The 57671-nt window shown below is 35.6% G+C and carries 56 protein-coding genes (1 of these 56 running past the window's edge); 12 read left to right on the plus strand and 44 right to left on the minus strand.

Going from position 1 to position 57671, the window contains the following annotated elements; translation table 11 throughout:
* Positions 1-484: 484 nt before the first annotated feature.
* Positions 485-913: a DoxX family protein gene (locus WAX74_RS15295; RefSeq protein WP_336498539.1), complete on the minus strand. Its 429-nt coding sequence runs from the start codon at positions 911-913 to the stop codon at positions 485-487.
* 182 nt (positions 914-1095) lie between these two features.
* On the opposite strand from WAX74_RS15295, the gene WAX74_RS15300 reads away from it, so the two are divergent.
* From WAX74_RS15300 to WAX74_RS15310, 3 genes are all read left to right on the plus strand, one after another.
* Positions 1096-1635, plus strand: coding sequence for a helix-turn-helix domain-containing protein (locus WAX74_RS15300; RefSeq protein ID WP_336498540.1), 540 nt, complete (start codon positions 1096-1098; stop codon positions 1633-1635).
* Between the two features lie 154 nt (positions 1636-1789).
* On the plus strand, positions 1790-2980 hold the full coding sequence (locus WAX74_RS15305) for a M14 family metallopeptidase (RefSeq protein WP_336498611.1): 1191 nt from the start codon (positions 1790-1792) through the stop codon (positions 2978-2980).
* A gap of 97 nt (positions 2981-3077) precedes the next feature.
* Positions 3078-4496: a LysM peptidoglycan-binding domain-containing protein gene (locus WAX74_RS15310; protein ID WP_336498612.1), complete on the plus strand. Its 1419-nt coding sequence runs from the start codon at positions 3078-3080 to the stop codon at positions 4494-4496.
* A 74-nt stretch (positions 4497-4570) separates the two neighbouring features.
* Here the strand turns inward: WAX74_RS15310 and WAX74_RS15315 are convergent, their stop codons facing one another.
* Positions 4571-5371 carry a PGN_0703 family putative restriction endonuclease gene (locus tag WAX74_RS15315; RefSeq protein WP_336498541.1) on the minus strand — a complete coding sequence of 267 codons (801 nt, stop codon included), beginning with the start codon at positions 5369-5371 and terminating at the stop codon, positions 4571-4573.
* Positions 5372-5690: 319 nt separating this feature from the next.
* On the opposite strand from WAX74_RS15315, the gene WAX74_RS15320 reads away from it, so the two are divergent.
* The gene (locus WAX74_RS15320; RefSeq protein WP_336498542.1) at positions 5691-6668 is read left to right on the plus strand and encodes an NAD(P)-dependent alcohol dehydrogenase; all 978 of its coding nucleotides are present in this window, start codon (positions 5691-5693) and stop codon (positions 6666-6668) included.
* 50 nt (positions 6669-6718) lie between these two features.
* On the opposite strand, the gene WAX74_RS15325 is transcribed toward WAX74_RS15320, so the two are convergent.
* Positions 6719-7702, minus strand: coding sequence for a VanW family protein (locus WAX74_RS15325; protein WP_336498543.1), 984 nt, complete (start codon positions 7700-7702; stop codon positions 6719-6721).
* 242 nt (positions 7703-7944) lie between these two features.
* On the opposite strand from WAX74_RS15325, the gene WAX74_RS15330 reads away from it, so the two are divergent.
* Positions 7945-8478, plus strand: a complete 534-nt coding sequence (locus tag WAX74_RS15330) for an ECF transporter S component (protein WP_336498544.1) — start codon at positions 7945-7947, stop codon at positions 8476-8478.
* 292 nt (positions 8479-8770) lie between these two features.
* On the opposite strand, the gene WAX74_RS15335 is transcribed toward WAX74_RS15330, so the two are convergent.
* From WAX74_RS15335 to WAX74_RS15345, 3 genes are read right to left on the minus strand one after another with little or no spacing between them, the layout of a single operon-like run.
* Positions 8771-9598, minus strand: a complete 828-nt coding sequence (locus tag WAX74_RS15335) for a MetQ/NlpA family ABC transporter substrate-binding protein (RefSeq protein WP_336498545.1) — start codon at positions 9596-9598, stop codon at positions 8771-8773.
* 18 nt (positions 9599-9616) lie between these two features.
* Positions 9617-10279 carry a methionine ABC transporter permease gene (locus WAX74_RS15340; RefSeq protein ID WP_336498546.1) on the minus strand — a complete coding sequence of 221 codons (663 nt, stop codon included), beginning with the start codon at positions 10277-10279 and terminating at the stop codon, positions 9617-9619.
* On the minus strand, positions 10272-11021 hold the full coding sequence (locus WAX74_RS15345) for a methionine ABC transporter ATP-binding protein (protein WP_336498547.1): 750 nt from the start codon (positions 11019-11021) through the stop codon (positions 10272-10274). Before WAX74_RS15345 ends, WAX74_RS15340 begins: the two co-directional genes overlap by 8 nt.
* A gap of 286 nt (positions 11022-11307) precedes the next feature.
* Here WAX74_RS15345 and WAX74_RS15350 point away from each other — a divergent pair, with 286 nt between their 5' ends.
* Both WAX74_RS15350 and WAX74_RS15355 read left to right on the plus strand, forming a co-directional pair.
* Positions 11308-11865 (plus strand): PadR family transcriptional regulator, encoded by a 558-nt coding sequence (locus WAX74_RS15350; RefSeq protein WP_336498548.1) that lies wholly within the window; start codon positions 11308-11310, stop codon positions 11863-11865.
* On the plus strand, positions 11862-12356 hold the full coding sequence (locus WAX74_RS15355) for a DUF4188 domain-containing protein (RefSeq protein WP_336498549.1): 495 nt from the start codon (positions 11862-11864) through the stop codon (positions 12354-12356). The genes WAX74_RS15350 and WAX74_RS15355 overlap by 4 nt, the downstream gene beginning before the upstream one ends.
* A gap of 122 nt (positions 12357-12478) precedes the next feature.
* Here the strand turns inward: WAX74_RS15355 and WAX74_RS15360 are convergent, their stop codons facing one another.
* Complete coding sequence (locus WAX74_RS15360) at positions 12479-12913, minus strand: SRPBCC family protein (RefSeq protein WP_336498550.1); 435 nt, start codon at positions 12911-12913, stop codon at positions 12479-12481.
* 155 nt (positions 12914-13068) lie between these two features.
* Entirely contained in the window at positions 13069-13866 is a 798-nt protein-coding gene (locus tag WAX74_RS15365) for an SRPBCC domain-containing protein (protein WP_336498551.1), read from the minus strand.
* A 508-nt stretch (positions 13867-14374) separates the two neighbouring features.
* Between WAX74_RS15365 and WAX74_RS15370 the strand changes: the two genes are divergently transcribed.
* A complete protein-coding gene (locus tag WAX74_RS15370; protein ID WP_336498552.1) occupies positions 14375-14875 on the plus strand; it encodes a hypothetical protein in 501 nt (166 codons plus the stop codon).
* 304 nt (positions 14876-15179) lie between these two features.
* On the opposite strand, the gene WAX74_RS15375 is transcribed toward WAX74_RS15370, so the two are convergent.
* The 3 genes from WAX74_RS15375 to WAX74_RS15385 are packed head-to-tail and all read right to left on the minus strand — an operon-like array spanning position 15180 to position 18426.
* The gene (locus WAX74_RS15375; RefSeq protein ID WP_336498553.1) at positions 15180-16088 is read right to left on the minus strand and encodes an ABC transporter ATP-binding protein; all 909 of its coding nucleotides are present in this window, start codon (positions 16086-16088) and stop codon (positions 15180-15182) included.
* Between the two features lie 16 nt (positions 16089-16104).
* Positions 16105-17295, minus strand: a complete 1191-nt coding sequence (locus WAX74_RS15380; RefSeq protein WP_336498554.1) for an ABC transporter permease — start codon at positions 17293-17295, stop codon at positions 16105-16107.
* Between the two features lie 12 nt (positions 17296-17307).
* Positions 17308-18426 (minus strand): hypothetical protein, encoded by a 1119-nt coding sequence (locus tag WAX74_RS15385; RefSeq protein ID WP_336498555.1) that lies wholly within the window; start codon positions 18424-18426, stop codon positions 17308-17310.
* Positions 18427-18773: 347 nt separating this feature from the next.
* On the opposite strand from WAX74_RS15385, the gene WAX74_RS15390 reads away from it, so the two are divergent.
* Positions 18774-19670, plus strand: a complete 897-nt coding sequence (locus tag WAX74_RS15390; RefSeq protein WP_336498556.1) for an EamA family transporter — start codon at positions 18774-18776, stop codon at positions 19668-19670.
* 185 nt (positions 19671-19855) lie between these two features.
* On the opposite strand, the gene WAX74_RS15395 is transcribed toward WAX74_RS15390, so the two are convergent.
* From WAX74_RS15395 to WAX74_RS15455, 13 genes are all read right to left on the minus strand, one after another.
* Positions 19856-20353 carry an LURP-one-related/scramblase family protein gene (locus WAX74_RS15395; RefSeq protein ID WP_336498557.1) on the minus strand — a complete coding sequence of 166 codons (498 nt, stop codon included), beginning with the start codon at positions 20351-20353 and terminating at the stop codon, positions 19856-19858.
* Positions 20354-20681: 328 nt separating this feature from the next.
* Positions 20682-21071, minus strand: a complete 390-nt coding sequence (locus WAX74_RS15400) for a helix-turn-helix domain-containing protein (protein ID WP_336498558.1) — start codon at positions 21069-21071, stop codon at positions 20682-20684.
* 12 nt (positions 21072-21083) lie between these two features.
* The gene (locus tag WAX74_RS15405; protein ID WP_336498559.1) at positions 21084-21455 is read right to left on the minus strand and encodes a hypothetical protein; all 372 of its coding nucleotides are present in this window, start codon (positions 21453-21455) and stop codon (positions 21084-21086) included.
* Positions 21456-21833: 378 nt separating this feature from the next.
* On the minus strand, positions 21834-23324 hold the full coding sequence (locus WAX74_RS15410) for a right-handed parallel beta-helix repeat-containing protein (RefSeq protein ID WP_336498613.1): 1491 nt from the start codon (positions 23322-23324) through the stop codon (positions 21834-21836).
* 226 nt (positions 23325-23550) lie between these two features.
* Positions 23551-25974, minus strand: coding sequence for a beta-glucosidase family protein (locus WAX74_RS15415; RefSeq protein ID WP_336498560.1), 2424 nt, complete (start codon positions 25972-25974; stop codon positions 23551-23553).
* Between the two features lie 718 nt (positions 25975-26692).
* On the minus strand, positions 26693-29071 hold the full coding sequence (locus WAX74_RS15420; RefSeq protein ID WP_336498561.1) for a purple acid phosphatase family protein: 2379 nt from the start codon (positions 29069-29071) through the stop codon (positions 26693-26695).
* A 408-nt stretch (positions 29072-29479) separates the two neighbouring features.
* Positions 29480-29947, minus strand: coding sequence for a hypothetical protein (locus WAX74_RS15425; RefSeq protein WP_336498562.1), 468 nt, complete (start codon positions 29945-29947; stop codon positions 29480-29482).
* Positions 29944-30543 (minus strand): hypothetical protein, encoded by a 600-nt coding sequence (locus WAX74_RS15430; protein ID WP_336498563.1) that lies wholly within the window; start codon positions 30541-30543, stop codon positions 29944-29946. The genes WAX74_RS15425 and WAX74_RS15430 overlap by 4 nt, the downstream gene beginning before the upstream one ends.
* Positions 30544-30971: 428 nt before the next feature.
* Positions 30972-31538, minus strand: coding sequence for a recombinase family protein (locus tag WAX74_RS15435; RefSeq protein WP_336498564.1), 567 nt, complete (start codon positions 31536-31538; stop codon positions 30972-30974).
* A gap of 375 nt (positions 31539-31913) precedes the next feature.
* A complete protein-coding gene (locus tag WAX74_RS15440) occupies positions 31914-32462 on the minus strand; it encodes a hypothetical protein (RefSeq protein ID WP_336498565.1) in 549 nt (182 codons plus the stop codon).
* Positions 32463-32806: 344 nt separating this feature from the next.
* Positions 32807-33661 (minus strand): hypothetical protein, encoded by an 855-nt coding sequence (locus tag WAX74_RS15445; RefSeq protein ID WP_336498566.1) that lies wholly within the window; start codon positions 33659-33661, stop codon positions 32807-32809.
* A gap of 77 nt (positions 33662-33738) precedes the next feature.
* Complete coding sequence (locus WAX74_RS15450; protein WP_336498567.1) at positions 33739-34431, minus strand: NUMOD1 domain-containing DNA-binding protein; 693 nt, start codon at positions 34429-34431, stop codon at positions 33739-33741.
* Positions 34422-34598 carry a hypothetical protein gene (locus tag WAX74_RS15455; RefSeq protein WP_336498568.1) on the minus strand — a complete coding sequence of 59 codons (177 nt, stop codon included), beginning with the start codon at positions 34596-34598 and terminating at the stop codon, positions 34422-34424. The genes WAX74_RS15450 and WAX74_RS15455 overlap by 10 nt, the downstream gene beginning before the upstream one ends.
* 167 nt (positions 34599-34765) lie before the next feature.
* On the opposite strand from WAX74_RS15455, the gene WAX74_RS15460 reads away from it, so the two are divergent.
* Both WAX74_RS15460 and WAX74_RS15465 read left to right on the plus strand, forming a co-directional pair.
* Positions 34766-35380, plus strand: coding sequence for a helix-turn-helix domain-containing protein (locus WAX74_RS15460; protein WP_336498569.1), 615 nt, complete (start codon positions 34766-34768; stop codon positions 35378-35380).
* Between the two features lie 8 nt (positions 35381-35388).
* Complete coding sequence (locus WAX74_RS15465; protein ID WP_336498570.1) at positions 35389-36945, plus strand: recombinase family protein; 1557 nt, start codon at positions 35389-35391, stop codon at positions 36943-36945.
* Here WAX74_RS15465 and rlmH read toward each other — a convergent pair.
* From rlmH to rpsF, 17 genes are all read right to left on the minus strand, one after another.
* A complete protein-coding gene (gene rlmH, locus WAX74_RS15470; protein WP_336498571.1) occupies positions 36920-37399 on the minus strand; it encodes a 23S rRNA (pseudouridine(1915)-N(3))-methyltransferase RlmH in 480 nt (159 codons plus the stop codon). The genes WAX74_RS15465 and rlmH overlap by 26 nt on opposite strands.
* An 87-nt stretch (positions 37400-37486) precedes the next feature.
* Complete coding sequence (locus tag WAX74_RS15475) at positions 37487-37672, minus strand: CxxH/CxxC protein (RefSeq protein WP_336498572.1); 186 nt, start codon at positions 37670-37672, stop codon at positions 37487-37489.
* A 149-nt stretch (positions 37673-37821) separates the two neighbouring features.
* Positions 37822-39030: a S1C family serine protease gene (locus tag WAX74_RS15480; RefSeq protein WP_336498573.1), complete on the minus strand. Its 1209-nt coding sequence runs from the start codon at positions 39028-39030 to the stop codon at positions 37822-37824.
* 139 nt (positions 39031-39169) lie between these two features.
* Entirely contained in the window at positions 39170-39958 is a 789-nt protein-coding gene (locus tag WAX74_RS15485) for an MBL fold metallo-hydrolase (RefSeq protein ID WP_336498574.1), read from the minus strand.
* 12 nt (positions 39959-39970) lie between these two features.
* Complete coding sequence (locus WAX74_RS15490) at positions 39971-40771, minus strand: two-component system regulatory protein YycI (protein ID WP_336498575.1); 801 nt, start codon at positions 40769-40771, stop codon at positions 39971-39973.
* Positions 40758-42092 carry a YycH family regulatory protein gene (locus WAX74_RS15495; RefSeq protein WP_336498576.1) on the minus strand — a complete coding sequence of 445 codons (1335 nt, stop codon included), beginning with the start codon at positions 42090-42092 and terminating at the stop codon, positions 40758-40760. Before WAX74_RS15495 ends, WAX74_RS15490 begins: the two co-directional genes overlap by 14 nt.
* On the minus strand, positions 42083-43909 hold the full coding sequence (walK, locus tag WAX74_RS15500) for a cell wall metabolism sensor histidine kinase WalK (protein ID WP_336498577.1): 1827 nt from the start codon (positions 43907-43909) through the stop codon (positions 42083-42085). Before walK ends, WAX74_RS15495 begins: the two co-directional genes overlap by 10 nt.
* 5 nt (positions 43910-43914) lie before the next feature.
* Entirely contained in the window at positions 43915-44619 is a 705-nt protein-coding gene (gene yycF / locus WAX74_RS15505; protein ID WP_336498578.1) for a response regulator YycF, read from the minus strand.
* A 243-nt stretch (positions 44620-44862) separates the two neighbouring features.
* A complete protein-coding gene (locus WAX74_RS15510) occupies positions 44863-46338 on the minus strand; it encodes a M23 family metallopeptidase (RefSeq protein ID WP_336498580.1) in 1476 nt (491 codons plus the stop codon).
* A gap of 359 nt (positions 46339-46697) precedes the next feature.
* Complete coding sequence (locus tag WAX74_RS15515) at positions 46698-47984, minus strand: adenylosuccinate synthase (RefSeq protein WP_336498582.1); 1287 nt, start codon at positions 47982-47984, stop codon at positions 46698-46700.
* Positions 47985-48132: 148 nt separating this feature from the next.
* Positions 48133-49488 (minus strand): replicative DNA helicase, encoded by a 1356-nt coding sequence (dnaB, locus tag WAX74_RS15520; protein ID WP_336498583.1) that lies wholly within the window; start codon positions 49486-49488, stop codon positions 48133-48135.
* A gap of 12 nt (positions 49489-49500) precedes the next feature.
* Entirely contained in the window at positions 49501-49950 is a 450-nt protein-coding gene (rplI, locus tag WAX74_RS15525; RefSeq protein WP_336498585.1) for a 50S ribosomal protein L9, read from the minus strand.
* Complete coding sequence (locus tag WAX74_RS15530; RefSeq protein ID WP_336498586.1) at positions 49947-51923, minus strand: DHH family phosphoesterase; 1977 nt, start codon at positions 51921-51923, stop codon at positions 49947-49949. The genes rplI and WAX74_RS15530 overlap by 4 nt, the downstream gene beginning before the upstream one ends.
* Before the next feature lie 12 nt (positions 51924-51935).
* Positions 51936-52877 (minus strand): YybS family protein, encoded by a 942-nt coding sequence (locus WAX74_RS15535; protein WP_336498587.1) that lies wholly within the window; start codon positions 52875-52877, stop codon positions 51936-51938.
* A 142-nt stretch (positions 52878-53019) separates the two neighbouring features.
* On the minus strand, positions 53020-53256 hold the full coding sequence (gene rpsR, locus WAX74_RS15540; RefSeq protein WP_142540806.1) for a 30S ribosomal protein S18: 237 nt from the start codon (positions 53254-53256) through the stop codon (positions 53020-53022).
* A gap of 71 nt (positions 53257-53327) precedes the next feature.
* Entirely contained in the window at positions 53328-53828 is a 501-nt protein-coding gene (gene ssb, locus WAX74_RS15545) for a single-stranded DNA-binding protein (RefSeq protein ID WP_336498588.1), read from the minus strand.
* 43 nt (positions 53829-53871) lie between these two features.
* A complete protein-coding gene (gene rpsF / locus WAX74_RS15550; RefSeq protein WP_336498589.1) occupies positions 53872-54162 on the minus strand; it encodes a 30S ribosomal protein S6 in 291 nt (96 codons plus the stop codon).
* A gap of 208 nt (positions 54163-54370) precedes the next feature.
* On the opposite strand from rpsF, the gene WAX74_RS15555 reads away from it, so the two are divergent.
* The gene (locus WAX74_RS15555) at positions 54371-54934 is read left to right on the plus strand and encodes a DUF3267 domain-containing protein (protein ID WP_336498590.1); all 564 of its coding nucleotides are present in this window, start codon (positions 54371-54373) and stop codon (positions 54932-54934) included.
* A gap of 717 nt (positions 54935-55651) precedes the next feature.
* Here the strand turns inward: WAX74_RS15555 and ychF are convergent.
* From ychF to WAX74_RS15570, 3 genes are all read right to left on the minus strand, one after another.
* The gene (gene ychF, locus WAX74_RS15560) at positions 55652-56752 is read right to left on the minus strand and encodes a redox-regulated ATPase YchF (RefSeq protein WP_336498591.1); all 1101 of its coding nucleotides are present in this window, start codon (positions 56750-56752) and stop codon (positions 55652-55654) included.
* 87 nt (positions 56753-56839) lie between these two features.
* Complete coding sequence (locus WAX74_RS15565) at positions 56840-57040, minus strand: DUF951 domain-containing protein (protein ID WP_053591144.1); 201 nt, start codon at positions 57038-57040, stop codon at positions 56840-56842.
* An 8-nt stretch (positions 57041-57048) separates the two neighbouring features.
* Positions 57049-57671, minus strand: partial view of a mechanosensitive ion channel family protein gene (locus tag WAX74_RS15570; RefSeq protein ID WP_336498592.1) — the 3' portion only. The gene runs 238 nt beyond the window's last position; only the last 623 of its 861 coding nucleotides appear in the window; the start codon falls outside the window, past its right edge; its stop codon occupies positions 57049-57051.

Genomic DNA, 57671 nt, shown 5'->3' on the forward strand with positions numbered 1-57671 from the left:
TGTTCGTCGAGCCAAGATTTTATTCCACGCTTCCTCTAGCCCTTACCTCACGATAAGTACCTTGCGCTTCCTTAGTGGTTGGTCGATGTGTACCCCCACAGTGGACTTTCACCACCTAGATAGTTGCCATGCCTGGCACACATAAAAAAAAGCATTACTCTTAATGAGTAATGCCAAGAATCAATTTTGTGTGCATAGAGTTGTATATTAAATTCGGCAAGGACCACCAATTCGCTTTCCGTGGGCTTGGCTTCAGCCTCCTAGGCCAACAGGATGTTGATCATGCAATCGTTGCCGCAGGATGTGGCGAACTTAGATTGCCTTCCTCTCAACCTGCGGGGTCTTCTGCTCAAGCTGTTCCCACAGGAGTCTCCGTGGTGGTCCTCGCTTATAAACAATTCCCTATAGATATCTATTATCTTTAATACTTTTGTCGTCAAGCTGGGCATTATTCTCGATGAGTAATGCCTAAATGTTAGAAATATTATTTACCTGCTTGTTCGTTTTCACTCTTATTGATAAATAATTGATCAACGGCAAGCATTTTACTTCCATTAATTGCAAGAAATAGAGCTATAGCTAAAAAAGCTAAATCTAATTCATAACCTGCACCTGGGGTTTGCCCATCACCTAAAAAGCCCACAGATAATTTAGCTGTAAAAATAGCTCCGATCATGACTAGCGATATTAGAGCAGACACAATTCTTGTACCTAAACCTATGATTAATGCAAATCCACCAACCATTTCAATTAAAGCCACAACATAAGCTAATACTCCTGGTATACCAATACTATCAAACCATCCTACAGTATTTTCAATTCCGCCCTGGAATTTCACTAATCCGTGAACAAAAAAACTAATTCCTAAGATTACTCGTAGCATCAACTTACTTGCCTCAAGTTTGTTATTCATCCTATTTCCTCCTAGCCTATTATTTATTTAAAACAATTTCTCAAAACATCAATCAATTAAGCTATGTTTTCAAATAAGAATATTTGTTTTTTATAAGATAACAACCTTTATATAGAATGTCAACCTTTTGTTTGTTAAGATAGAGTTAAATTTTGTATGAGTAAACACAAGAGGTGGTCAAATTGGAAATAGGATCAAAAATTCGAGCTATACGAAATAGGAAGAAAATCACCATTGCTCAAATGTGTGAAGGGACAGGACTTTCAAAAGGTTTTATCAGCAATATCGAAAACAATAACACTTCACCATCCATCAATACTTTGCAAACCATATCCACTTTTCTTGGCGTACCTTTACCATACTTATTGTTAGAGAAACACCAACACATGCGAGTTGTTAGAAAAACGGAGAGAACTTATTCTACTTATAATAATCTTAAAATAGAGCATTTAACGAACAAGGGTGGATTAAGGATGATGCTTGTTGAATTTCCTCCTGAGGCTTCGATGGGCGAAGCTAACGCACATGAAGGAGAAGAAAGTCATTTAGTTTTGGAGGGAAAAGTCCTAGCGGTACAAGGCGAAGACTCTATGATCATTGAAGAGGGGGATTCTTTCAGTTGGAATGCAAGCGTGCCGCATATTGTAAAAAATATTGGTAGCTGCAAAGCCGTCGTTTTAATATCCGTCTATTCAGATACCGAGCTTAATGACATGTTCTAAATTTATCTATAAAAGCAATAGTGACCGATTTACAGTCATTATTGCTTTTTTTATTTCCTCTCGGTCTAATTCCCGTAAAGTATTAAAATCATAATACTCTCTTCCATTTCATATCTTTATATAATGTGAAATTTTAATGAAGGGAAGAAAAGAATTGGACGTATATGTTAGAGGCGGGGATTCAATTTGGTATTTCAGCCAATTATTTAATATTCCCTTACAGCTTATTAACGATTCTAATAGAAACATTAACCCCCAAATACTCTCGATAGGTCAACGTATACAAATTCCTGGATACGTTGTTACCAGCTATCAAATCAGGCCAGGAGACTCCATCTGGTCCATTGCCAAAAACCGAAACCTTCCGCTCGATGCAATTCTACTTGTTAATCCTAGACTAAGTACGAATCGTCTCCAAATTGGGCAGACCATAAGCATTCCCCTTAGAGTTACTTGGAGACTTGTAAACGGTAAGCAAAATTATGACTACGATACAATGAGAAACGATATTAGAAGATTACAGACTGTATACCCATTTCTGCAAGCTTCGTCTATTGGAAATACGGTATTAGATCGGGAAATACCTGAGGTTCTAATAGGAAATGGGGATAAAAGAGTTCACTTTAATGGTTCATTTCATGCGAATGAATGGATTACTACCCCTATCACTATGACATTTTTAAATGATTATTTGCTATCCTTAACAAACCAAAATACGATTCGAGGCATTGAAACATCCCCTTTATATACACAAACCACATTATCCATCGTGCCGATGGTGAACCCGGATGGTGTAAACTTGGTCATAAATGGACCTCCTGCAAATGAGCCATGGAGAAGTAGAGTGATCGAATGGAATAATGGCAGTTCGGACTTTTCAGGATGGAAAGCAAATATACGTGGAGTGGATCTGAACGATCAATTTCCTGCTGAGTGGGAATTGGAAAGAGCGCGCAATCCAAAAACTCCGGGACCACGTGATTATGGTGGGGAAAGTCCATTGTCCGAACCAGAAGCTATTGCAATGGCTGACCTAACAAGAAGAAGGGATTTTGCAAGAGTACTTGCTTTTCATACACAAGGGGAAGTTATTTATTGGGGATTTCAAGACCTCGAACCTCCTGAGACGGAAGTTCTTGCTATGGAATTTAGTAGAGTCAGTGGTTACGAGCCTATACAAACAATTGAAAGCTATGCTGGGTATAAAGACTGGTTTATTCAGGATTGGCGAAGACCTGGTTTTACTATCGAGCTTGGAACAGGAACAAATCCGCTACCCCTCACCCAGTTTGACGAAATCTATGAAGAGACATTGGGGATTTTTCTGACAGCTTTATATTTATGATTACAGACTCTAGTTTCATTAAACGCCATCGTAAAAATACACTTTTTATTAGTTGTTACATATGATGCATTAATGAAATCGTTTAGGAGGAGTCTTTATAATTATTCATGTGGTTAGCGCGGGGGAGACACTTTGGCAGATTGCAAACCGCTATGCAGTAAAAATTAATTCAATTGTTCGTTTAAATGGGTTACAAAATCCAAATCAATTAATTATTGGACAGTCTTTAGTTATTCCTAAATCTAGTACAACTACTCATATTATTAAACCCGGGGAAACACTATGGTCTATCGCACAGCAATATGGAGTTACCATTCATTCAATTATTCAAGCAAACAACCTAACCAATCCAAATGCTCTATATCCTGGTGGAAAATTAATTATTCCACCAATTACACACGTTGTTCAGCAGGGAGAGATGTTATGGCAAATTGCGAACCGATACGGTACTACAATTCAAGCAATTATTAGTGAAAACCAAATTGAAAATCTGAATTTGATATACGCTGGAATGCGCTTAGTTATTCCCAGACCAAAGCCGACTATAGAAGTAAATGCATATACGTACCAATCAAGCGAAGATGCTATTAATTCACTGAATGAAGTGGATCCTCTCCTCACTTATTTTAGCCCCTTTGCTTATATGATTAAGGAAGATGGAACATTACAAATGATGAATGATAAGGCTATGGTCGATGCAGCAATTTCTCAAAATATAATTCCTATGATGTCGATTACGAATTTCTCCTCAACAAAAACTGGGTCCAATTTATCACATGTCATTTTGTCTAGTGCTGATTTACGGGAAAAGCTGATTACAAACGTATTGCAAGTGATGGATTCTAAAGGCTATAAAGTTCTAAATATTGACTTTGAAAATGTATTACCAGAAGATCGTGAGAATTATAATACTTTTCTTCAATTGGCTGTGGATCGTCTTCATCCGAAGGGATATTTAGTATCAACTGCTCTCGCACCGAAAACCAGTGCAACACAAGGTGGTTTATTATACGAAGCACACGATTATGAGGCACATGGGAGGATTGCAGATTTTGTAGTCCTGATGACATATGAATGGGGATATCGATTAGGACCTCCACAAGCAATCTCTCCTATTAACCAAATGAGAAAAGTTGTAGAATATGCCCTATCTGTAATGCCTGCTGAAAAAATATTTTTAGGCTTTCAGATTTATGCCCGCGATTGGCTCCTTCCCCATGTTCAAGGTCAAGAAGCCGAGACATTTAGTCCTCAAGAAGCGATAAGAAGAGCAGTAAAGTATGGAGCTGCTTCCATCCAATATGATACAACCGCACAGTCTCCATTTTTCCGCTATGTAGATGAACAAGATCGTCGTCATGAAGTATGGTTTGAAGATGCACGAAGCGCTCAAGCCAAGTTTGACATGGTCAAACAATATAATCTTCGCGGTATCAGTTACTGGGCATTAGGTTATCCATTTCCTCAAAACTGGACATTATTGTATGATAATTTTACGATTAAAAAGGGATTATAATAAGCTACAGATTTTAAAAAACAGATGCAGGTTCAACTACTTGCATCTATTTTTTGTGTAAAACTCATCTCTTGTTATAATGAATACTTTTCTTGAAAATCTTTAAAATGTACATGTAAATACTTTGAAGCAATATCATCTTGTGTAAAAGCGTTTAATAGATTAGAAACCAGGTCTTCCCAATATACAATTTCTACGTATTTTCTCATTTCTTTATTCATTATGTTTAATACATTATTCACTTCATTTACCATTTTAGTATGTTGCCTTGAAAATATTAGATAAACTAACTGATTTTGATTTGCATATGGTAAATTTCTTAATAATTGATAGTTTTTAAAGAAGTTGTGTTCAAGCCAATCCTCATTAAACCCTTTTAATAAAGGCTCCATATAAAAAGTCTGCTTTTTAAATAAATGGCCCTTTGAAATATTACTAATAGACTTAAACTTGGCCTCAGTATATTTAATCTCTATAAAAACCTTTTGTTTATTCTTCAAATTTAAACATACATCAAAATTAGTACCTTCTTTTTCATTTTCCACATGCTCAAATATCAGACTTGTAATTTCACCATTTAATTTTAGTGCTTGAGTTAAATGAGTGTAACTATTCTCTTGTATAAATGGATAGAAAAAGTTTAGGCACATCGCTTGAGAGGAGTTGAGGTGATGAAATCCTCTATGTAAATTAATTGGTACTTCTAATTGATTTAAGTATCCATCAATTTTATCACGAATGCCTAAAAGATAATTTAGATTTCCATCCTCTTTTGGAAGAATATAACGATGTTTTATATGACCGGGTTTACTATTTTTTAAAATATGCTCCTTATAATAACTAAGATTGTCTTTTACACGTTTCTCAAAACTCATCTTTCGCCCCCCATTCAATCATTCTTATAACTAAGTATTCTCTGATAATTTACTAATGTCCTTCTTTCTATATGACAAGAAGACCACCTAAATTAGTTAGGTTATTTGTTTAGCTATACGTTTCTGATCTAATTAAATCAGAAATATTTATATTACTTTTATTTAATTAGGAAATAGCCAGTAAAATGTTTAATGTTTACAATCATTGGAATCAAATTCACAAATTTACTGTTAGAATATTATAATAACTTTTATAATAATTTAGTAGAAGTATCAGAGAGAAAACCAAAATACAAATATATCCTAAGGGGAAATCTTTATGAAGGCTGTTGTTTGCACACAATACGGATTTACTGACACTCTTAAACTCAAAGAAGTAGAAAAACCAATTCCAAAAGACAATGAAGTACTGATTAAAGTTCAAACTGCGTCCGTAAATTCTTGGGACTGGGATCTCGTAAGAGGCAAACCTTTTATAGTTCGCCTTGGGGCGCTTAAAAAACCAAAATACGAAATACTTGGGGCTGACATAGCTGGGCGAGTTGAAGCAATCGGCCAAGACGTAAAACAATTTCTTCCTGGTGATGAGGTATTTGGTGATATTTCTGGATGTGGTTGGGGCGGGTTCGCTGAATTTGTATGTGCTCATGAGAATGCTTTGACTAAGAAACCACCTAATATGACATTCGAGGAAGCAGCCTCCATTCCGCAAGCAGGAGTCCTTGCCCTACAAGGACTTCGAGATAGTGGAAAAATTCAAGAAGGACAAAAGATTTTAATAAATGGTGCTGGTGGAGGTGTAGGTTCGTTTGCTTTGCAGATTGCTAAGTTATACAAGACTGAAGTAACTGGAGTGGACAGCACAACAAAATTGGATACGATGAGGTCATTTGGTGCAGACCATGTCATTGATTACACTCAAGAAGATTTCACCCAAAATGGACAGCACTATGATCTAATACTTGATGTTGTGGGAAATCGAACTATTTTTGAATACAAGCGTCTATTATGTTCCAATGGCACCTACGTAATGGTTGGAGGTCCCTTTACTCGGATTTTCCAACTCATATTACTAAGTCCCTTGATCTCACTTACTGGAAAAAAGAAAATGACTCTTCTTATACACAAACCTAACAAAAAGGATATTGATACTATAAAGAATCTCGCGGAAAACGGCAAATTAGTACCTGTAATAGATAGATGCTATCCGTTAAGTGAAGTATCTGAAGCTCTTGGGTATCTTGCGGAAGGGCATGCTCGGGGAAAGATCATCATACGTATAGAGGATAAAAGCTAACTGCATTACAAATTAGAAAGCACATCAACATTACATTGATGTGCTTTTCGCTATAGTGTATCCCCAAATTCCTTTGTGGTTCTTATTTCTATTGTAAGAAAGTCATTTCCAGTGATAGCTTTTATTATAAAAGGCACTCCACTTGTATTTTGAAATCTGAAATCTAATGTACCATATGAAACAGTTGCATCTCTTCCTTTTGGGACGTAACCCACATCTAATGAGTGATGATGTCTTTCCACATATGTTACCGGCAATTGGTCAACTACATTAAAAAGAGTGGAAGAAGTTTGGCAAACACCTCCCCCTATTCCCATGACAATTTTCTTATTAATTATTTCTGGTGCGGGCTGATAGCCATTTGCTTCGACTCTCGGCCCTGTCATTTCATTAAACGAGAAATAATCCCCACTTCCTACGATCACATTATTAATGGCTCTTGCTGAAATTTCAATATTTTTGTTCCTATTTACGTCCGAGGGATCAAAATAAGTAGTATAAGAAGCAATTATTACGTCCTCTAAGTTAGGAATATCTTCCACTTCATAGCTACTTTCTGTCACATACAAGGGAATTTCAACATCCTTGCCAGTAGTTGATGCTTCTAAAACTCTATCTACCAATTCAATTTCTTTTAATATAATCCTTGGGCTTCCTTTAATAATCTGACCATCTTCGTCTATTATATCTAGAACCATTCTCTTATCATAACCAGGTTTATTTTCTGTACCTCTTGCCAACTCATAAGCTAATTTTTCAATTTCTTTTTTATATGTTTCTAAATCTGTTTCATAACCTAAATCTTTTGGTGATAAAGTTTTAATTATTTCAAATGTATTTGGATCAACTATATTTACTTTTAAAGGATTTTTTTCTTTTTCTTCTTCCTCATGAATAACGGGGTTTTGGGATTGCTCTATTGGTTGTTTTTGTTCATTATCATTTGTTTCTACCTCTTCACTTACTGATTTATCTAGACAACCCCCAAAGCCTATTGAACCTAAAATTATCAGTAATAAAATCCATCTTTTCATTCTATCGAACTCCTAGCCATAAGGTATTTCCCTTAGACATCTTATTCAAATAGTAACGATAATGTGTATAAACTGACCACTAAGATTTTCACTAAATTGATACTTTTAAAAACACCAATCCTTTGCTAATGTTATCAGTAAATTAAAAACTGATTTTAATTTGTAAGGAATTAAAGGAAAAGGAAACGTTGCGCAACTATTTCCTAATGCCTATAAAGAGAAGATAAGGAAGGTTTATTACTATGCAAAAAACAACAAGTTATTCAAACGCACGCACTTTCGACTTAATTGTTACGTCCATGTTAATTGCACTCGTATTCGTTGCTACGCTCTTGTTAAATATTAAACTTCCAATCGCAGCAAATGGCGGGTTAGTTCATCTTGGAACAACTATGCTCTTTATAGCATCCATTTTATTTGGCCCTAAAAAAGGAGCACTCGCTGGCGCTATCGGTATGGGTTTATTTGACTTAGTATCTGGTTGGACATTGTGGGCCCCCTTCACCATTGTAGCTCGTGGCCTGCAAGGATATTTAGTTGGAAAAATTGCATGGTCGTTAGGGCGTAATGGAAACAGTATCGCTTTCAATCTACTAGCAACCATCATTTCGATTCCCTTTATGTTAGGTGTCTATTACGTTTGTGAAAGAGTTATTTATGGTAGTTGGGTTATACCATTGGCTTCTATTCCTGGCAACATCGTTCAAAATGTCGTAGGGATTATCATTGCTATTCCAGTTTGTGTTGTACTGAAAAAAATTTCTATTTTTAAGTAGTTGAGTCAATTTCATAATAGAGAAATAAACATCAAAATCCGAACAAGGTTGATTTACGCTACAGGCGGACGCTTTCCGCGTGCTCGGCTTCAGCCGCTTCAATCAACGAAAATAAAGTTTATATTCACAAACATCAATATATTTTTAGTGTAAATGTTCTAGAGAAAGTAATTATGAAATCGGCTCAGTTATTAACAGAACACTACAATATTAATTATTATTTATATAGACATGAAAAAGGACTATTCTCAGTTGTAAAAACAACTCGAATAGCCCTTTCTTTGTATCTGTATTAGAATGCCGGAATTGCAGTTTCATCATAATTTTCTTCTAAAAATTTTCGTACATCTTCACTTGTCATAGCTTCAGCTAGCTTTTTGATCGCCTCTGAATCAGCGTTATCTTTGCGTGCTACAAGAGTAATCGCAAAGTCATTTTCGCTTCCTTCCGTTAGGAGAGCATCACTTTTTGGAGTCAAATTAAGTGGTGCTGCATAAGCGGGCGTCATAATTACTGCATCAGCATCATCGTACATTCTAGCTAACATTAACAAATCGACTTCTTCAAACTTATAGTTTTTAGGGTTGTCTACAATATCTGCTTTTGTGTAGTATGGGCCTGTTTTTTCTTTTAAAGTGATAACATCATGTTGAGCTAACAATGCCAAAGAGCGGTCTACATTTGAAATATCATTCGCAATGGCGATAACGGAGCCTTCAGGTAGTTTATCGATTGAATCATATTCTTTAGAATATACGCCATAATTCGCAAAGTATATAGGTACAATTGGAACTAGTTCTGCATCATTGTTTCTATTGAAATCCTCCATATACGGAACATGTTGAAAGAAGTTTACATCTACTTCACCAGCCGCAAGAGCACTGTTAGGTTGAACATTATCACCTAATACAACTATTTCAAGATTAATAGATTCCTCTGCTAGTTTAGGTTTAACAAGCTCAAGAATTTCTGTCATAGGTGGAATTAACGAAGCCACTTTCAATGTAACTTCTTCTTGATCCTTCTTATCTTCATTTCCTTTATCAGTCGTCTCATTCTCTTGACCACAACCAGCTAAAATTAATACTAGCATCGTCATTAGAAAAATTATTTTCTTCATTTTATTTCCTCCTATTATTTATCTTTTATCAATCATTCTTGATACAGTCGTTCCAATAAATTGAATTAGCTGTACAAAGATAACCATAATGATAATCATATAAATCATTAATTCTGTTTTAAACTGTTGATATCCGTACCGAATGGCAAAGTCTCCTATACCACCGCCTCCAACTACTCCCATAATCGTCGAATATGAAATAAAGCTAATAATGGATGTTGTTAATCCAAGAACAAGCCCCGAACGAGCCTCAACATAAAGAAACTTAAAAATAATATCCTTAACCGAAGCACCCATTGATATGGCTGCTTCCATTACCCCTCTAGGTACGTCCAATAAAGATTGCTCTACTAATCGCGAATAATGGGCAATGGCTATGATCGATAATGGAACAGTTGCAGCCGCTGTGCCAATGGCTGTCCCAATTATTAACCTTGTAAAGGGGATTAAAAAAACAACTAATAATAAAAACGGAAAAGAACGTGTAATATTTACTAATAAATTTAAAGTAGAGAAAACAATCCGGTTCTCAAGTACTTGTCCCTTCTTGCAAAGGAAAAGTAACGTCCCTACTGGGTGGCCTATTAGAATTGCAGCTAAAATAGATACACCAACCATTACAAAGGTTTCTCCAATAGACGACCATATTTCAGCTTCATATTGAACTAATATTTCAGGCATTGTTTATCTCACCATCCTTTATTAGTTGTTCTACAAAGTAACTTGGGCTATTGTTTATAACTTGAGTCCTTTTTGGTTCAATTGATACTGTTTCATATATTTCTCCAGCAGCCATTACAGTTACACGATTACATATACTCTTAATCACTTCCATCTCATGACTGACAATTACAACTGTAACACCGAGGCTTTTATTAATATTTTCTAATACCTCTAATATTTCAGCAGTTGTATTTGGATCAAGAGAAGAAGTCGGTTCATCACATAACAAAACTTGGGGGCTATTCGCTAATGCTCTTGCAATTGCAACGCGTTGCTTTTGTCCGCCACTTAATTGTGCAGGATATTTATCTATCAAATTCTCTAGACCAACAAATCGAAGACACTCCACTACTCGACTTTTGCGTTCGTTTCTTGGAAAGTTTGCCAACTTTAAAGGTACAGCTACATTCTCGTATACCGTTTTATTCGCTACTAGATTAAAATGTTGAAAAATCATCCCTATTGATTTTCGTGCTTGTCGAAGCTCTTTGCTGCTCAAATTTGTTAACTTTTGACCATTCACTTCTACTTCACCTTCATCTGGAAGCTCCAACAAATTCATTAGCCGCAGCAAGGTGGATTTACCTGCTCCACTAGCTCCAATAATCCCATAAATCTCCCCTTTATCTATTGTTAAGGACACAGATTTAATAGCCTGAAACCGTGAAAAGCTTTTACCAACGTTATGTAATTTAATCATAAAAAAACCCCTTTCTATTAGATGAAGGGTTGTCACAACAACGTTTTCAATTATAGCTTAAAATGTTTGGACTGTCATTTGGCAAATACTTTCTTAAACAAAGGCTAAAACCTAATATATTATAGATTCTTCCCCTCAGTAAGATAAAATTTTTGCACCTCTCAACTTGTTTTTTAATACGTTTTATATAATTAAAATTTTCTGAAATTAATTCCTTTACTTTATTTTACAAAATAAAGTATCATATATCTAAAAGATACATATCATTTAGATAGGGATGAATTGGATGAAAAATTACAATCATACTACATATGCGATTCTCGGAATATTAACAACTGAATGTAAGTCTGGTTATGCAATAAAACAACTAATCGATCAAAGCTTAAATCATTTCTGGAAAATAAGCTATGGACAAATTTACCCTACCCTAAAGTTAATTGTTGAAGAGGGTTTAGCAACAGTCGATACTTCTACACAAGAAGGTAAGCCTGACCGAAAAGAGTATTACCTTACTTCTAAAGGTATTGATGTTTTAAAATCTTGGCTAGAACAACCAATCGAACAAATTCCCATAGAACGAAATGAAGTTTTACTTAAATTATTTTTTGGACGCCATCAAAGGAAGGAACATTCGATACTACTTCTTAACGACTACAAGCAGAAATTAGAAACACGTTACCAAACTTATAAAAGCATTGAACAGGTTATTACCACCCATAATCGCGGAGAAGATTCACAGTATTGGTTGTTTACATTGGATTTTGGAAAACGAATGACCCAAGCTGCAATTGAGTGGTGTAACAGTACTCTAAAACAATTAGAAAACAAGGAGGAATTGAAATGAAGAAACAGATTTTTACAGGGCGTTATACAACCGAAAATAGTGACCCGATTGTCGTTTTCCTAATAGGAATGAGGATTAACAAACCATTTGCTCTGAACAAATGGCTACCTGTATTTAATGCAATGCCTGGTATGATTAAAGAGCTCTATACACACAAAGAAGACTTAGGTTTTTTATCCATGGAAAGCTTTTTTGGACTAAAAACGACTGTTATGATTCAATATTGGCGTTCAACAGAGGACTTATTGAAATATGCTAAAAATGAGCAGCATTTGACTGCTTGGAAAAACTTTAATAAAAAAATCGGAAATAATGATGCTGTAGGAATTTATCACGAAACCTATGAAGTAAAACCGGGAAATTATGAATCCATTTATGGAAATATGCCTATTTACGGTTTAGGAAAGGCTATGAATCATATCCAAGTTAATGTTGAAAGCAATTCAGCTCGGAAGCGACTGAAAGACTCGGAAATCAGAATACCTTCTTGAGTTAACCAAAGAATATTAATAGCAATTAGACAATAGATTTTAACTGATGAAATTTATTACTATAAGAAGCTGTTTTTATAAAGTTCGTTTCTTTTAAGAGATCTCGTTTTAAATATGTATCATTATCCTTCAAGTATAGTCTTAATTTTTCTCAGGTCTTTCTTGTTTGCTCTTTTCATCATTAAGGACATAAAAGGAGCAAACATCTTTGAAAAACCTGTCGGATTACCTCTGTTCCTTAAAATCATTAGAGTATTATTTTCATCAATAGCTTCCCATATATAGATTGTCTCCATTGGAAAAGGACCGTTTGCAGTACTCATAACAAGTTTCTTTCCCGGGATAAATTCTTTAATTTCATAAACATATGCAAGTTCTCGTCCAAGAAATTTTGCTTTAAATGCAATTAGACTGCCTGTTCTCAGAGGTTTTTGTGTTCTCCATTCGGCTGAATCAATATTTACATACCACTCAGGAGCATTGTCAGGATTGGCTGCATACTCTGAAACTGTATTAACTGAACTGCGAATTTTTATTTCTGTAAAGACATCTACCATATATTATCAAACTCCTATTTTCTCAAATATTAAATAAAACTTTTTTTATAATACAACTTATATGTCCTAATTGAATTCCTCTGTACTTGAAAGAGTTGATATTCCTTAATCTAAAACAGAAGCAATACATGTATTGCTTCTGTAAGAAACGTTTTTTATCTGTTATTTTGTTCAACATAATTTTTAAGCAATGTGCCAAGAAGATGTTTCCATCCTTCTGAATGATTTTGTTCCCAGTTCTCTTCAATGATTCCTGAGGCAGTATGGGAAAGCTGAAGCAAAGTTGAACCATTCCTATCTATTAGACGATACGTATATGAACTGTTTACCGCGCCTTGCATTCCTAAATGTCCATGAAGGCGGATTTCTTCTGGTGCATTCACATAGTATACATTTCCCCAGATTGCCCCTTCATTTTCACGCCATTTTTCAATAAAATGACCCCCTGGGACAGGATCAAACGTTAATTGAGAAGGTACTCCTTTTGGCGCCAAGCGGAATTCCCACCAATCCCCTGCTTGCTCAGTTAAAGCTTTGAAAACTTCTTCGCGTGGTGCTTCAATAAAAACTTCTTGTTCGATACGAAAAACTCGATTTCCTTCTTGTTCTGTTGCAGCCATATCAAAATCTCCTCCTTTTTTTTCAACCACCGATCGCAAGTTTAGTAGTGAATCGGCAGTTGTTTTCATATACTTCCCAACCCATCTGTTATTCATTTCTTGAAGTGGAACCACATTAAGAAAATTTCGTCTGAATTTTCCTTCGCGCCTAACCACCACTAAATTCGCTTCCTCCAAGAAAGTCAAATGTTTCATAATTGCATATCTTGAGACTTCGGGAAAATAATCGTTTAATTCACCAGTAGTTTTAGCGGATTGTTTAAGGATATCAAGTATTCTTCTACGAATTGGGTGACCCAAAGCTTTAAATAATATGGAAAGTTCATCTTCCATTACAACAATCCTTTCGTAATGGTATATATAATTCAACCTATTTCATGTTACCATAAGGTCACATTTATAGTGTGACCTTATGGTAACAATTTCACTTACATTGGTCAAGTAATCACAAATAGTCTTATGAATTCCTTTACTGATTCTCCTATTGATTCAAAAACATTTGGATTACTCTAGAAAAGTTAACTAATGAAACGGTCCTTAAACAATTGTTATGGTTCCTGGACAAATTCAGCAAGGCCCACCACTTCGCTTTCCGTGGGCTTCTCATACATCATTTTGGATAGGCGCATTATATAAGAGACTTAGAAAACCTCATTTACTTAGGATATTGTTCACCATGACTAATTGAAATGGGTTTATTTTTGAGAATTGAACTTATTCTTTAGCAGTTATATGAAAGGGATGATTAATTAATAACAGTCGTTCGTCCGAGGGGGACCATTTTCAATAGGAAGGCATAACATACATAGGTATATGTTTAAATAGTAATGGAGGTTTGAGTATGGTAAATTTTCAAGCTTTTCATGGTACCGTTACTATGATTAGTGATTTTATGATTGGGCTTAATGGTGAAGGAGAAGGTTGTTATACACTAATGTCAGTAGATAACGGCAACGGGTCCTTGGTAAATTTCGTGGTCTCACCCACTACTTACTTTGTAGATCATGTAATGGTAGCAGTAGGAGATAGGGTAACTGGTTACTATGATGGTAATGCCCCTGTTCCTCTTATTTACCCACCGCAATATCAGGCCCTGATTGTAGTAAAAGATAATCCTAATCAAAATGTAAAAGTAGATTACTTTAATAGTCAATTCGAGAGTAGTGATGGTCAACTAAAATTAAATATTTCACCATATACTCAAATATTATTGACAAATGGTCAAGCTTTTACAAAAAATCCTGCAAACCGAAATCTAATAGTTATCTATGGTCCTTCAACAAGGAGTATTCCCGCCCAAACCACTCCCTATAAAATTATAGTTTGGTGTCAGACGTTATAGAAAAACATTTTATTAATTGTAGAGTAATAAAATCTATATGGTTTTTATTTATAATAAATTTTTGCGAGAAATATTTGATTCATTTCAAAGAACTAACTGAAGAGATTCTAGCTGAGATATACATTAACAATTTTAAGAAATTTGTGTATTTCAGCTTTTTTAAGAATCCCCTAAGTGATAGAAAGCTAATTTGGTCTTAGAACGACTATCATTCAAGTAGATTTGACTTTTTTTACGATTCTTTCAAAAGTTTTTCCCTTTGTTGTTGCTTCCCAAATTATGATTCGTTTATACTCATCCACCATTACCTTTGCTGGTACTCCATCGAATATAAATCATTCAGTGTCAGCTTACCAAAGCTAAAATCAGTCAACTGCTGCGCTATTAAATACTGCGTGATGTCACCTAATGTCGCTGTGTCTTGCTCACTTACATCTATAAGCGTTATACCACTTGGTAATGTCTGCACATGCAGTCCTGGAAATTGCTTCTTAAATACTTCAAAGAGTTCCTGCGAAAAGTTGGACACGCGAACTGTTGTTACCTTTTTGTCGGTAAATTCAGGTGCCAATTCATCTACAAGCTTTAGATCACCGTTTTTCATAAAGAATATACGGTCCGCATATTGCTCAAGATTTTCTAACAAGTGGGAAGCGATAATAATAGTTTTGCCTTCCGCTTTCTTTTGTAAAAGTATTTGCGATATTAGCTCTACATGCGTTGGATCTAATCCATTCATCACTTCATCCATCAGCATCACCTGTGTATCAGAAACGATTTGCATCGCAAAGCATAAACGCTGACGCATTCCTAAAGAATACGTGCCTGTTTTTTTCTTCACATACGAAGCCATTCCAAGCTTTACAATTGTGTCTTCTATTAACTTTGGATTACTATTCCACATCGCCTGATAAATTTTCAAATGATTCTTACCAGATATATGATTATATAAATCACTTTGGTCAGGCATCATCGATACAGCTTGGTGAATCTTCACTTCGTTTGCCTTATTTGAATATTTTAGTTTATTATTTAAAATTACCTTGCCCTTATTCGGTGATAAATAATTCATGATTACATTCATCAGCGTCGATTTCCCTGTTCCATTTGGGGCTACAAAACCGATAATCTCTCCTGGTTGGAATGTAATCGATATATCCTTTAATACTTGTTTATCTCCAAATTGAACTCCAATATGACTCAATTCCAACATATCCATCACCCTTTCCTTATGCTATCAATTTAAATCTTTTAGACTGACTTACAATTAATGTAAATACCATCATGATAAGCGTACAACTTCCTACAATTATTAATCCATTTTGATAAGTTAAGTGCAGAGATTCATAAATATAATTTTTATAACCCGAAATTATTTGTCCTACTTGTACATAGGAGGTTGGATAGCGTTGGATATCTGTAAAGGCTCCCATCCCTCGATTAGAATAAAGCCACTCAGCTGCTATTACGATAAGGCTAACAAATAAATTAATAAATTCAGCCTTTACAATTAGACTTAGTAACAAAATGATAGCTATAAAGAATAGTATCCAAACACTAATGAACAAAGCATTTTTCAAAATGAATGTACCCATCGACATATTCGTAAAGGTTTTTTCTATGTAAGAATAAATAGGCACCGGGAGTGAAAAATCACCAAAGCCGTTTTGTAATCCGATAATGACAAAACCTACACATAGAGGAATGAAAGACATAACACTTCCTATAAAAGCAATAAGTCCTTTCATACATAGCCTCTTCCAATCAGCAATTGGAAATCCTTTTAATAAACTTGGATTACGACGATCTTTCAATACAATATCTACAGATAAAAAGATACAGCTTATAAATAATACAATTGGTAAATAGTTATTTAATAACCGTTGCAACGTTTGTAGAGCTGTTCTTTCTTCAAATAACTCCAATGAAAACTCCGGATTCCCTTCCGCATATCCTGTAAACCTACTACCTGTATAGCCGTAACCATAATGTCCATCAGCATGACCAAAGTCATTGCCATAGGTGTAATAGAGAGGGTTATAGAATAATTGACCACTATTTACGATTATTGCATCAGAGTACTTATACCATTCTGCTGTTGCTTCCACATATTTTAAATAATCCTTATTAGCAATTGCCTCAATCCTTGCTTTATCTAATTCATTCCATTGAGGGAATATTGCAAGTGCATAACCCACAGCCGGATGTACATTTGTTTTATTTCCTACGCTTTTGATAAAATCATCTCTCGTTGTGAAACGTGCTTCCATTTCAGCTACATCTACTTTTTCAATAGGTTCATAGATTGGCGCTACTTTAAACGCGAAATACAATGCTAAAAAAAGTAAAATCACATATACAGCTATGTTTTTCTTATTCGTAAAAAATTGTCTAAACTCCCATTTAAAATAAGCCCACATGTCATCCACCCCCTATATTTTCTGAAGCTTGCCTGTCGATAAAAACCATTTAATAATGGCCATCAGTAATACAATGCTAATACACAAATATATTAACCCTGCATAGCTATTTAACGTGACCGGAGCAGCTAAATTCAGGGAGTCTCCATTTAAAACACTTGGAAAGTTAACATAGTTAAATGGGTTAAAAGGTATAAGCTTAATTAGCCCTGGGAACAAAATAGGAATTACGACAAAGATAATCTGTACAAATATTGTTAAATAAACATTTTTTAAAATTACATTTAAAATCACTGATAATAAAATTGCAAAAACTGCCAAACAAATCATATAAACAATGGAAATTGCTATGTATTTGTAAATCGGATAAATCGTTACTTCCCCATTAAAAACGGCTACAGGATAAGAAGCCTGTCCCAATCCATTAAAATAGATTAGCGGCAAACTACATACAATGAGCTCTATTATAAAAATAAAAACAATGCCTATCGAAGTCATACATTTCGCTAATACATATTGACTAAAAGCAATAGGATAGCCTTTAATAAGAGAGATATGTCGGAAATCATCGATCATAATGTTAGAAGAATAGATACAGATTAGAATAAACCAAAAGGATCCTACTACACTAAATAAAAACGCTAAAAATGGATAAAAGCTTAGTGAGCCAAATGACAAATCTAAATTATGTTCCTTTAAATATTTGTAATAGGAAGAATCCATTTCATTCTCTATTTTTGATGGCAAATTTCCAGCTATAAGCTCATAATCATCCATTTCAAATGCTTGTTTTCGTAATTCTGTTAGTACTATTGCTGTCTCTATAAATAATGCTGGTTGTTCTGTCTTTAATGCCATTCTTTGTTTTGGATAAGTGTAATATTGTTTAACGATATTTTTGTATATATCACTACCATCACCGTATTCACTAGCATCTACAATTTGAAATTTATTTAAAGCTACCTTGACTGGTAGTGATTCACTTGACTTTTCTTTAATTGGATTGCCTAACTCTGTTGCATTTGCAAAAACAACCATTCCAATAATACAAAGCGCTACAATTAGACAGGCAAAAATGTTTTTCCTATCCGTTTTTTCTATAATAAATAGCGTTTTTAAAATGTTTCTCATAAGATTCCACTCCTCCAGCAAAAACATGATGAAAATTATTTTCCCATTATTCATTTATATCGTGAATATTTAGTCTATTTAAATTACATATCGCTTTTTAATTGAATAGAAATTCTTTTTACTTCCATTTATAATCTTTATATACTCATTCCACAAATACCCTGAAAATCCCTTCTTTAGAATAAAAAGTATGCAAAATCAATATAAATTTCGCATACTTTTCAACAGAGAAAATACTTAGGCAATAATCATTAATTTACATACTTCTTATTGGGTAGGTGCGACCAATTTTAAGCTTATTTATGATATGATAATATGATTGTGTCTTGGCTCTAGGAGGTCTCATTTTGAAATTAAATAAAGGTATTTTATTTATATTATTAGGTGCATCATTTTTTGGCTTCACACCGATATTTGCTAAAATGGGATTTAGCTACGGCTACTCACTTGGCCAAATTAATATCGTTCAAATGACGATTTCCTTTATATTATTATGGTCTTTTACGCTATTGAAGCGCTCTAGTTTCAAAGGACTTAATAAGAATAAAGTTCTTCAAATAATGATTACCGGTTGTTTTATCGGGTTAACAAGTATTTTTTATTATGGTTCGATGCAATATCTGCCGGCTTCATTGGCCATCATTTTAATATTCCAATTCGTTTGGATTGGGATTATTTTAGAATGGATTTTCAGTAAAATAAAACCTGCTCCTATTACAATATTATCCATTATTTTAATCCTAGTAGGGGTATTTTTTGCTTCAAATGTTTTAAATGGAGACATACAAGGTCTTCCTTTAAAAGGTTTCATTTTTGGGATTTTATCCGCATTCACTTATGCCGGATTTATCTTTTTCAGTGGAAAGGTCGCTGTCGATGTGGATCCATGGACTCGGAGCTCTTTGATGGTAACAGGATCAACCATTTTAGTGTTTGTCCTATTCATGCATGATATCCCATCTGTACTTCCTTTGGAGAAAAACCTGTTAACTACAGCCGTCGGAGTTTCGTTATTTGGAGCAGTCCTACCACCATTATTTTTCGCGGTTGGTGCACCTTTAGTTTCGGGAGGAATCGCAAATATATTAACATCCATTGAATTACCTATCGCAATCCTATCAGCTAGCATCATTTTGTCAGAAACGGTAACGCCGCTTCAGTGGTTAGGAACAGCTATTATTCTCGTAGCTATCGTATTTAATGAACTCGGTACTAACCTTTTCCGAATTAGAAAGCATTATTAAGGTTCAAAACGAGCGTTTGCATAATTCAAGGGTGAAATCAATGGCGTTCCGAACATAAAAAATCATAATAAAAAGTGGGGAACCCGTTCGCGATTTCCCCACTTTTTTGATGTTATTTCATCTGTTATTAATAATTTTATTTTCTAAAGAAACCCCGTCGGCAATTTATATTGTACGTCCCTACGTTAAATCGTCGATGCTGAGGAAGCAGCTGCTTGGTCAGCCTTCACACAATCAATTGCGACAACGAACGCAATAATGATGGCCTCCATCTCTTCATTCAATATTTGAACCTTATAACTATCGCCCCAAGTGAACCACTCCTTGCTCACTTTACCTATGACTACACCATGTTGTAAGACCTGAAAATCCATATCCCACCAGTTACCATGTACCTCAATGTCTGCTGCATCAATCGTATAGCGTGCTTTAAAGAAAGAAAACTCCTTCTTAATCGTTAACACCTCTCGACCATTCACCTCAACAAAAAACTTCGGTAAAAAGCTGAACACCTTTTTCGTAATAAGCGCGACTTCATCTCTTGTTGTATTCATAATGGAGAAAGTCTTTGGAATTTGCATAAAACTGCCCTCCACGTAATAAACATCCTTCTCCTGCTGATCCTTTACCGTAAATTTTCCACTTAGACTGAATACCTTCTGCTTTATATAAAGTTGCTTCATACTACGCCTCCTTCGATATAGCATATTATTTAAGCGCTATTTCATCATAGATATTAATATTGATGATAGTAAGTAATAGAAGTGTATTTTTTGTATTTTGTTTAATAAAAAATATATTCATTATATATATTCAACCTATTATATCGAAATACCTTCTTAGCAAAAAAGTATGCAAATAAAGAATTTTGCATACCTTGCTAATCTATTCAACACATAAAAAACGCCTTTATTTATTATACGGTTCTTCGTAAATCTAAATTAATATGGCTTGGTGATGGGAATATGCTCTAATAACTCCTCCGAGGTTTGCCTCATTTAAGTAGAACCTTTAGCCTTTATTTTTTTCTAATAGCTTCTCCATTTTATAATCAGCTTGTAGCAATACTTGTTTTATTTGTTTAATCTGATTTTCTTTTTGTACCATCTGCTCATATTTATTTTGGAATATTACTTTTATTCGAAGAAGATTTTGGACTTCTTCTTTTGTTAGTTTTTTATTTTGATCGGTATTTTGCGACCACTCAAAAAGCATTTTGATTTCTTGAAGTGAAAATCCAGTTTGTTTTAGTTTAAGTATTGTTTCAATTATATCGATGTCTTGCTTCTTATACTCACGGTGCTTGTTTTTAATTTCTGGATGCAATAAATCCATTTTTTCATAATAACGGATAGTATCTTTACTAAGACCTGTGCATACTGCAAATTCGCCGATTTTCATGTTTATCTCCTACTATTTTATAAATTTATAAACCAATAAGACAATTATACAATGGAAAGTGAAACGGATGATATGATGGCTATAAGTAAGGCGTCTATTTGTTAGCATCCCTTCTGCAACTGCTAATATATGAAACAGGACAAATGCAATTATTAGCAATATAAACATCCAGTCTTTGTTTGGTATAAATAATATTACGAGAATGCTGATTGATACGATGATAAATAAAAATGTTTGTACTCGAAACCCAACTTCTTTCCATTGCTTCATGCCTGCCATTCCTGTTAATACCGCATATAACCCGATCAATATATATATAATAATAACCATTACATCACTCCATTCTTTTATTACATTCACTTTAAAAGATGGAGCTAACTCCATGTCAACAAATAAAAAACAGCCTACTTTAATTCATAGACTGTTTCAAATTGGACATAAAAACGGCACTTACTTATGAAAAGGCTCACCGTAACGATTTAAGGTTAGCAAATAAATTTTAGTAGCATAATTATTACAATCTTTATGTACATCTATATAGCTAATTCAATAAGTAAAAACAATCTTATCATTAAATGGCAAAAAAAATCACCCTATGCTATGACAGCAATAGGGTGATTGACCGCTCTTCAACAATCTAAAATAATTAAGTTTTGTACTAATAGTAATCAGTATATAAACAATAAATAGCTTTAAGCGAAACCCAGCCCTCTTTTTGATGAAGGCTGGGTTAATTATAGAAGCTAAAATAAGAATTACTAGTTACTCAACTTTCACACCGTTGATTCCGTCGGCCACCCTCTGCTTGGCTCCGTCGATGTCGTCGACGACATTTTCCACCAAGCTGAGGTCCTCCCCTGCATCAATCCTGATGCCGTTGGCGGCCTGTCGAATAACGTTGGACTCTATCTTGATACCTGAGGGGATTCCTATGCCCCGTCCGTCAGCACCCCGGTCCTTACTGAGCCGGATTGCCCAGAACCCGTCAGTCCCTCCAGTGATATGGTTACCGCGCAACTCTGTGCCCGGCGCATTGCGGACCTCGATACCGACCTTCGAATCCTCCGCGGCAGTGATCCTGTTGTCCTCGATGAGGGTGTCAGGAGTTCCCAGGATGACGAGGACTCCCTGACGGTTTCCAATCAGGTCGTTGGAGTGCACCCAGTTTCCATGTCCTGATGCGTCGTGCTTGTTCTTGGACCCGCCGGAATTGCCCAGCGCGATGCCCGCCCGCTGTCCGCCGATGACTGTGTTCTCCCTAACCTCGTTCAGGTATTCACCCTCGCCGTGCAGGTCAATTGCGTCGAGGTGGCTTCCGACGATGATGTTGTCCGCCACGAGATTGTTGTGCGTGGGGAACTGCAGCAGAATGGCGTGCCGCAGATGCCTACCATCGAAGGTATTGCCAATGACGACGTTGTGCCGGGAATCGTTGGCGGCATCCGGGTCGCGTTGGTCCGCTGAGCCCTCAATAGCGATGCCGTAGCCCTGTCCGCCGGGACCGACAGCAGTTGCCTCACTGATGTAGTTTCCAGAGAGAGTAACTTCACGGCTGGCCTTGACGGAGATGGCGTGGCGCTCGAACCTGCGGATACCTAGGTTCTCCACCAGGACCTGGGAGCTTGCCTGCCCTTCGTGGGCTCCAAGGTAGATCCCGTACATCGGGCCGCCACTCGCATCGCCATTGTCGGGGTCGTCGCCGAGTGAACCCTCATGATGGGAGGTGATAGTGAAATCAGCGACGATGACGTCGTGGACACCTGAGCCGCGGATCACCCGGCTGTCATCCTCGCCGTCGAGGGAGGTTAGCAGCACGGTGCTCTCCTGGCCCTCGCCTCGCAGGTCCACGCCGCTGCGCAACACGATGTTGGCTGACTTGTCAGCCGGATCAGTGGAGCGCAAGTCATACGTGCCTGCCGGCATCAAGATCTCGTCACCTGGCTCGGCCGCTTCCAGGGCCTCCCGGATGGCTGCTGCATCGTCGTATGAGTCCGGAACCGGATCTGCCCCGAAGTCAGTGATGTCAAGGGTCTTGCCGGTGGCTGGACCCGGAGTTGGCACCTCGATCGGTTCGCCGGACCGGTCTACCAAGCCGGGGAACCCCCAGTCGCCATGCTCGAGCGGTACTGGTTCCACGGCGCCCTCTTTCTTAACCGGACCTTCGGATTCCTCTACAGCATCCTCGCTCTCGACAGACTCCTCGGATTTATCGACGATGCATGCGGTCAAGAGAAGCACAAGGCTTAGGGCCATCCACCACAAATGCGACGAACCTTGCCGGCTGTTCCGAACAAATTCCTTCATCAGACTTCTCACATCCTTCCTTGTCTCTTTTCGTCCCTTTCGTCGCCCATGGAGGCGTTGAAAAAAGCAATGAGCCCGCTGGCCTCGGCTTGATTAGCCGAGCCCGCGGGCTCACTATATTCGGATGCCTGACTCCCCTACCGAGTCGCCGAGGTCATCCCATGCGCGCAGGGACTTACTTACGTGAGTTCCCTTTGCCCTTGCCTTTGTTATCGTCCTTGCTTTGTTTGAAGTTCATTGGAACATCTTTTTCTAACGGAGTATCTGCAGAAGAACCACCGACATGTACGCGGTATTTTCCATCTGCAGTTGCCCACTCCCCGTCAGCCCAGTTTGCAAGATTATCCGGTTCTTCCGGAACGAAATAAGAGAACGGGTGGTTAGAGTCTGCATGGTTAATACGTACAGTCACACGCTCGCTCTCACCAGGCTCAAGGTCAACCTTCTCGAAGTTGACAAGACGTTTTGTAGGTTGTCCTGCCTCATCCGGAAGTGTTAGGTAGACCTGTGCCGCTTCTTTACCGGCAACGTCACCAGTGTTCGTGATTGTGAAGGATACGTCAATACCTTTCACCGAGCCTTTATCTTGGACCTTCTTCACTTTAAGTTTGTCATATTCGAAAGTCGTGTACGATAGGCCGTATCCGAATGGGAAGACTGGCTTCACGTTGTTTGCTTCGTACCAGCGGTAACCCATCTCAAGACCTTCAGTGTATTGAGCGATTAGCTGATCGGACTTACCATCACCGTAAGGGCCTGGGCCACCTACTTTACCTGTATCTTGTCGAGTTCCAGGGTACTGTTCTTCAGTCGCGAATGCTGCTTCACGCTCAGTAGCGCCAAACGTCATTGGCAGCTTACCGGATGGATTAACCTTACCGTAGAGTAGGTTAGCGACGGCATTGCCATCCTCCATACCAGGGTACCACGCTTGAAGAACTGCAGGTACCTTATCCAACCATGGCATAATTGACGTACCAGAAGTTTTCAGTACCATAACAGTATTCTCTGGATTAGCTTCCATAACTGCGTCAATCACTGGCTCCTGTTCAGCCAAGCCCGATTTGAGGTTCAAGGCTGGGAATCCGAGGGTTTCACGGTCCACTGTCTCATGCGGGTTGTCGCCGACCATGAGAAGCACGACATCAGACTCTGCCGCTAACTTGGCAGCAGCTTTCGGGTCACTGCCATTGTTGTACGTCACTTTCGTGTCGTAGCCCAATTCCTTAATAACATTCTCTAAGCCTTCTTGTGGTGTGACCGTATATGGAGTCACTACATAATCATTATCGTCACGAACAGAACGTGGGGACATCTTTGCCGCTCCAGCGAACGTTTCAATGCCGATCAACGCGATTGACTTTGGCTCGCCGTCCAGTGGCAAGAAGCCGTTGTCGTTCTTCAATAGCACGGAGCCTTCCTCTGCCATCTTACGTGCGCTAGCGCCGTTAGCCATCGGATCGACGATTTCCGGCATAAATTTGTCGTAAGGCTCGTCCATGTGGCCGAACTCGATCATCTTGATGTAACGTGGACGAAGTAGATTATCGATGTCGTCCTCAGTTACTGCTCCTGAGTCAAGAGCTTCTTGGATCTTCTCTTGTGTGTAATACTGTGGTGTCCAGTCAAGCTCGACATTCAAGCCCGCCTTGATAGCTTTAACCGTGTCGTGGATCGCACGACGGTCACTCATAACATAACCGTCAAAGCCCCAGTTTTTCCGAAGAGCATCTTGTAGAAGTTCAGAACTGTCACATGCATAAGTACCGTTAACATCCGGGAATGAACACATCACAGAAGCTGGGTCAGCATCTCTGACGTTCATCTCGAATGGCAACATGTACAATTCGTTCATAGCTTGTGAAGGAACTTGGACACCCATCGTCCAACGCTCAGTTTCCTGTTCGTTTCCAGCCATATGTTTAAGTTGTACCTGGACTCCTTGATCCTGGATACCCTTTGTTTGCTCGATTGCAAGGATACCTGTCAAATAAGGGTCCTCACTGAAGTACTCATAGTTCCGGCCACCGTAAGGGTGACGAATGAGGTTCATACCAGGTCCGAGGAACACGTGATGCGCGAAAGCTCGTGTCTCCTCACCAAGGATTCGGCCTGCCTCATAGTTTAGCTCGCGGTCGAATGTCGCAGCCAAACCTGGGGTAGACGGAAGACCAGTCGCTTGTGGGTCATTGTGACACGATCCACCCTTAACACCCGTTCCACCGTTGGTCATACGTACTGTTGGGATACCTAGTTCCTCAATCCCTTTGATTTGCCGACCTGTGTCTTGAAACTCACACCCAGGAAGGGTACCTTGTGGCGCGAATTCGCCGTTCATATACTTACTAGTTCCGCCTCTTTTGATGACAACCGGCTCACCTTTGTCATTCTCATTGAAGCGCGAGATAGCAATTTGCTGGATCTTCTGTTCCAGCGTCATCTCATCGAGAAGCAACTCGGTGCGTTCTTCTGCAGACAGCTTAGTGTTCATCCAGGGTTTTGCCCCTTCCGTTCCAACAGCCATCGTATTAGCAGGAATTACTAATGTAGACAGAAACATTATTGCTGTCATTAAAATTAAATTAATGCGTTTTTTCAACTGAATCTCTCTCCCTTATGTATTCTTAAAATTATATTAGTATAGCGAATTGCTATCTCTAAGTGTCTTAGTATAGAGAAAAATTATTACGCCCGTATGAATAAAAAATTACAAAACAGTAACAAAAAGCATTAAAAAAGTAATGCTCCTAAAGTCTCCTATGTTTTCAAACACTTATAAATCAGCGTTTTCACCAAATGCAAAATCAAATTTATTCCAAATAAATTAAAATAAGATGGCAGAACTTCCATATATTAATAAAGTTATTATTATAATAATATTTAGGAATTAAAGGTGACATATAATGAAGGAAATCTGTTTGATCCTTATTTCATGTACGTAAGGTAAAAGGCTGTTGCTCAATATCAAAGAGAAGAACTTACTGAAACGTAAAAATAATGGGAATGACTCAGAGGGCTATAGAAGGAAAATTTAATGGTGATCGAGTACTGGGGTATCAAAGTCAAAATAAAGAGCTAATAATATGGTTACTAACAACTCCCCAATTATACTTTGAGGATTATATTTTAAAGAAAACCGCTAACTATTTGTGGTAAAGTTCACCGTAATGTGCCTAAATTACGTATTACATATAGGGCAAATACTTTTTGTTCCCATATTTACCGTTCGCAATGATGAATAAAAAAACTCTGTAGATTTTTCTACAGAGCTTTCGAAAAAGGAGACTCAAATATTATTCACCATTTCTTATAAAATTCTACTCTACTTCAATCTTAATCTCTTCTCCATTAGAATGGTAAAACTTTATTTTAGAGAGATCAACACCATTCGGAATCGTCCATGTTTTCACACCTTCAGCGCCTCTAATTTCTTTAATTTTGTTCGTTTGAAGGCGGACTTCTTGAACCTCTTCTCCACTGAAGTCAATTACAGCATTATGTTCAGCTGGACTGAAAGTAACAGTTTTATCTTTTAATCCTGTTCCTTTTAATGTAAAGGATGTTTTTACAAAAATTTCTTCAATATCGACTGTCGTTTCATCAACATTTACGAATGAATACGGTTTGTCAATTATTACTTTTTTCGACTTAGAGTTCTTTAGATTATAAGTTTTATTGTCTTCATATTTTATAATCCCAAATGTATCAATCACAAATGGCTCACCATTATTAATGTTTTGATCGATTTCATATGTTATACCTGTCAACTTGTTTCCGTCTACGTTAAATTCAACAAAGTTTTGCACTTGACTTCTAACAGGACGAGAATCATCATTCGGATCTGCTCCGTATTTAGCAGCACTATGCTCATCCGCGATTTCAAATAAATCATAGTATGATGGATCAATTTCTTTGTTTTTGTAGTACACTTTTGGACCAGCAGTCGATGGAATTACGTAAATTGTTCCATCCGGGTTGACTGAATACTCCACATCAATTCCATTAAAATTTTCTGTTACTTTATCTGCTTCTACAGCATTACCATTTTGAATCGGCTTCGTACGGGCATAGATATGATCATGTCCTTGTAATACTAAATCCACACCCAGCTCATATAACATTGGTGGAATTTTTTCTCGAACACCATTTTCCTCCACAATATCATCGTCTGTTGCATGGTTTGACGTTGTATATGGACCTTTATGAATATTTGCAATGATCCAGTCAATGTTTTCATTTTCCTGTGCAGCTTTTACATCTGCTTGTAACCATTCAATTTGTTCTGGTGAAAAGTTTTGGAATTCCTCTGAATCTTCATTTGTATTTAAGATAATAAAATGAGTATTTTCATAGTCATATGAATAATATGCACCAGTTTCTGTTGAAGAACCTTCTGGAGTCTTCACATTAAAATGTTCAATGAAGGAGTTCTCATCTTCATCATGATTACCTGCTGAGGAAGCAAATGTTGTATTCATCAATGTTTCTTTTGAATGGTCAAGTACCCATCCCCATTGCTCTTCTTTTGAACCTGTGTCTACTATATCACCATTTCCAAGAATAAATTCTGAATCCTCTACGGTTTCACTTGCTTTTGCAAATGTTTCTGAAGAGAGAATTGCTTCTTCTTCTGTCTTAGCTTGTGTATCAGTAAGGTTAATAAATGTAAATTCATCATCACCCTCTGCAGTTACAAACGAACCTACATCACTCCAAAGATTTAAAGAAGCATCACCGACTCTGTACTTATATTCTGTACCTGGTTTTAAATCTGTAGCTTCTGCCTTATGAATCACAAATTCAGGAGCATTGGTCGATCTTTGATAATCTCCAGTAAACATCATTGCATTTTCAAAGTTTGGCTCTTCAGAAGCTTTCTCAATTACTTGCAAGTCACTACCGGCTGAGGCTTGAGATGTATACCAAGTAAATCCTTTTGAAGTCTGCGTATCTCCATAGAACGAAGCTACTACTCTAGAAACTTCACCAACTGGAACATTTGAGTTTGGTATTGGCGTAGTTGTCCAATCGATAATTTCCGGTACTTCTGTTACTGCTTTGATTGACATTTCAAACCAAAGATCTGAACTGTCTCCCCCATCCTGGTGAGCTTCCGCTGAGATAATATTTGTTCCTTCTTTCAGCGCATCTGTCGGGAGATAGAATGTTTCTTCTTTAGCTTTATATTTCCCTGGTGTCTGATAATTAACTTCTACGTTTTCTTCGATTCCTTTTCTAAATGCTTCTTCTCCATTAATGTAAACTACTGCTGCATCATCAACATGAATGTAAACTTCCAGTCCTTCGTATCCTTCTAGCGATGAAGCATCTACTTCTGTTTTAAAGTAAGTAGTCATATGTTTGTTATTTTCATCATCACCGAAATCTACTTCTGTACCTAACGGAATATTAGGGTTGGTTTCCGAAACAGCATCACCATAACCTAATGGTGCTTCACCTGTTTTCCAGCTTGAAAAATCATAATCATTATTAAGCCATTCTTTACCAAGGTCTGTTCCTTGATCTAAATAGCTCCATTTTGCGTCGTATGGCAATATAACGCTTTCTTCTGGTGAAGACTCTCCGGCCTCTAAAGCACTTACATAGGTACTAAAACTAGTTAAAACCAATGCTAATACTAGGAATAACGAAAGCAGCCGTTGTAATGATTTGTTTCTTTCCAATACTGAACTCACGTTAACAACACTCCATTCTTTTTTTAAAATCTTATGTAGGGTCTTAGATGTTACTATATTAGTTTATTAATATTGTTTTAATTACGTATCAAAAATTTGTAAATGATTATTAAAAGTTTGTAAAAAATTGATAGCATTTTCTAGCGTTATACACATTAAGTACTAAATTTACTATTTAAAACTAATAAAGCCCAGAACAAAAAGGATTGAACTTTGTACAAGACAGAGTTCAATCCTAATTAGATAATTAGCATATGTCTAACCTTTTTGGGAAGATCATTGTAAAGAACTTTAAATCCTCATTTATGATAAGGTTCACCGAAACGTTACTAATAACAAAGCACAACATGTAGTTTATTTGTGCATATAAAAAGACCACTGGAAAAGTGGTCTTTTTTAAAAAAATCCTCAGTAAACGTCAGCTATCTTTGGAAAACCAAGATTATCCAAGTATTTATTTAATGAGTCTTGATTGTCTGTAAATTCATCAACTTGCTTTATTTTTTTTCTTTTAATAATAAATCCTTGTTTTTTTAATTGCTTAGCCAATTTTCTAATATCTTTTTCTTCTAGTTCATTAAGTAACTCTTTTATTGCAAGAAGTTTAGCTTCCATACTGATATGCATTTCGGTATAACTTATTATAACCTCTGGTAGGTCAGTGATTGGTGCTATCAATACTTTTATTGCTCTTTTCTTATCTTCATTTTTCATACTATTGAATAAGTGAACATGTAAACGAGTAATATCAAAAGGAAAAATTATTGTTAAAATAATTGCTTTTCTAACTTTCAATCCTAAGTCTAGCATCCGAAGAAAAATACCAATTGGAATAACAAGCACTATAAATATTATCAAAAATATTAAGAAACTCATTTACTTCCCTCCACTTCGACTTTATTATTGAGATTAGAAAGCAATTCCTCTTTAAATTGATTTTTCCTACTCTCAAGAGAACCTTTTGCTTTTAACTCCTTATAGTTCTCTTCTAAAAAATCTTCAAGACTTTTTATCATTTTATAATAGTACTTCTCCCGTTTATTAAACGTAAAGATGTAATCGAAAAATGTAATGGCTATTATAGTGTATGATAAGGTCTTCAGAATTGCTAATATCGGAATTGCATTAAACAAAAGTAGTTCACTTATATATAAGGATTCACTTAGTTGTAATTCAACTTTACCCATAAACCCCAAAAATGAAACAGCCACAAATGTACTACTTATACCTAGTCCTACCCATCTGAACGTATTTGTATAACCACTATATGTGTCCATTCCAAACAAATATTCCAAAAATATTGGTGCAAATAATAATAATAGTGTATTGAAGAATAATTCATTATTAATACTTTCAGTCTCATACAATGTATCAAGTCCAAAAATAACAAGTAACATGATTAAAATTACTCTTAAACCAAGATATTTTTGTCGTTTAGAGTGATTATCTAATACTTTATCTACGCTTATCATAAGTATCCACTTCCTTATTCTATGAACATATAATTATTCACTACCAAAAAATAAAATTCATTTTATAGTAACAATTTTATTTTTTCAATATTGAATAATTTTTATTTTTATTCAATCGATTCTAAGAGAAGTGTCTTTAAAACAAATTCTTCTATTAAACATCTACCAAATTATTAGGTAAAAAATATCTAATATTTCCTATTTATATCACTTGATTAAATAAGACAAACGCTCCTCTAGTTACCAAATAAATCAATATTTATATATATTGTACCATTACAGAGTTTGTGTTGCACTCTTTTCTTATCGTTCAAATTCATACTAAGGGTTTAGCTATAGATGTGTTACCACCATTAAAAGTATTGAATGTATACACTTACCTGTAAAGCTCCCCCCATAAAAAAAACACCCACCGCCAATTGTGAGTGTCATGATATCTCTATTTCATTTTTTCTTTTAATCGAACGATACAAAGTTGCTTTAGAAACACCTGTCATTTCTTCAATTTCTTTTACAGTGTACTGTTCAGTATCATATAATTTCATTGCCTTTTCTACGAGTTTATTATCTTTTTTCGGTCTACCACCTATTCGACCTCTTGCTCTTGCACTCTCTAAACCTGCTCTGGTTCGTTCTGAGATTAAATCCCGCTCCATCTCAGCAAGAACAGCCAACATTTTAAACATAGCCTTACCGACTGCTGTAGTAGTGTCTATGTTGTCTCTAATACTAACTAATTCAATTCCTCTCTCTTGCAGTTCTTCTGACCATTCAATTAGTTTTTTTGTGGAACGACCTAGACGGTCTAGCTTGTAAACACACAAGACATCACCTTCTCTAGCATATTTAAGTAACTCCTGTAACTGCGGTCTATCGTCTCTCATACCACTTATTTTCTCTTTATATAGCTTTTCACATCCTAATTTCTCTAATGCATCTACTTGTAAATCTAAAGATTGGTCAAGAGTGCTTACCCTAGCATATCCAATTTTCATATATACTTTATCCCCCATATTCCTTTTCTTTAATTGTATCAAAAAGGTAGTTTCGAGTAAATAAAGATGCATTGTTTTTGAAACGGTTTTTGATACTATTTTTATAAGTTTTTATTCAATATTATTTCCACAAAAGATATGTATCATAAACATTCGTTTTTGATACATTTTTTCAGCACGATGTAAAAATTCTACATTATTAGTAACCAGTTAATAAAAGCTCTACTAAATGATTCTGTTGATATTTTGGCAAACAAAAAAAGGACTCATTACAGTCCTGTTTTTTTGCTTATTAAACTAAAGCACCCGTTAGTTTAAGTACAATATTTCACAAGCTCATTTGAATTCCAGAATTTATTAATATTGAATTCCTCATTATTTAAGTTGCTTTTTTTCATAGTTAATATGTTTGATATTGATAATATGTGCGATTTCTCTAGTTTCATCTCTTCCAAATTGACCATTCTCCTTTATAGAAAACTCATCTCCCTCTTTTGTGCGGAAATAATACGTACCAAAAGAACCTACCTCATATTCATATACAACATCAGAAATTTCCTCCCAATAATATTTAGAGGAAACAGTAATGTCTTGAATTACAATATACTCCTTATGAATAAGCGTGTAGCTTATAGTGGATGCATACATAAGAACTAAAAACGTCAGACAAAATAACCCAGAAAGAATATAAGTAATCATATTCCTTTTGATAATAAGCGTTAGCACACCGATTATCAATGTTATAAAGGCAATAGCTACTATATAAAAATTCTTTCCTGAAGAAATAAGTACAATTTCTCCCCTTTCAAAATGAAAGGTTTCAACACTAAATAAAGGGAAAATGAGAACAAAGAGAGGTGCTATAATTATGATTAGTATTAAGATAATAAATAATATAGCTCTAGGTGATTTTTGATTTAACACACGATTTCTCCTTCCATATTAAGTATTAACTTATACATTTCTGTTTAGTGATTTTATTCCAGTCTCTTATATACAGTTAAAATGTAAAAAAAGTTTCAAGATTCAGATTATTATTTACAAACAATTATATATGTCCTAGTATTACCCCTTTTTAATGTAACGGTTATTAGTAGTCCTTTTAAACTAACCTGCACCGTTAGTTTAATAAGAAAATCAACAACAATCATTAACACAGGCTAAAGAAGATACGAATGATTGTTAAAAACAAACAGATGTTTTTCATGTTCTGCTCCATTCGTATCGTAAAATTCTTTAACCAATTAATTTATTCGAATACATCGTACTTACACTGTAACAACTAATTTGCTCTCTGCTCTATGAGTCAACCAACTAAATATACTTTCCTTATTAGCTTGATAGAGCAATTCAAAAGGAATTCGCTCTTCTTTTACTATTTGTTTCAATTCACTCTGAATCTTCCTACCATATCTGCTCCATCTATCTTTATAATCTCTTTTCAAATGAAGACCTTTTTTTAAATTAATTAAACGATTAACATTCCATTGAGTTGTTTCGATATTCCAAACATCTTCTATTACTTGGTACTTTGACAACTCATTCATAATGAACTCGTCATCTATGTTATGAATCGAAGGAGCACATGAAATTTTAGGTCTAAAACGGAATTCAAATCTCGTTTGATATAAATGTTCAATATCTTTTTTTCTTGCTTGTTCTTTTTTGTTTCTATCATAGACAGCTAACTTGGACTTACTGTAATTAGAACCAATATAATAGCCACTCCATTCATTCCTACTATAAACCTTGGTATTTCCATGTGGTTTCAAAAAAACATGACTACTGTAATCTAATTTAGAGTCAAAAGCTATATCCATCCGTTTTACTTTCCAATCAAATGCAAATAGTGTCTCTCTAATGCTCTCTGGCATATTGATTAATGTTTCATTTTGAAGAATCAACATCACTTTATAATACTTGTGCGAATACATATTTCTCGGATTTAGATTTAATACGAAAAATGGTTTTTTACTTGTTACGGAACTATAAAAGTAATCATTCCCTCTATTAAATGCAAAATAATGCTTAAGGTATTGCTTATCTTCAATAGATAATATTGCAACTAAAATTAGTGTATCTACATTTACTTCAATATCGTATACTCTCTCAATACTTACCACCCTCTACAAATCTTATCTAGCTTAATTTAAATATTTTATTAACCTTCAACCACCACTTTTTGTAAACTCTCTTAGTATTAATATATAGGTATCAAACTAGAATTACGCTGTAGTTCAATTATAGGAAATTCTACTTTGGTATGAATCTGGGCAGGTAATTCTCTTATTATCGTTCCTGCCTCATCATATTCATTTAATACAACATCAGAAACCACATCATAGGTTTGAACCCTTTCTATTCTTTTACTTCGTTTGCTTTTCTTGTCTCCTTCTGACTGTATAACATAACGATTAAGATATTTTACTCCACTGTTACAGTATCTACTTATTGTTTCTCTACTACATCCTAGCGCCTCTCCTACACTTGCCATTGAAGGATACTCTCTAAAGCTTCTCTTTTCAAAGTCATATACAGTTACTCCAATAGCATTATCTTTCTGAATATGTTCGTAGAAAGGTAAAAAATCAATGTTATCTATGCAGTAATTGCCGTTTGAGTCTATTCTATCAATTGTCGGTCTTAGCATTTTATCTTTATCTGATTGTAAGTATTTTTCTGTTTGCTCTAACCATTTTCTCCAATGCTCTGGTTTTTCCTTTTTAGTGTAACTAACTAATTCTTTCCCTAAAGGAAGTTCATATTTTATCCCTTTCTTTATATAATCTACTCGTTTCTCTGTTCTTGATTTTGCCTTGTACCCACTTATAATCAATAATTTACTACCTTCATTTGTTACTTCTTCTAGTCTTGCTAATGCTTTTAGTTCCATACTTCCTCATCCTCTTCTCTCTCTAGTATAAATTCGATTGGAGTTTCTCCACCCCAATAATTTGTCAGTGTATCTGTGTCAATATCTCGTCTAGATAACAATTCAAGTAATATATCAGCCATGCTTTCCACCAAAGCTAATCTTCTTTCTTCAACAATTTCGTTCATTTTTAAACCTCCTAACTCCACTCGGGTAGTATACAAATTAAATTAGTAGCATAAATAACTCGTTAGGTAGTATATTAAAACAAATAAATAGCGTTGTCAACTATAAAACTTGATTTAATGCTACCACCTGTGCTACTATAATTCTATCAACTAATAGGAGGAACTTTATGAACGGCATTGAATTCGGCAAGGAACTAAAGAAAATAAGAGGACAAGTAGGCTACCCTTCTAAACCCCTATCAAAAAAAATAGGTAAGGCTATAACCTATGTATCACAATTAGAAAGAGGACTAATTAAGAACCCAGATTTCGATGCTTGCGTAAAATTATTAAAGGAACTTTCATTTCCTATAAATAAGATTGAGGATTTTTTATATTCTTTTGGAATTATTTCAGAACAACGTAAAGAACAAGAGATACAACAAAATATTATTAACTTTGAGCTTAATGAAAGAGTTAAAGAAGAAGGTAATGAAGACTTTATTAGATATAATTATCCTTGGCTTTTTAATGATGAAAATGCCATTAATAGTATGCAAAAGAAAATCGAGTATCTAGAAACTATTTTCAATTCTATGGTAGAAAATGATTTCTCTCGAGCAGAAACTGTACTAACTAACATTACTGATTTAACAAAAAGTAAAACATCATTTGATTTTTTCTGTTCTTTATTTCAATATAATTTTTTCTCTATCACTCCCGAACAAAGAAAAGAGTTAATAAAAATTATCAAATCAGTAAATCTAGACAAAAACAGTATTTTTGATTATGAAGGAGAGTGAAAATATAGATGAAAGTAGTTCTATATGTACGTGTATCCACAGAAGAACAGGCAGAGGAAGGTTTCTCAATAGATGGTCAAATTAAGAATCTCACTGACCATTGTGATAAGAACGACTATGAAATTGTAGAAATCTATAAAGATGAAGGAATAAGTGGAAAATCTACTAACAGATTAGGATTACAATCTTTATTATCCGATTGTACTAATGGTAGTTTTCAAAAAGTACTGGTTTGGAAAATCTCACGAATTGCACGTAAACAATTGGACTTTTTAAGTATTATCGAGACTTTCAAACAAAATAATATTAACTTTTTTAGTCTTAGTGAAGCTATAGATGATTCGACCCCTACTGGAACAGCTATGCTTCAAATGATGGGAACATTTGCGGAACTAGAACGAAATCAAATTGTTGAAAATGTAAAAATGGGAATGAATCAACGTGCTAGAGAAGGTAAATGGAATGGTGGGGCTTTGTTAGGCTATAAATCCAAAGATAAGAAGTTAATAGTAGATGAAAATGAAGCTATCATTGTTAGACGTATTTTTAACTTATATACATCTGGTAAAGGTTACAAAGCTATTGCGCATCAACTTAATCGAGAAAACTATAAAACTAAAAGAAAAAAAGAGTTTTCTATTACATCAGTACGAACTATACTTTTGAATCCAACTTACGCAGGATTTATACGCTTTGGTCAAGTTAATGATTGGTCTAGTAAACGTAGGAGTGCTACAAACCAAAAACCTATTATTGTTATGGGGGAGCATGAGCCAATAATTTCATTAGAAACTTGGCAAGCTACACAATCACTAATTGAAAAGAAATCTCATAAACCAGCTAAAACTTTTACTGGTCATTTTCCACTAACCACTTTACTTAGATGCCCTTCATGTGGTCAAGGCATGATTGGACACCATTCAAAGAAATCTAAAAAAAGTGATGAATACCTACGTTACTATCAATGTGGAAACTTCCACTATAAAGGCTCTGCTGTTTGCAAATCAAACCTAATACCAGCGGACTATGCTGAACAGTATGTATTCAAACAAATTGAAATGATAACTTCTGATAAATCATATTTATTAGATATCACCAATAAGATAAATAACAAAGTAGTCAATTTAAAAATGCCTTTAAAAGAGCAATTACAGTATATAGAACGTAAAATAAAAAATGTTCAAACAAACATTGATAAATATCTAAACCTTTTTGAAGGAGACAAAATAGATAGCTCTATCCTTAAAAATAAAATTGCAACTTATGAAGAAGAATTATCTGAATTAGAATCTAAGAAATTTGAAATAAGTTATCAGCTTCAACAACCAATAGTAAAAGAAATATCGTTTGATAGGATATATCATGCTTTAATTAGCTTTTCAAAAGTCTTAACAACCGTAGAGCCAGAAAAACTTAAACATTTCTTGCATAACGTCATTAAAGAAATCACTGTTAATAAAGGCTCTTGCCCTAAAGAAAGAAGTATCAAAGACATTGTTCTGTTCTTTGATACTTCTATAAAAAACCCAAACCATGTGATTACTTATGGTACGGTTCTCCCTTAATTATCCTAAAAGCTCTATAAATCTGCTCCACGAGCACGAGCTTCATTAATTGGTGCGGTAACGTCATCTTACCAAACGAAAGTTTTTCATCTGCTCTTTTCAATACTTCCTCATGTAGACCGAGAGAACCTCCAATGACAAAGGCAATTTTACTTTTTCCATAGGTCATTAATGATTCCAGATCACTTGCAAGCTGCTCGGAGGATTTCATTTTGCCGTCGATAGCTAACGCAATGACGTATGTATCTGCTCCGATTTTTGCTAAAATACGTTCTCCTTCTTTTTTCTTCACGATTTCCATGTCGGCATCGCTTAGGTTTTCGGGGGCTTTTTCATCGGCAACTTCGATTAATTCTATTCTTGCGTAACTGCCTAGTCTTTTTGTGTATTCTTCTATTCCTAATTTCAGATATTTTTCTTTTAATTTTCCTACCGAGATAATTTGTATATTCACAGGTTATCCACCTTTACATTTCATTTACAAACAAGTTATGCACATTACTTATACACATATCCACAATAGTTATCTACATCTTGTGCTCTATTTTTCATCAGATACAATATATATTGATGCGACATTACAGTATGTGCATTTTGTGGATAACTTCTCTTCATCCGTTAATCGTTCTAACATCGGAAAGGTTTTTTGTTCGGCAACAAACATATCTAAAGCTTGATTTATATGGGTTTCGCAACTGAATATTCTCAATTTTTCGCTTCCTTTCATTATCTTATTTTTCTTCAGGGTTATACACAAATCGTTCTTTCTTATCCACAGCCTATTTTAACAAACAAAAAGCGAGTAGGAAAGACAAGCTTTTCTCTTCCTACTCGCTGTGTAAATCTATTATTTACATTTGTAAGTTATCCACATGTTTATAATGCATCTGTTTCTACTAATTTCAGTGTAAGCTCCACAACTTTTCCTTGTCGATATACTTTAACGTTTAAGTCTTCTCCAATTTCTTTTTCATTGTATAAATGTTTTCGTAGATCAATCGTGTCTTCTACTTTCTTTCCATCCATTTCAACAATTACATCATATGTTTGCATTCCAGCTTTCGCTGCTGGGGAATTTGGAACGACTTCATCAACTACTACCCCTGTAGTCACTTCAGCTGGCAATTTCAATGTTTCTTTTTGATGAAATGAAGGGACATTTGTTAAATCTAGAAGAGTTATACCCATAGAAGGACGATTCACTTTTCCATTTCGCTCTAGATCTTCAACAATTGGAATTGCCGTGTTAACAGGAATTGCAAGTCCAATCCCTTCTACAGTCGATTCAGAAATTTTCATGGAGTTTATGCCAACAAGCTGACCTGCTAAGTTGATCAAAGCTCCTCCACTGTTACCAGGGTTGATCGCAGCATCTGTCTGTAAAACCTCTGCTTGCCAATCCACTACTTGGTCTCCATTTAAATCAACTGGGATTGCACGATCTTTACCAGACACAACACCGGTCGTTACCGAACCATAAAAATCTAATCCTAGTGGGTTACCAATCGCTATTACTGTTTCGCCTTGCTTTAATGCATCGGAATCCCCAAATTCCATAACTGAATCTATTCCAGCGCCATCAATTTCAAGAACAGCTAGATCACTCCAAATGTCGCTACCAACAAGTTTAGCCTCCACTTTCGTTCCATTCACTAATGTTACTTCTAATGATTTAGCACCTTCTACTACGTGGTGATTTGTTATAACGAATGCTTTCCCATCGGCTTTTTTATAAATAACACCAGAACCTGTTCCAGCCTCTTGGTTAGATTGAGAATTACTCCAAAAATCAGTAACAGACTGAATGTTAGTGATTCCGACTACTGCTCCTGAAGCCTTTTCAACAGCTCCTGTTACATCTGTTGTCACATCAACAGATAGCCGCTTTTTTTCCTGTATATTATTTGATTTCGTTTCATTTTCTGATGGTAGATTTGTTACAACGGAAGGGATTAAAAACCAAACGAGCAACGCACCTACCAACACTCCAGCTAATGCACTAAAAAAATATCCAGCTGGACCTCTTTTCTTTTCTTTTTTTGGCTCTTCCGGTTTCTCCGGTTCATACGGATTGTATTCGTCCATTTACATCTTCCTTTCCTCTTACCTATATGCTCATATTAGTAATTTACCCAATTCACATTAAAAATAGATGAAAATTTATTAAAAGTTTAATAAAATGTATATGAAAAAAGTTCCAAAAGCATAAAATTGCTTTTGGAACTTATACAACGACTAACTCAGTTGGCTTATTAGCATCCGTATCATGTAAATGTACGTATTCACCCGCAATAATTCCACAGGATTCAAGAGTTTGTGTCACACTCATACGAGCAAGGTCTTTCATATTGTTATCTTTACTTAAATGGGATAAATAAATATTCGTATTTTTAATATCCACTACTTCACTCATTGCGACAGCAGCATCTTCATTGGAGACATGTCCAACGTCGCTTAAAATTCTTCGCTTAACCGACCAAGGGTAGCGTCCCATCTGTAGCATGCTTACATCGTGGTTGCTTTCAAAAACAAAGGAATCTGCTCCTTTGATATGTCCCTTCATCCGATCACTTACATAGCCAGTATCCGTTATCAATACAAGCTTTCGATTGTTTTCATGGAAGACGTAAAACATCGGATCTGCTGCATCATGTGAGACAGCAAAAGACTGAATATCTACCGTTCCAAATGTTTTAACTGTTTCCATGTCAAATTGAAATCGTTGATCTACGGGAACATTTCCTATCAGAGAATCCATCGCAGACCATGTTTTTTCATTTGCATAGATAGGTAAACCGTATTTTCTTGCAATAACACCTAATCCTTTAATATGATCACTGTGCTCATGTGTAACAAAAATACCAGAAAGTTTTTTTATATCCCGATCGATTTCATTAAATAGTTGCTCTATTTTCTTCCCACTTAAACCTACGTCTACTAAAAAGCAATGCTCCTCATTTTCCACATAAACTGCATTTCCACTACTACCACTTGCCAATACACTAAATCTCATCGGTAAAACTCCTTACTTTACTACTGCTTGTTCCTGATTTTTTTGGATTTCAACAATTCTTCCCTCGATGGCGTTTACAAAATGATCTTCCCTCGTCCCATCTGGAAGCTCAACTAAGATATGCCAAGTTGGTGCAAATACTTGTGTTTCGGTTAGTTCTATTAATCGAGAATAGCCTAATTTAATTTCCTTTACTATGGAGTCAGGCTTTAATAGTCCACCATCATATAATACTTTTATTGCTTGTATAGGAGATAATAAAGTCTTGTCTTCATCATAATCCTCTAAATTGTCCAAGATTTTTTGTTCATATCGAACTAGTTCTTGCTGATCATTCCAATAAACAACTAAGGTAGCATTCTGGTTATAGTAAACAAATCGATTATTTACTTTTTGAAAGAAGGTTGCTGATTTATTTTCTTCATCTGTTTTCCATAGACCGTATGAGTTACCACGTAATACATTTTCTCGTACTAACTTTTCAACTGTATTTTCTTCCGTTATTGAAATAGATTTATCAAACGTGCTTGTTAATTTTAAACCGTCCACTGTAATTGTCTGATTTGGCAACTTTTCTAATTCTTCTAAAATGAAATTATGCGTATTTCCGGAAACAAAAGAAGCTTCTTTAATATCTATATCCATTTTTGGAACTGTAATATTATCTTGAAAAAGTCGATCCTCGATTGTTGCATCACTCAATACTTCTAAATCGATAGCATCATTGTATCTATTTAAATATAGAGAAAATAAAAATACATTTAAAATAGAAAATACAATAATGAATATTGTTTTTGTTTTATTCCAATCCATAATTGCCACCTCCCAGTAACTCTGGGGATACCTGTTTCCATGAACCATTTATTAAATAATACCATGAAGGCTCTAGATTTAGTAATGGCTGTTCATCATCCTTAGACAAATTGTAACCAACTAAAATCTCATCTACTGATGACATATTGATATCTGAAATGGTTGAAATCAAATCATAAGTCGCCTGTCCTGAAGATAATGGTACGTCCCTTGTTTTAATAGGCGTAGATTCGTTTAATGTATAATATGGTCTATTATATCGATAAACACGATTTTCTCCCCATTGTTGCATGATTTCCGTTGACGTGTCCTTACTAAAAACAGGCATTCCATACAAGTATAGTTGATAACTCACTTGTAGCGTAGCAGGATTAATTCGATGTAATCGGTATTCGTTCGTCCACCCATTATGCTCATTAACAAAATTTACAGTTTGTTGAACAAGTTCGGCAGGATTACCGGCATTGTTACTTTCTGAGGCGGGATGGACATATCTCAATTCCAAAGGCATGTAATTAACAATCATCAGTGCACTGTCATCAGAATATTCCTTACCACTAGTTCCTTTTGGATTACTTTGAACAAGACTAGGATTTGAAAAAAGGGCATTCCTAAACTTTTCTGGTGCTACTGATATATCTTCTAAATAATACGTAAAGCCCATTATATTTTCTGGGTTATTCGAAGCATAGAGAGAAAGTTGACCTTCTCTTTCTATTTCATTATAAGGCGATAAGCTAATAGATTGTTTATAAATATTCGCGGAAAAAGTTTCTTTATCCACCTTATCAACGTGTGTTGTATACACTTTTTGTTTTATTGTATTAATTAAATATAAATGGACTTCTTCATCAGGCGTTTTATTCCAATCTATTACTAAACGATTGAACGAAGCATCCGGTAAATTACGATCATCAAAGGACAATATTTTACTAAATGTCTTAATCGGCACTTCTGCAGGATAAAAGAAAGTTAATCGATTAGGTGTCCGAATGTATTCATTTATTTGTTGAAAACTTATTTTGTTCTTTAAAGGCTCTACCGTTTGTAATTCCCAAGTTTTCATAGAACTAAATACTTTTTCTAGAATTAGAGGAGATGTAGAACCCGTCAGTTTATCCTCATGACTATATAAAAGGCGGTATGGCTTAACAACGTCCTCCATTTTCTTTTTCTCCGCAATTGCAATATCAACGATAGGTGTATCGTTTGTATTGTATGACGGAGAAAAAGTCCATATAGTAAAGGTCAATGTAAGACTTAATAGGATGAGTAGAAGTAAAATAACTGATTTTACTTGTTCAATATACTTCAATCCCACTCACCTTCCTCATCCATTACAATATCAAGTGTAAAAAAGACAGTTGTTCCATGCCCTTCTTCACTTTCTGCCCAAATTTTCCCCCCGTGGGCTTCAATCATTTCCCGGGCAATTGCTAAACCTAGACCTGTTCCACCCATTGACCGTGCTCTTGCACGATCTACTCGATAAAAACGATCAAAAATACGGTTAACATTTTCAGAAGGTATTCCCATACCATCATCCGAAATCATCACCTTCAATATTTGTTCCTTAACAGCTATTCCAAAGCGAATATTTCCACCATCTGGTGAGTATTTCAATGCATTTGATATGATATTATCAATTACTTGTGTAAGTTTGTCCGTATCTATATCTACATAATAAGGCGTTTTGGGAAGCATTCGATGAAATGTTACATTTTGAGACTTCGATAATTCAAATCGATCAATAATACGATTGAAAAACTCATTGAAATTCACAATATCTCGATTCAGATCATAGTCACTGCTATCCATTTTAGACAATTGAAGCAAATCATTTACTAAACGAATCATTCGCTGTGTTTCAGTTTGTGTTACTTGTAGAAAGGATGGGGCAATCTCTACATCTTTCCAAGCACCGTCTGCTAAGGCTTCTAAATAACTACTCATTGTTGTAAGTGGAGTGCGCAGCTCATGCGATACGTTGGCGACAAATTCTCTACGTTCCATATCGATTTTCTCTTGTTCGGTGTTGTCATGAAGAACTGCAATTAACCCGTTCACAAATCCAGTTTCTTTTTGTATAACCGAGAAGTTTACACGCAATATAAAAGGTCGTTCATACGTACTAAAATCAAGCGTTATGGACTCCTTCGAATATATCAAATCTTCAAATGATTGTGCTGCGTCAATTCCTAACACAGAAACAATAGGACGGTTTAGAACCATTTCTCTTGGTATTCGCAATAATCGAAGTGCTGGATCATTAATTAAAATAATTCTTCCTTTACGATCCGTTGCGATAACTCCATCTGTCATATTGGTAAGGACAGAAGCAAGTTTTCTTCTTTCGGCTTCTGTTGTTGACTGTGCTTCTTGTAATCTGTTTGTTAAGTGGTTAAAGGCTATAGCAAGCTGACCAATTTCATCATTGCCATATACACGTACTTTTCTTGAAAAGTTTCCTTTTGCCATTGCCTGTGCCTGTCTTCGCATATCTGAAATAGGTCGTGTAATAGTTTGTGCTATTAATATCCCAAGGACAATTGTGATCACTAATGCAACAGCAGTCCCACCTGCGAGAATTTGGTTAATCTCATTCATTTGACCAAATACATTTTCAATATTCGATTCTATATATAGAGAACCAATTACTTCTCCTTTATCGACAATAGGAGTAGCTAGTATCCAAATTCTCTTTTTAGATTCCGGATCAAGGGAAATATTATCAAAAGGTGTTGCAGAAGTTATGGAAAATCTAACGAGTTCATCCAATGATCTTTGCCCTACGATTGATTGATTGTTAATATCAGATGTTGCAAGAATTTGATATCTTGCATCGATCACTCGAACTTCTTTTATATCATTTGAATTAAGTCCATACAAAATAGAACGCAAACTTTGTTCTATGGATGCGTCTTCTTCTTCATTTCTAACTTTTATGATTTCTTCTCTTGTACTAAATACTAGAAGACTTACACGATCTTTAATCGATTCTTGAAAGTTGTCTTTTAACGTTTCCTCGAGTTCTTTCACAAAATACAAACCGATTATTTGCATGGCGATAATTATTAACAAAATATAAATCAAAACAATCTTAACGTGAATTGATTTAAAATAACCAACCTTTTGCATTTTTCCTACTCCTGTTCAGGATTTCGTAAGTAATAACCAACGCCTCTTCTAGTTACAATCCATGTTGGATGACTTGGATTATCTTCAATCTTTTCTCGTAGACGTCGAATGGTTACATCTACCGTACGTACATCTCCAAAATAATCATAACCCCACACCGTTTGAAGTAAATGCTCACGAGTCATCACTTGTCCAATATGTTTCGCTAAATAATGTAACAATTCAAATTCTCGATGTGTTAATTCAATTGTTTCCTCTCTCTTTAACACTAAGTATGCATCAGGTTGAATTATTAGTGGACCAATTGTAATATCATTTGTTATTACTTCTGCATCTTCTTGAATCGTTTGATGTCTTCTCATATTTGCCTTAACTCGTGCGATAAGCTCACGCGTACTAAATGGTTTAGTTACATAATCATCCGCACCTAATTCTAAACCAAGTACTTTATCAATCTCCGAATCTTTTGCAGTTAGCATTATAATCGGAAAATCATATCTTTTACGAATCTCTCTGCATACTTCCATTCCATCTCTATTTGGAAGCATAATATCTAATAGCATTAAATCTGGTTGAAATTCTTCTACCTTTTTTAATGCTTCATCGCCGTCATATGCACAAAATACTTGATAACCTTCTTTTTTCAAATTGAATTGAAGTATATCTGCAATCGGTTTTTCATCATCAACTACTAATATTTTCTTACTCATCAGTTGAACCTCTTTTCGTAATTTGATCTATTTAAATGTTTTTATCTTTTACATTCATTCTCTTACTCTACCATGCTTTTGAACTAATCGCATTAATTTAAGAATACCATAAATTGAATTAGTCGATGCTTGTCGAAATATTTCCTGGGAAATTTATTTTACAATCATTCTTCATGTACCTATGTATGCCATTTCTCAATTAAAAAAGAGATAGCCAATCTAGTGACTATCTCTTCCATACTATTATTTTAACACGGTCAACGGATTAATCGTAACTCCATTTTTTTCTACTTCAAAATGTAAGTGAGTTCCAGTTGAACGACCCGTACTTCCCATAATCCCTAATTTAGAACCTTGGGGAACGACATCTCCAACACTAACACTTATAGAAGATAGATGTGCGTATGTTGTTTTGTACCCGTTTTTGTGATCGACAATTACTCTATTACCATATGTACCGTCCGATCCAGCAGCTACTACAACTCCATTGTCTGTTGCTTTAATGTCAAACCCACTTGGTCTTGCAATATCAATTCCTTCATGTTGACGTCCCCAACGGTGACCCATTTTACTTGAAATATATCCACCTTCAGCTGGCCAAGCAAATTCTCCTGATCCACGAGAAGGCATTACTTTTGTTCCTTTTAAAGTGATTTGATCTTTTGGTTTAACCAAAACAGTTTCTTCAATAACGGATTGGCCTGCTTCCACACCATTTTCTTTACGTACAAGATAGGTTGCTTCTCTCTTACCATCAGTACCTTCTTGTTTTACTTTCGTATCGCCTTTATACATTTCTTCTGATACTTCTATTTTTTTATTATGGTTTATTACTTCAATTGCTTTCTTTTCATACAGTACATCTACATTAATAAGTGGTTTTAAAACTGTTACATTTATCTCTTGACCTATTTGTAGCAACGTAGAGTCGGTCATACCAGGATTGATTTTCATCAACTCATCTGTTGTTAAGTTATGATCACTGGCAATCGTGCCTAATACATCTCCCTCTGCTACTTTATACGTCTCTTGTTCTAGTGTTCCTTCTAATAGAAGTTTAACGGCATCATCCGGTGATACAATTTTTTCTGGGTTTACATCAACTGTTACTCCAGAAACTTCTTCTTTTAAAATTATTTCTTTAATACGCGTTTCATTTTCTTTTAATTCGGGTAAAGTTTCAATAGTACTCTTTCTTGCTTCCAGTTCGTTTAACTCATCTTCTGTTACAAAATGTAATTTTAGTTTTCGGATAGCTTCTTGATATGCTTCCAAGTCTTTGACGTAGACTGCCATCTCGTCATTGATAGATAATGCAAATGCTGTTGCTTCTATTTCTATAAGTTCCTCTAACTTTTGAAGTGTAGCATCATCGTTCGTAGATGAAGTAAAAACTTGCTCTGGTATTACCGAGAGATTGGAATCAGCTTTTAAAGGGAGATTTTCGTACTGGGAGCTTGAATCCTTCACTTTTGCATTTAACATGGTCTGCATTGCTTTTTTATCAGATAATGCTCCGACATATTTTCCATTTGAGTATATATGGTAGATTTCTTTTAAAGTATTATTTTCACTTTCATTTGCAAAAGCCATATTAATAGATACACTTGAAATAAGTAACATTGAAACTGCTGCTTTTTTCATTATATTTGATCTTCTGTTTGAAAGAACCTCTAAATAATTACTCTTCTGTTCTTCATTCTTTCTTTTCAAAAACATGATAAAGCCCCTTCCAAGTTCATAAAAAATTACTTTCCTTTTTTCAGGCTCTTTTAATTTAACATAATTGACTTAATCTAGTATAGAAATAGGACGCTTTGTAAAGAAACTGTATAATTAGAACCATTATATTGAATATAATTCCATTATATTCTATTTTAATATGAATCAATAAATATTTTAACAACTTATATCTAATCTTTTACCAAAAAATCAGTAGTTTATACATATTCTCTCATTATTCTCTGTTATATTTGTCATAATGGAAGATTAAAAATTGATTCAATTGGTTTATTTCGACAAAAAAACTGCCAAGAAAATAAAAATCTTCTTGGCAGTTAATTAATTTAGGCGTTTTATTAACGCCAAACACTAGAAATAATATTTGTTTGTGTACGATCTGGTCCTACAGAGAAGATAGAGATTGGTACACCTGTCAGTTGTGAAATACGCTCTAAATAATGGCGAGCCGTTTCAGGTAGTTCATCAAGTGTTTTACATTTTGTAATATCTTCGCTCCAACCTGGTAGCTCTTCATATACTGGCTCACACTCAGCAAGAATACGAAGATTAGCTGGATATTCAGTAATTAACTCACCTTTGTATCTATATGCAGTACAAAGTTTTACAGTTTCTAAACCAGTTAATACATCAATTGAGTTAACAGTCAAATCTGTTAAACCACTTACGCGACGAGCATGTCTAATAACTACAGTATCAAACCATCCAATACGACGTGGTCTTCCTGTAGTTGTACCGTATTCTTTACCAACTTCACGAATTTGACTACCAATTTCATCGAATAATTCTGTTGGGAATGGGCCATCTCCTACACGAGAAGTATACGCTTTACATACACCAACAACATGTGTAATTTTTGTTGGACCTACACCAGCACCAATTGTTACCCCACCCGCCACTGGGTTAGAAGACGTAACAAAAGGATATGTACCTTGGTCAATATCAAGCATAACACCTTGTGCACCTTCAAATAATACACGACGGCCTTCGTCTAAAGCGTCATTTAATACCTTTGAAGTATCTGTTACATATTTTTCAATTTCTTGACCATAACTATAGAACTCTTCCAAAATTTCATCTACAGTGAAACCTTTTGTTTCATAAAACTTCTCAAACATTCTATTTTTTTCTTCTAAATTACGTTCTAATTTTTCTTTAAATATTTCATAATCCAATAGGTCTGCAATACGAATCCCAACACGAGCAGCTTTGTCCATATAAGCTGGACCAATCCCTTTACCTGTTGTCCCGATTTTATTTGCACCTCTACGAGCTTCTTCTACTTCATCTTGTTTTAAATGATAAGGAAGAATAACGTGTGCACGATTAGAAATACGTAAATTTTCTGTCGTAATTCCTCGATCATGTAAACCTTTAAGTTCTTTTACAAGTGCTCTTGGATCCACTACCATCCCATTACCGATAACTGAGATTTTATCTTTGTAAAAAATACCTGAAGGAATAAGGTGAAGCTTGTATGTTTCTCCTCCAAAAATAATTGTATGCCCCGCATTATTACCACCTTGGTAACGTGCGATTACTTCTGAATTCTCGGATAGAAAGTCTGTAATCTTCCCTTTTCCTTCGTCTCCCCATTGTGTACCTACCACTACTACTGATGGCATTGCCAACACCTCCGTCAGACATTTTATATGTCCTGATTCAAACAGTGTAATTGTACCAAGCTATGGTCTCATAGTCAACCGATATTAGGTAAAAACACGAACATATAAATGTAATAAAACATTTATCGTTCGTGTTCTTACCCTTTTCTTATGCTGGTGGAGCTTGATGCTGGCTCCAATCAATATTAACGAATTTGTTAAATTCCTTCACAAATGCTAGAGTCACCGTCCCAGTTGGGCCATTACGTTGTTTTGCAATGATGATCTCTATCATGTTTTGATTTTCCGTTTCTTTATCGTAATAATCTTCTCGATACAAGAACGAAACAATATCCGCATCTTGCTCAATTGATCCCGATTCACGTAAATCGGACATCATTGGTCTTTTGTCTTGACGTTGCTCCACACCACGGGAGAGCTGTGATAAGGCAATAACAGGTACTTGTAGCTCCCTAGCTAGTCCTTTTAACGAACGCGAAATTTCAGAAACCTCTTGCTGTCTATTAGCTTGACTGCCGCCACTACCTTGGATTAGCTGCAAGTAATCAATTAAAATCATACCTAATCCAGACTCTTGCTTTAATCTTCGACATTTTGACCGTATTTCATTCACACGAATACCTGGTGTATCATCAATATAAATTCCAGCATTTGATAAACTACCCATGGCCATCGTTAGTTTTCGCCAATCCTCTGTTGTTAAAGAGCCTGTACGTAATACTTGTGCATCAATATTACCCTCTGCACAAAGTATACGCATAACTAACTGTTCTGCACCCATCTCTAGACTAAAAATTGCTACATTCTCATCGGTTTTAGTTGCAACATTTTGTGCAACATTCAATGCGAATGCAGTTTTCCCTACGGATGGACGAGCTGCTACGATGATTAAATCATTTCGTTGGAATCCAGCAGTTATTTTATCTAAATCTCGGAATCCTGTTGGAATACCTGTAACATCGCCTTTTCTCGAATGGAGTTTTTCGATGTTATCATATGTTTCCACTAAAACATCTTTAATATGCTGAAAGTCACCAGCATTTTTTCTGTTGGCAACTTCCATCATTTTTCGTTCAGCCTCTGATAATAGGGCCTCTACTTCATCTTCTCTTGTAAATCCATCTTCAACAATAGTTGTAGCAACACGGATTAAACGGCGTAGTATTGATTTTTCTTCTACAATTTTTGCGTAATGTCCGATATTTGCTGCTGTAGGTACTGCATTAGCTATCTCACTTATGTAAGAAATACCGCCAACATCTTCTAATTCTTTTTTGGCAGAAAGTTCTTCCGTTACAGTGACAACATCGATTGCTTTCCCTTGATCACTTATTCGAAGCATCGTTTGGAATATTTTCTGATGTGCTACTCGGAAAAAGTCTTCCGGCATAATAATTTCCGCTGCTGTTATTAATGCTTGCGGTTCTAAAAATATTGCTCCAATGACAGACTGCTCAGCTTCTTGGTTATGTGGTGGAACACGGTCCAATAATGGATCGCTCATTGACCTCTCTCCTTACGCTTCTTCTGTTACATGTACTTTTAAAGTTGCTACTACTTCATGATGAAGCTTTACTGGAACATTTGTATATCCTAATGCTCGAATCGCATCTTCTAGCTCCATTTTACGTTTATCTATTTTAATACCATGTGATTTTTCTAATTGTGCGGCAATTTGCTTTGTTGTTACGGAACCAAACAAACGTCCATCATTACCTGACTTTGCTTTCAATTCGACTGTTAATTGTTCTAATACTTCTTTTAACTTTTTCGCTTCAGCTAGTTCCTCTGCCGCTTCTTTTTCTGTTTTTTTCTTTTGCCCTTCTAACGCACTAATTGCTGCTGCATTTGCTTCAACAGCAAGTTTATTTTTTAATAAAAAATTATGCGCATAACCATCTGCGACTTCTTTAATTTCACCTTTTTTACCTTTACCTTTTACATCTTTTAAAAAAACTACTCTCATTCTGCATTTCCTCCTTCTAATGTCTCTTCAATTGCTGTTTTTAGCATATTAATAGCTTCGTCAATTGTCGCATTTTCTAGTTGGCAAGCAGCATTTGTTAAATGGCCGCCACCGCTCATTCTTTCCATTATTAACTGGACATTTACATCACCAAGAGATCTTGCGCTAATCCCAATAACCGAATCACTTCTATAACCAACTACAAACGAAGCTGTTATATTATTCATTGTTAATAAAATATCTGCAGTTTGTGCGAGTAATACTTGGCTATAGGAAGCATCTTCTATGCCATGCGCAATAGCAATACCTGGCTTAAAAAATTCAACTGTTTGAACAATTTTAGAACGTTCAATATACGTATCTATATCTTCTTTTAACATCCTTTGTACTAAAACAGTATCTGCACCTTGTGTTCGAAGATAAGACGCTGCTTCAAAGGTTCTAGCACCTGTACGAAGCGTGAAACTCTTAGTATCTACAATTATTCCTGCAAGCATAGAGGTAGCTTCAAGCATTGTTATTTTTTCATTCTTCGGTTGGTACTCTATTAACTCTGTTACAAGTTCTGACGTAGAGGATGCATATGGTTCCATATATACAAGTAACGTATTGGAAATGAACTCCTCACCTCTTCGATGATGATCGATTACAACAACCTTTTCTGCTCTATTTAGTAATTTTTCATCAATAACTAGACTAGGTTTATGGGTGTCCACTACTACTAATAAAGTTTTATCGGTCATTCTATTAACAGCTTCTTCCGGACTGATAAAACGCTCATATAGCTCTGGTTTCCCTTTAATTTCATCCATTAATCGAAGAACACTTTTGTCTAATTCATTAAAATCGATTACTACATAACCTTCGACCTTATTCATTTGGGCCATTTTTCTAACCCCTACAGCTGCTCCAATTGCATCCATATCCGGCAACCGATGTCCCATAACAAATACTTGATCACTATCCTGTATTAAATCACGAAGAGCATGTGAAATTACTCGTGCTCTTACACGCGTCCTTTTTTCTACGGGGTTTGTTTTTCCACCATAAAATTTTACTTTTCCATTTGGTTGTTTAATCGCTACTTGATCTCCACCTCTTCCAAGTACCAGATCCAAGCTCGATTGTGATAGTTCTCCCAGTTCGACTAGTGAAGTAGACCCCGCACCCACACCTACACTTAATGTTAAGGAAAAGCCAAATTTTGAAGTAGTTTCTCTTATATCATCTAATATTGAGAATTTATTTTTTTCTAGCTCAACAAGAATTGATTCATTAAACACAGCTAAGAAGCGCTCAGAGGAAATTCTTTTTACATATATACCGTATTTTGCTCCCCAGTCATTCACACAAGAAGTCACAATACTATTTAACTGTCCTCTTGTTTGATCATCCATCCCTTGTGCAATCTCATCGTAATTATCGATATATAAAATGGCTATTACTGTTCTATCTCCGTAATACAACGATTCAATTTCTACTTGTTCCGTAATATCAAAGAAATATAGTAATTTTTCTTCCGCCTTATAAAATACTTTATAATCATTGTTATCTAAGGAAATCGTAATTTCTTTCGAATCCTCTTGCTTGATAAGCTGTTGAAAGTCTTTAGAGATAGACAGAAGCTCCTCCCCGATAATCGTGTCAAACGGAAGCTTTTGAGACATATAGGGATTTGCCCATTCAATGATATATTGATCATTTATCAATAATATACCGATTGGCATTTCTAGCAATGCTTCTTCTCCGACTTTTTTCATGCGATAAGATAGGGTTTCGATATGTCTTTCCGTTTCTTCGTAAACCCGTTTTTCTAAAATCCATCCATATATAGATACTCCAATAACTAATAAAGCAAATAATAAGCCAACGATTAAATTGTTAGACAGGAGTAAATAAGATGCAACCCCACCGAGAAGCATAAACAAAATGAGTGGATATCGAATTGGTCGTTTTCTAAAAAAAGACGCCACCTGATCAGCTCCTTATTTTTTGTGCCTGCCTTGTAAATAACTTCTCAAATTAAAACCTAGGTCAAAAACACCTAGTATTATGGTAAATGTAAATAATGGTATGGCTAGAAATGTCCCAAGAACTGCCGTCCACTTTGGGTAGCCTTTTATATAAAAGTAATAGTGAATCAATGAAACACCTTGTAAAAACAATAGAGCTCGCAAAATAAACATGGCATTGATCGTTGCCATATATCCAAATGATCCAATTTCATAAGAAATGATTAAGGTTAATATGGATACGATTAAATAATACCATAACACTGCTTTAGGTAGTTTAAAATCCATAAACTTTGGAAACCTAGGTACTTGTATCTTTAACTTCTTTAATAAGGATAAATTAATGGACAAATAGATGATCGCTGACAAGAACATTGCCACAATAAAATATGACGGCATCATTGTTTTTAATAATAATAAAGCCCGTTCTACCCGTTCATCATAATCTGCTGGTAACTGTCCAACTGAAGACATGATATTTCCCGCTTGTTCGTAGTATATTTCAAAGGCTTCAAAAAATTGCTCAACAAAATTAATATTTAGGATCAAAATAGACATTATGTATTGTACAGCCGTCATGAGTAATAAAAAAATTCCAGAGGTCATTAGAAGATAAAGTTTTGACTTATTATTTCTAATACCATCTCCGATGATTAACCCTAATGGTGCAACAATTAATGCAAATATTAAACCAAAAATACCGCCAATAATAAAGGAGATAACTAACCCAATTATCGTTACATATATAGCATATTTTCTTTCAAATTTGGCGCTGAACCAAGCAATTGGTAAGGGCACAATAAATGAAGTGATCAATCCTAATATCGGAATATACACGGTCATTGCTAAAAGGATTGCAAATAGTGCAATCATCATAGCTCCATATGTTAAATAGCTTGTCTGATTTTTTTGCATGAAGGACCTTCCTTTGCTGTAATCATCTATTCATTGTAACAGATTTCTTCTTACAACTAAATTCCTTTTGTTTGAACTAGAAATAATAGGTAAAAGAACAATAAAAAAAAGACCGGTTTCCCGGTCCTTACTATTTATAAACTTATCTCTCTTCAGAAGAAAATGGTAGTAATGCCATTATACGAGATACTTTGATAGCTCTTGTTAACTTACGTTGATACTTCGCGCTAGTTCCTGTCACACGACGTGGAAGAATTTTTCCACGTTCTGACACGAATTTTTTCAACAAATCTACATCTTTATAATCAATGTGTGTAATGTTGTTAGCTGTGAAGTAACAAACTTTACGGCGTCTTTTGCCTCCGCGACGTGGTGCCATAATAGATTGCCTCCTTTTCGATTAAAGTAAAATGTGGGAAGTCCTTATCAACTTTATTCAGTTGAATAAAGTTAAAACGGTAGATCGTCATCCGATACTTCGATTGGCCCGCTACTGTTTGCAAATGGGTCTTCATCCACACGTGTATAGTTTTGCTGATTCATTGGTTGGTTTTGCTGATATGTTGGATATGGATTTTGCTGTTGTCCGCCACCAAACGATTGTCCGCCTTGGTTACGGTCTCCAGAACTATTACGTGGTTCTAAGAACTGAACGCTGTCTGCAACAACATCCGTCGTATAAACACGTTTACCATCTTGTCCTTCATAACTGCCTGTCTGGATACGCCCTTCAACACCTGCTAAACTTCCTTTTTTCAAGTAGTTAGCTGTGTTTTCCGCTTGTTTTCTCCAAACGACACAGTTGATAAAATCAGCTTCTCTTTCACCCTGTTGGTTGGAGAATGTTCGATTTACTGCTAGGGTAAATCTTGCCATTGCAACACCGCTTGGCGTATAGCGAAGTTCCGGATCTTTTGTTAGTCTTCCAACTAAAACGACACGGTTAATCATCAGTGTACAACCTCCCTTAATCAGCTTTTGTTAGTCAATTTTATTATTTATCGTCGATACGAACAGCAATGTGACGGATAATGTCTTCATTGATGTTAGCTAAACGAGTGTATTCATCGATCGCTTGAGAATCAGCGTTTGCTTTTACGATTTGGTAGTAACCTTCACGTAAGTCATTGATTTCATAAGCTAAGCGGCGTTTGCCCCACTCTTTTGATTCGATGATTTCTGCACCATTTGAAGTTAAGATTTCGTTGAAACGCTCTACTAAAGCTTTCTTCGCTTCTTCTTCAATTGTTGGTTGAATAATGTACATTAATTCGTACTTTCTCATCTATTTACACCTCCCTATGGTCTTTGGCCAACTGCTTACAGTCGACAAGGAGCAAGTAATGTTATTACTCACATCAATGAATTGTAACATAAATAAATTATTATATCAAGATTCATTACCAATCTTTTCACATTTCCTGTATATTTGTTTTATCTTTAGTTAATCCGCGATACACTCGTTAATAGTATTTTACTTGGAGGCATTGTTCATGGAAAATAAAGAAGATATCTTAACCATTATTAATATCGATTTAAAAAAAGTCGCTTGGTCTAGTCTTTTCATAACTGTATTCTTATCGATTTTAGGGTTGTTTATTTATAGTTGGTTATATGATGGCTTCAACATAAATTTTTCAATTATAGATTTACTAGTATTTTTCTTAGGTTATGCTTTTTTAATTATTTTGCATGAATGTTTTCATTTAATTGGGTTTTGGTTCTTTGGAAAGGCCCCATGGAGCAGCATGGATTACGGAGTCAATCTTAAAATGGGCATTGCCTATGCAACAAGCAACTTATCTTTAACAAATAGCGCTATGAAAAAAGCATTATTACTTCCTTTTTGGATGACAGGAGTCCTTCCCATGATCCTCGGATACTCGTTGGAATCACCAGGGCTAGTTTTATTAGGGGCATGGTTAATTGCAGGAGCAGCCGGAGATTTTGCTATGTATAAAGAATTAATAAAATATCCTTCAAATATGCTCATAAAAGATGATCCTGTAGAGCCGAAATTATATGTATTAAATAAAAAAAGACAGGACAGCATTTAAGTTAATCTTTTAGTTATGTCACCACATTACCAGTTAGAGATAAAGACCATAAGAATGTAACGGAACGGTTCATTCTCGCTCCAGGCGGACGCTTTCCGCCGGCATGGCTTCAGCCGCTTCCCTCGCTACGCTCAGTCCAGGGTCTTCAGCTCATGCTATTCCGGCTGGAGTCGCCGCCTTCCACTCCAATCAACTATTTTCCACTTTTCAATTAGAAAACCATCATGTATTTACAGATAATAGTTGAAAAAGGCGACACTCCTGTAGGAATAGCGTTAGCCTCCCCGCAGTTGAGGGGAAGGCAACGCCCGCGGAAAGGGAGCCGTTTCAACGATTTCCTTATTTATCGGACGACATTATTTAGTAAAGTCAATTTCTACAAACTTTTTTCGTGCCCTCGCCGCCCTTCGCTCCAAGTATTAATATATAAGATATAAGAAATGGACCCTATATAAAAATATACAATTCTTTCGGGATTTCATTGATTAAGTCTTTTGGGTCATAATCTATTGCAATGAAGAGGCAACGCCTTCATGACCAATATCCTGTAGGCCCAAGCGGCTAGGCCCCACTCTCGGAAAGCGTCCACCGGGAGCGAAAATCCCCTTCTTTATCATATTTTTTACGTTAAAAGAAAAAAGACTGTAGACAAACTCAAAATCCTTAGAGTTTGTCTACAGTCTGAACAGGTCAGCACTTTTGCTGACCTGTTTTGTATTATACGTTAAAACGGAACAACATTACGTCTCCATCTTGTACAACATATTCTTTACCTTCTAAACGTACTTTACCCGCTTCTTTTGCTGCTGCCATAGAACCATTTGCAACTAAATCATCGTAAGCAACTGTTTCTGCACGGATAAATCCTTTTTCAAAATCCGAATGGATTACTCCTGCACATTGAGGAGCCTTCATCCCTTTACGGAATGTCCAAGCACGTACTTCCTGTACACCTGCTGTGAAGTATGTAGCAAGTCCTAGAAGCGAATAGGATGCTTTGATTAATTGATCTAGACCAGATTCCTCAATTCCTAACTCTTCTAGGAACATTGATTTTTCATCGTCTTCAAGAGCAGCCATTTCCTCTTCAATTTTCGCACAAATTACAATTACTTCTGCTCCTTCTTCTGCTGCAAAAGTCCGCACTTTTTGTACATATTCATTTTCATCAGCAGCCATAATATCATCTTCTGAAACATTGGCTACGTATAATATTGGTTTAATTGTTAACAGGTGAAGCCCCTTTACTACTCTTAGCTCTTCTTCAGTAAAATCAACAGATCTTCCTGGTTTTCCTTGCTCAAAAGCTTCTTTTAAACGTGTTAAAATTGGTTCTTCTACCATTGCATCTTTATCTTTTTGTTTCGCCATTTTAGTAACTCGTGCCAAACGCTTATCAACACTTTCTAAGTCTGCTAAAATTAATTCCAAATTAATAACTTCAATATCCGCGATAGGGTCTACTTTTCCTGAAACATGCGTAATATTATCATCTTGGAAGCAACGAACTACTTGGCAAATGGCATCTACTTCTCTAATATGGGCTAAGAACTTGTTTCCAAGACCTTCCCCTTTACTTGCACCAGCAACAATTCCAGCGATATCTGTAAATTCAAATGCAGTTGGAACAGTTTTCTTCGGTACTACTAATTCTGTTAATTTATCTAAACGAGCGTCAGGAACTTCCACAATTCCTACGTTTGGATCAATCGTTGCGAACGGATAGTTTGCAGCAAGTGCACCTGCTTTTGTTATTGCATTAAATAATGTAGATTTGCCTACGTTCGGTAATCCTACGATTCCTGCCGTTAATGCCATGTATGGTCACACCCTTCTATTTTCTAACCAACCAGATTTTATATATAACCTGTTCATTATATTGATTTTAACGATAAAAGTCTATCCTTACTCTGTATCAGCTTGCACTAAGAGTTTTTTCATCTTTTTCTCAAATTCTTTTCGTGGAATCATTACACTATGCTGACAGCCTTCACATTTTATTCGAATATCTGCCCCCATTCGAATGATTTTCCACGCATTCGTACCACAGGGATGTTGTTTTTTCATTTCTACTATATCATTTAATTGAAACTTTTTACTATCCATTTGTACACCTACTCTTTTTTACTTTGGTATAAAACCATTTTTGGATAAGGAATTTCAATCCCCTTTTCATCGAGGTAATTTTTTAAATCTCTACGGATATTTCTTGTAACTCCATGCTGTTGATAAGGAAGAGTTTCTGCAACAATTCTTAAAGTCACTTCATTTGCTACCATATTCTGCACTCCAAGTAAATCTGGAACCTTTATCAGCTCCTCATATTTACTAGGCAAGTCTTGTAAAAATTCTCTAATCATATTTTCTACTAATTGAATATCCGAGTCGTAAGAGATGCTAATATCTATTAAAGCTAATGAATTATAAATGGAGTAATTGATAACTTCTGAAATATTCCCATTTGGAATTATATGAAGTTCTCCCGTATAGCTTTTTACTTTTGTTGTTCTTAGACCAATTTCTAGAACCACCCCAGTGGATTGCCCAATCATCACTTGATCACCAACAGCAAACTGATCTTCAAATACTATAAAAAAACCTGTGATAACGTCTTTTACTAGACTCTGTGCACCAAACCCTACTGCTAGACCAAGAATACCTGCCCCCGCCAATAATCCGGCTACATTAATATTAAAGGTCGATAATACTGCTAAGATAGCCGTGAAGTAAACAGCAT

It is taken from the genome of Psychrobacillus mangrovi, assembly GCF_037104765.1.
In the GTDB taxonomy this organism is placed as follows: domain Bacteria; phylum Bacillota; class Bacilli; order Bacillales_A; family Planococcaceae; genus Psychrobacillus; species Psychrobacillus mangrovi.

Bases quoted from the DNA above. Each gene is read 5' to 3' on its own strand.
- ychF (WP_336498591.1), bottom strand. From the start codon at position 56,752: ATGGCATTAACGGCAGGAATCGTAGGATTACCGAACGTAGGCAAATCT.
- walK (WP_336498577.1), bottom strand. From the start codon at position 43,909: ATGCAAAAGGTTGGTTATTTTAAATCAATTCACGTTAAGATTGTTTTG.
- WAX74_RS15360 (WP_336498550.1), bottom strand. From the start codon at position 12,913: ATGGTAGATGTCTTTACAGAAATAAAAATTCGCAGTTCAGTTAATACA.
- WAX74_RS15465 (WP_336498570.1), top strand. From the start codon at position 35,389: ATGAAAGTAGTTCTATATGTACGTGTATCCACAGAAGAACAGGCAGAG.
- WAX74_RS15430 (WP_336498563.1), bottom strand. From the start codon at position 30,543: ATGATAAGCGTAGATAAAGTATTAGATAATCACTCTAAACGACAAAAA.
- WAX74_RS15535 (WP_336498587.1), bottom strand. From the start codon at position 52,877: ATGCAAAAAAATCAGACAAGCTATTTAACATATGGAGCTATGATGATT.
- rpsF (WP_336498589.1), bottom strand. From the start codon at position 54,162: ATGAGAAAGTACGAATTAATGTACATTATTCAACCAACAATTGAAGAA.
- WAX74_RS15385 (WP_336498555.1), bottom strand. From the start codon at position 18,426: ATGAGAAACATTTTAAAAACGCTATTTATTATAGAAAAAACGGATAGG.
- rplI (WP_336498585.1), bottom strand. From the start codon at position 49,950: ATGAGAGTAGTTTTTTTAAAAGATGTAAAAGGTAAAGGTAAAAAAGGT.
- WAX74_RS15555 (WP_336498590.1), top strand. From the start codon at position 54,371: ATGGAAAATAAAGAAGATATCTTAACCATTATTAATATCGATTTAAAA.
- WAX74_RS15455 (WP_336498568.1), bottom strand. From the start codon at position 34,598: ATGAACGAAATTGTTGAAGAAAGAAGATTAGCTTTGGTGGAAAGCATG.
- WAX74_RS15320 (WP_336498542.1), top strand. From the start codon at position 5,691: ATGAAGGCTGTTGTTTGCACACAATACGGATTTACTGACACTCTTAAA.
- WAX74_RS15490 (WP_336498575.1), bottom strand. From the start codon at position 40,771: ATGGATTGGAATAAAACAAAAACAATATTCATTATTGTATTTTCTATT.
- ssb (WP_336498588.1), bottom strand. From the start codon at position 53,828: ATGATTAACCGTGTCGTTTTAGTTGGAAGACTAACAAAAGATCCGGAA.
- WAX74_RS15365 (WP_336498551.1), bottom strand. From the start codon at position 13,866: ATGGAAGATGAACTTTCCATATTATTTAAAGCTTTGGGTCACCCAATT.
- WAX74_RS15375 (WP_336498553.1), bottom strand. From the start codon at position 16,088: ATGTTGGAATTGAGTCATATTGGAGTTCAATTTGGAGATAAACAAGTA.
- WAX74_RS15395 (WP_336498557.1), bottom strand. From the start codon at position 20,353: ATGAAGCAACTTTATATAAAGCAGAAGGTATTCAGTCTAAGTGGAAAA.
- WAX74_RS15345 (WP_336498547.1), bottom strand. From the start codon at position 11,021: ATGATTAAATTACATAACGTTGGTAAAAGCTTTTCACGGTTTCAGGCT.
- WAX74_RS15475 (WP_336498572.1), bottom strand. From the start codon at position 37,672: ATGAAAGGAAGCGAAAAATTGAGAATATTCAGTTGCGAAACCCATATA.
- WAX74_RS15350 (WP_336498548.1), top strand. From the start codon at position 11,308: ATGAAAAATTACAATCATACTACATATGCGATTCTCGGAATATTAACA.
- WAX74_RS15380 (WP_336498554.1), bottom strand. From the start codon at position 17,295: ATGTGGGCTTATTTTAAATGGGAGTTTAGACAATTTTTTACGAATAAG.
- WAX74_RS15355 (WP_336498549.1), top strand. From the start codon at position 11,862: ATGAAGAAACAGATTTTTACAGGGCGTTATACAACCGAAAATAGTGAC.
- dnaB (WP_336498583.1), bottom strand. From the start codon at position 49,488: ATGAGCGATCCATTATTGGACCGTGTTCCACCACATAACCAAGAAGCT.
- WAX74_RS15515 (WP_336498582.1), bottom strand. From the start codon at position 47,984: ATGCCATCAGTAGTAGTGGTAGGTACACAATGGGGAGACGAAGGAAAA.
- WAX74_RS15460 (WP_336498569.1), top strand. From the start codon at position 34,766: ATGAACGGCATTGAATTCGGCAAGGAACTAAAGAAAATAAGAGGACAA.
- WAX74_RS15325 (WP_336498543.1), bottom strand. From the start codon at position 7,702: ATGAAAAGATGGATTTTATTACTGATAATTTTAGGTTCAATAGGCTTT.
- WAX74_RS15335 (WP_336498545.1), bottom strand. From the start codon at position 9,598: ATGAAGAAAATAATTTTTCTAATGACGATGCTAGTATTAATTTTAGCT.
- rpsR (WP_142540806.1), bottom strand. From the start codon at position 53,256: ATGGCACCACGTCGCGGAGGCAAAAGACGCCGTAAAGTTTGTTACTTC.
- WAX74_RS15435 (WP_336498564.1), bottom strand. From the start codon at position 31,538: ATGAAAATTGGATATGCTAGGGTAAGCACTCTTGACCAATCTTTAGAT.
- WAX74_RS15340 (WP_336498546.1), bottom strand. From the start codon at position 10,279: ATGCCTGAAATATTAGTTCAATATGAAGCTGAAATATGGTCGTCTATT.
- WAX74_RS15405 (WP_336498559.1), bottom strand. From the start codon at position 21,455: ATGGAGTTAGCTCCATCTTTTAAAGTGAATGTAATAAAAGAATGGAGT.
- WAX74_RS15450 (WP_336498567.1), bottom strand. From the start codon at position 34,431: ATGGAACTAAAAGCATTAGCAAGACTAGAAGAAGTAACAAATGAAGGT.
- WAX74_RS15400 (WP_336498558.1), bottom strand. From the start codon at position 21,071: ATGAAAATCGGCGAATTTGCAGTATGCACAGGTCTTAGTAAAGATACT.
- WAX74_RS15480 (WP_336498573.1), bottom strand. From the start codon at position 39,030: ATGGACGAATACAATCCGTATGAACCGGAGAAACCGGAAGAGCCAAAA.
- WAX74_RS15370 (WP_336498552.1), top strand. From the start codon at position 14,375: ATGGTAAATTTTCAAGCTTTTCATGGTACCGTTACTATGATTAGTGAT.
- WAX74_RS15510 (WP_336498580.1), bottom strand. From the start codon at position 46,338: ATGTTTTTGAAAAGAAAGAATGAAGAACAGAAGAGTAATTATTTAGAG.
- WAX74_RS15425 (WP_336498562.1), bottom strand. From the start codon at position 29,947: ATGAGTTTCTTAATATTTTTGATAATATTTATAGTGCTTGTTATTCCA.
- WAX74_RS15485 (WP_336498574.1), bottom strand. From the start codon at position 39,958: ATGAGATTTAGTGTATTGGCAAGTGGTAGTAGTGGAAATGCAGTTTAT.
- WAX74_RS15565 (WP_053591144.1), bottom strand. From the start codon at position 57,040: ATGGATAGTAAAAAGTTTCAATTAAATGATATAGTAGAAATGAAAAAA.
- WAX74_RS15295 (WP_336498539.1), bottom strand. From the start codon at position 913: ATGAATAACAAACTTGAGGCAAGTAAGTTGATGCTACGAGTAATCTTA.
- WAX74_RS15315 (WP_336498541.1), bottom strand. From the start codon at position 5,371: ATGAGTTTTGAGAAACGTGTAAAAGACAATCTTAGTTATTATAAGGAG.
- WAX74_RS15410 (WP_336498613.1), bottom strand. From the start codon at position 23,324: ATGGCCCTAAGCCTTGTGCTTCTCTTGACCGCATGCATCGTCGATAAA.
- WAX74_RS15330 (WP_336498544.1), top strand. From the start codon at position 7,945: ATGCAAAAAACAACAAGTTATTCAAACGCACGCACTTTCGACTTAATT.
- yycF (WP_336498578.1), bottom strand. From the start codon at position 44,619: ATGAGTAAGAAAATATTAGTAGTTGATGATGAAAAACCGATTGCAGAT.